This is a genomic window from Xylophilus ampelinus, from assembly GCF_003217575.1.
Taxonomy (GTDB): domain Bacteria; phylum Pseudomonadota; class Gammaproteobacteria; order Burkholderiales; family Burkholderiaceae_C; genus Xylophilus; species Xylophilus ampelinus.
Genome location: NZ_QJTC01000006.1, coordinates 1 through 57,385, shown reverse-complemented (window position 1 = coordinate 57,385; position 57,385 = coordinate 1). Strand labels below are relative to the sequence as shown.

General features: G+C 68.4%; 46 protein-coding genes, 3 tRNA genes, 1 other RNA gene, 1 pseudogene and 1 riboswitch (1 of these 52 cut by a window edge). Of the genes and pseudogenes, 18 read left to right on the top strand and 33 right to left on the bottom strand.

What is annotated here, in order from left to right; translation table 11 throughout:
* The 9 genes from DFQ15_RS05910 to DFQ15_RS05870 form a co-directional block, all read right to left on the bottom strand.
* Positions 1-281: the beginning of an aminotransferase class I/II-fold pyridoxal phosphate-dependent enzyme gene (locus tag DFQ15_RS05910; protein WP_110465086.1), read on the bottom strand. Its footprint begins 745 nt before the window's first position; the window shows 281 of its 1,026 coding nt (coding positions 1-281); the start codon lies at positions 279-281; the stop codon falls past the left edge of the window.
* Between the two features lie 91 nt (positions 282-372).
* Positions 373-1,359: an adenosylcobinamide-phosphate synthase CbiB gene (gene cbiB / locus DFQ15_RS05905; RefSeq protein ID WP_374941008.1), complete on the bottom strand. Its 987-nt coding sequence runs from the start codon at positions 1,357-1,359 to the stop codon at positions 373-375.
* A gap of 124 nt (positions 1,360-1,483) precedes the next feature.
* Entirely contained in the window at positions 1,484-3,607 is a 2,124-nt protein-coding gene (locus DFQ15_RS05900) for a TonB-dependent receptor (protein WP_110465085.1), read from the bottom strand.
* 91 nt (positions 3,608-3,698) lie between these two features.
* Positions 3,699-4,352: a cob(I)yrinic acid a,c-diamide adenosyltransferase gene (gene cobO, locus DFQ15_RS05895; RefSeq protein WP_110465084.1), complete on the bottom strand. Its 654-nt coding sequence runs from the start codon at positions 4,350-4,352 to the stop codon at positions 3,699-3,701.
* A gap of 139 nt (positions 4,353-4,491) precedes the next feature.
* Complete coding sequence (locus DFQ15_RS05890) at positions 4,492-5,262, bottom strand: ABC transporter ATP-binding protein (RefSeq protein WP_110465083.1); 771 nt, start codon at positions 5,260-5,262, stop codon at positions 4,492-4,494.
* A gap of 64 nt (positions 5,263-5,326) precedes the next feature.
* A complete protein-coding gene (locus DFQ15_RS05885) occupies positions 5,327-6,325 on the bottom strand; it encodes a FecCD family ABC transporter permease (RefSeq protein WP_110465082.1) in 999 nt (332 codons plus the stop codon).
* Between the two features lie 76 nt (positions 6,326-6,401).
* Positions 6,402-7,253 carry an ABC transporter substrate-binding protein gene (locus tag DFQ15_RS05880; protein ID WP_233504307.1) on the bottom strand — a complete coding sequence of 284 codons (852 nt, stop codon included), beginning with the start codon at positions 7,251-7,253 and terminating at the stop codon, positions 6,402-6,404.
* A gap of 59 nt (positions 7,254-7,312) precedes the next feature.
* Positions 7,313-7,909 (bottom strand): bifunctional adenosylcobinamide kinase/adenosylcobinamide-phosphate guanylyltransferase, encoded by a 597-nt coding sequence (locus DFQ15_RS05875; protein WP_110465080.1) that lies wholly within the window; start codon positions 7,907-7,909, stop codon positions 7,313-7,315.
* Between the two features lie 117 nt (positions 7,910-8,026).
* On the bottom strand, positions 8,027-9,910 hold the full coding sequence (locus tag DFQ15_RS05870; protein WP_110465079.1) for a TonB-dependent receptor domain-containing protein: 1,884 nt from the start codon (positions 9,908-9,910) through the stop codon (positions 8,027-8,029).
* An 89-nt stretch (positions 9,911-9,999) separates the two neighbouring features.
* Positions 10,000-10,232, bottom strand: a riboswitch (cobalamin riboswitch).
* Positions 10,233-10,336: 104 nt separating this feature from the next.
* Between DFQ15_RS05870 and DFQ15_RS05865 the strand changes: the two genes are divergently transcribed.
* From DFQ15_RS05865 to ssrS, 3 genes are all read left to right on the top strand, one after another.
* Positions 10,337-10,579 (top strand): DUF904 domain-containing protein, encoded by a 243-nt coding sequence (locus tag DFQ15_RS05865; RefSeq protein WP_110465156.1) that lies wholly within the window; start codon positions 10,337-10,339, stop codon positions 10,577-10,579.
* Complete coding sequence (locus tag DFQ15_RS05860) at positions 10,576-10,896, top strand: cell division protein ZapA (protein ID WP_110465078.1); 321 nt, start codon at positions 10,576-10,578, stop codon at positions 10,894-10,896. Before DFQ15_RS05865 ends, DFQ15_RS05860 begins: the two co-directional genes overlap by 4 nt.
* 87 nt (positions 10,897-10,983) lie before the next feature.
* Positions 10,984-11,164: non-coding RNA, 6S RNA (gene ssrS, locus DFQ15_RS18270), on the top strand.
* A 158-nt stretch (positions 11,165-11,322) separates the two neighbouring features.
* Here ssrS and DFQ15_RS05855 read toward each other — a convergent pair.
* The 4 genes from DFQ15_RS05855 to DFQ15_RS05840 form a co-directional block, all read right to left on the bottom strand.
* The gene (locus DFQ15_RS05855; protein ID WP_110465077.1) at positions 11,323-13,743 is read right to left on the bottom strand and encodes a sensor domain-containing protein; all 2,421 of its coding nucleotides are present in this window, start codon (positions 13,741-13,743) and stop codon (positions 11,323-11,325) included.
* On the bottom strand, positions 13,740-15,083 hold the full coding sequence (locus DFQ15_RS05850; protein WP_233504302.1) for an HD-GYP domain-containing protein: 1,344 nt from the start codon (positions 15,081-15,083) through the stop codon (positions 13,740-13,742). Before DFQ15_RS05850 ends, DFQ15_RS05855 begins: the two co-directional genes overlap by 4 nt.
* Positions 15,084-15,199: 116 nt before the next feature.
* Positions 15,200-16,042: a prolipoprotein diacylglyceryl transferase gene (gene lgt, locus DFQ15_RS05845; protein WP_110465076.1), complete on the bottom strand. Its 843-nt coding sequence runs from the start codon at positions 16,040-16,042 to the stop codon at positions 15,200-15,202.
* 31 nt (positions 16,043-16,073) lie between these two features.
* The gene (locus tag DFQ15_RS05840; RefSeq protein ID WP_110465075.1) at positions 16,074-17,012 is read right to left on the bottom strand and encodes a LysR family transcriptional regulator; all 939 of its coding nucleotides are present in this window, start codon (positions 17,010-17,012) and stop codon (positions 16,074-16,076) included.
* Positions 17,013-17,115: 103 nt separating this feature from the next.
* Here DFQ15_RS05840 and ilvD point away from each other — a divergent pair, with 103 nt between their 5' ends.
* Positions 17,116-18,810 (top strand): dihydroxy-acid dehydratase, encoded by a 1,695-nt coding sequence (gene ilvD / locus DFQ15_RS05835; protein ID WP_110465074.1) that lies wholly within the window; start codon positions 17,116-17,118, stop codon positions 18,808-18,810.
* A 134-nt stretch (positions 18,811-18,944) separates the two neighbouring features.
* Here ilvD and DFQ15_RS05830 read toward each other — a convergent pair whose 3' ends face one another.
* Positions 18,945-19,187, bottom strand: coding sequence for a TIGR04438 family Trp-rich protein (locus tag DFQ15_RS05830; protein ID WP_110465073.1), 243 nt, complete (start codon positions 19,185-19,187; stop codon positions 18,945-18,947).
* A gap of 54 nt (positions 19,188-19,241) precedes the next feature.
* Here DFQ15_RS05830 and DFQ15_RS05825 point away from each other — a divergent pair, with 54 nt between their 5' ends.
* Entirely contained in the window at positions 19,242-19,550 is a 309-nt protein-coding gene (locus tag DFQ15_RS05825; RefSeq protein WP_110465072.1) for a c-type cytochrome, read from the top strand.
* Between the two features lie 33 nt (positions 19,551-19,583).
* Here DFQ15_RS05825 and DFQ15_RS05820 read toward each other — a convergent pair whose 3' ends face one another.
* Together DFQ15_RS05820 and acs are read right to left on the bottom strand one after the other, a co-directional pair.
* Complete coding sequence (locus tag DFQ15_RS05820; protein WP_110465071.1) at positions 19,584-20,105, bottom strand: LapA family protein; 522 nt, start codon at positions 20,103-20,105, stop codon at positions 19,584-19,586.
* A 192-nt stretch (positions 20,106-20,297) separates the two neighbouring features.
* Positions 20,298-22,334 (bottom strand): acetate--CoA ligase, encoded by a 2,037-nt coding sequence (gene acs, locus DFQ15_RS05815; protein ID WP_110465070.1) that lies wholly within the window; start codon positions 22,332-22,334, stop codon positions 20,298-20,300.
* Positions 22,335-22,547: 213 nt separating this feature from the next.
* Between acs and DFQ15_RS05810 the strand changes: the two are divergent.
* Positions 22,548-22,762: pseudogene (locus tag DFQ15_RS05810) on the top strand (YqhA family protein); the annotation flags it as partial.
* A 270-nt stretch (positions 22,763-23,032) separates the two neighbouring features.
* Here the strand turns inward: DFQ15_RS05810 and DFQ15_RS05805 are convergent.
* A complete protein-coding gene (locus DFQ15_RS05805; protein WP_110465069.1) occupies positions 23,033-24,358 on the bottom strand; it encodes a polycystic kidney disease 1-like 3 in 1,326 nt (441 codons plus the stop codon).
* Positions 24,359-24,901: 543 nt separating this feature from the next.
* Positions 24,902-26,287: a class II fumarate hydratase gene (gene fumC / locus DFQ15_RS05800; RefSeq protein WP_110465068.1), complete on the bottom strand. Its 1,386-nt coding sequence runs from the start codon at positions 26,285-26,287 to the stop codon at positions 24,902-24,904.
* A gap of 268 nt (positions 26,288-26,555) precedes the next feature.
* Between fumC and DFQ15_RS05795 the strand changes: the two genes are divergently transcribed.
* From DFQ15_RS05795 to murI, 3 genes are all read left to right on the top strand, one after another.
* Complete coding sequence (locus DFQ15_RS05795; protein ID WP_233504301.1) at positions 26,556-28,715, top strand: bifunctional diguanylate cyclase/phosphodiesterase; 2,160 nt, start codon at positions 26,556-26,558, stop codon at positions 28,713-28,715.
* A gap of 81 nt (positions 28,716-28,796) precedes the next feature.
* The gene (locus DFQ15_RS05790; RefSeq protein ID WP_110465067.1) at positions 28,797-30,350 is read left to right on the top strand and encodes a fumarate hydratase; all 1,554 of its coding nucleotides are present in this window, start codon (positions 28,797-28,799) and stop codon (positions 30,348-30,350) included.
* Between the two features lie 91 nt (positions 30,351-30,441).
* Entirely contained in the window at positions 30,442-31,296 is an 855-nt protein-coding gene (gene murI / locus DFQ15_RS05785; RefSeq protein WP_110465066.1) for a glutamate racemase, read from the top strand.
* Here the strand turns inward: murI and DFQ15_RS05780 are convergent.
* From DFQ15_RS05780 to tig, 8 genes are all read right to left on the bottom strand, one after another.
* Positions 31,228-31,791: a M48 family metallopeptidase gene (locus DFQ15_RS05780; protein WP_110465065.1), complete on the bottom strand. Its 564-nt coding sequence runs from the start codon at positions 31,789-31,791 to the stop codon at positions 31,228-31,230. The genes murI and DFQ15_RS05780 overlap by 69 nt on opposite strands.
* Positions 31,792-31,805: 14 nt before the next feature.
* Entirely contained in the window at positions 31,806-32,450 is a 645-nt protein-coding gene (locus DFQ15_RS05775; RefSeq protein WP_110465064.1) for a DUF6806 family protein, read from the bottom strand.
* Between the two features lie 774 nt (positions 32,451-33,224).
* A tRNA-Cys gene (locus DFQ15_RS05770) sits at positions 33,225-33,298 on the bottom strand.
* Positions 33,299-33,345: 47 nt separating this feature from the next.
* Positions 33,346-33,421: transfer RNA gene (locus tag DFQ15_RS05765), tRNA-Gly, on the bottom strand.
* A gap of 103 nt (positions 33,422-33,524) precedes the next feature.
* Positions 33,525-35,945, bottom strand: a complete 2,421-nt coding sequence (gene lon / locus DFQ15_RS05760) for an endopeptidase La (protein WP_110465063.1) — start codon at positions 35,943-35,945, stop codon at positions 33,525-33,527.
* Between the two features lie 136 nt (positions 35,946-36,081).
* Complete coding sequence (gene clpX, locus DFQ15_RS05755) at positions 36,082-37,350, bottom strand: ATP-dependent Clp protease ATP-binding subunit ClpX (RefSeq protein WP_110465062.1); 1,269 nt, start codon at positions 37,348-37,350, stop codon at positions 36,082-36,084.
* A 97-nt stretch (positions 37,351-37,447) separates the two neighbouring features.
* Positions 37,448-38,056: an ATP-dependent Clp endopeptidase proteolytic subunit ClpP gene (gene clpP, locus DFQ15_RS05750; protein ID WP_110465061.1), complete on the bottom strand. Its 609-nt coding sequence runs from the start codon at positions 38,054-38,056 to the stop codon at positions 37,448-37,450.
* 105 nt (positions 38,057-38,161) lie between these two features.
* Positions 38,162-39,475, bottom strand: coding sequence for a trigger factor (gene tig, locus DFQ15_RS05745; RefSeq protein WP_110465060.1), 1,314 nt, complete (start codon positions 39,473-39,475; stop codon positions 38,162-38,164).
* Positions 39,476-40,039: 564 nt separating this feature from the next.
* Here tig and DFQ15_RS18045 point away from each other — a divergent pair.
* The 3 genes from DFQ15_RS18045 (at position 40,040) to DFQ15_RS05735 (ending at position 41,791) form a co-directional block, all read left to right on the top strand.
* On the top strand, positions 40,040-40,165 hold the full coding sequence (locus DFQ15_RS18045) for a hypothetical protein (protein ID WP_259292622.1): 126 nt from the start codon (positions 40,040-40,042) through the stop codon (positions 40,163-40,165).
* Between the two features lie 207 nt (positions 40,166-40,372).
* A complete protein-coding gene (locus DFQ15_RS05740; protein WP_146228659.1) occupies positions 40,373-41,314 on the top strand; it encodes a HesA/MoeB/ThiF family protein in 942 nt (313 codons plus the stop codon).
* A gap of 12 nt (positions 41,315-41,326) precedes the next feature.
* Complete coding sequence (locus DFQ15_RS05735; RefSeq protein ID WP_110465059.1) at positions 41,327-41,791, top strand: HIT family protein; 465 nt, start codon at positions 41,327-41,329, stop codon at positions 41,789-41,791.
* A gap of 170 nt (positions 41,792-41,961) precedes the next feature.
* Here DFQ15_RS05735 and DFQ15_RS05730 read toward each other — a convergent pair.
* From DFQ15_RS05730 to DFQ15_RS05720, 3 genes are all read right to left on the bottom strand, one after another.
* A tRNA-Leu gene (locus DFQ15_RS05730) sits at positions 41,962-42,048 on the bottom strand.
* Between the two features lie 107 nt (positions 42,049-42,155).
* The gene (locus DFQ15_RS05725) at positions 42,156-45,383 is read right to left on the bottom strand and encodes an efflux RND transporter permease subunit (protein WP_110465058.1); all 3,228 of its coding nucleotides are present in this window, start codon (positions 45,381-45,383) and stop codon (positions 42,156-42,158) included.
* A gap of 7 nt (positions 45,384-45,390) precedes the next feature.
* A complete protein-coding gene (locus DFQ15_RS05720; RefSeq protein ID WP_110465057.1) occupies positions 45,391-46,626 on the bottom strand; it encodes an efflux RND transporter periplasmic adaptor subunit in 1,236 nt (411 codons plus the stop codon).
* 144 nt (positions 46,627-46,770) lie between these two features.
* On the opposite strand from DFQ15_RS05720, the gene hpnC reads away from it, so the two are divergent.
* The 3 genes from hpnC to hpnE all read left to right on the top strand — a co-directional run bounded on the left by hpnC (position 46,771) and on the right by hpnE (position 49,957).
* Positions 46,771-47,637 (top strand): squalene synthase HpnC, encoded by an 867-nt coding sequence (hpnC, locus tag DFQ15_RS05715; RefSeq protein WP_110465056.1) that lies wholly within the window; start codon positions 46,771-46,773, stop codon positions 47,635-47,637.
* 66 nt (positions 47,638-47,703) lie between these two features.
* Entirely contained in the window at positions 47,704-48,543 is an 840-nt protein-coding gene (gene hpnD, locus DFQ15_RS05710; protein ID WP_110465055.1) for a presqualene diphosphate synthase HpnD, read from the top strand.
* Between the two features lie 139 nt (positions 48,544-48,682).
* On the top strand, positions 48,683-49,957 hold the full coding sequence (hpnE, locus tag DFQ15_RS05705) for a hydroxysqualene dehydroxylase HpnE (RefSeq protein ID WP_110465054.1): 1,275 nt from the start codon (positions 48,683-48,685) through the stop codon (positions 49,955-49,957).
* A gap of 41 nt (positions 49,958-49,998) precedes the next feature.
* Here the strand turns inward: hpnE and DFQ15_RS05700 are convergent, their stop codons facing one another.
* Positions 49,999-50,721: an HAD family hydrolase gene (locus DFQ15_RS05700; protein WP_110465053.1), complete on the bottom strand. Its 723-nt coding sequence runs from the start codon at positions 50,719-50,721 to the stop codon at positions 49,999-50,001.
* A gap of 60 nt (positions 50,722-50,781) precedes the next feature.
* Between DFQ15_RS05700 and hemH the strand changes: the two genes are divergently transcribed.
* Entirely contained in the window at positions 50,782-51,876 is a 1,095-nt protein-coding gene (gene hemH / locus DFQ15_RS05695) for a ferrochelatase (protein ID WP_110465052.1), read from the top strand.
* 57 nt (positions 51,877-51,933) lie between these two features.
* On the opposite strand, the gene DFQ15_RS05690 is transcribed toward hemH, so the two are convergent.
* From DFQ15_RS05690 to DFQ15_RS05680, 3 genes are all read right to left on the bottom strand, one after another.
* The gene (locus DFQ15_RS05690) at positions 51,934-52,314 is read right to left on the bottom strand and encodes an HPF/RaiA family ribosome-associated protein (protein WP_110465152.1); all 381 of its coding nucleotides are present in this window, start codon (positions 52,312-52,314) and stop codon (positions 51,934-51,936) included.
* 109 nt (positions 52,315-52,423) lie between these two features.
* Positions 52,424-52,972: an MOSC domain-containing protein gene (locus tag DFQ15_RS05685; RefSeq protein WP_110465051.1), complete on the bottom strand. Its 549-nt coding sequence runs from the start codon at positions 52,970-52,972 to the stop codon at positions 52,424-52,426.
* Positions 52,969-55,485, bottom strand: a complete 2,517-nt coding sequence (locus tag DFQ15_RS05680; RefSeq protein ID WP_110465050.1) for a DUF3772 domain-containing protein — start codon at positions 55,483-55,485, stop codon at positions 52,969-52,971. Before DFQ15_RS05680 ends, DFQ15_RS05685 begins: the two co-directional genes overlap by 4 nt.
* A 153-nt stretch (positions 55,486-55,638) precedes the next feature.
* Between DFQ15_RS05680 and DFQ15_RS05675 the strand changes: the two genes are divergently transcribed.
* Together DFQ15_RS05675 and DFQ15_RS05670 are read left to right on the top strand one after the other, a co-directional pair.
* Complete coding sequence (locus tag DFQ15_RS05675; RefSeq protein ID WP_110465049.1) at positions 55,639-56,769, top strand: AI-2E family transporter; 1,131 nt, start codon at positions 55,639-55,641, stop codon at positions 56,767-56,769.
* 10 nt (positions 56,770-56,779) lie between these two features.
* Positions 56,780-57,190: a DUF2784 domain-containing protein gene (locus DFQ15_RS05670; protein WP_110465048.1), complete on the top strand. Its 411-nt coding sequence runs from the start codon at positions 56,780-56,782 to the stop codon at positions 57,188-57,190.
* Positions 57,191-57,385 lie beyond the last annotated feature (195 nt).

Sequence of the window (57,385 nt, the reverse complement as noted above, 5' to 3'; positions counted from 1 at the left end):
GCCGCCCAGGCGGTGATGCGGAAGATGGCCTCGCTGGCACTGGCGGCCAGCAGGAGGCGGCCGGGCGCCACGCCGTGGAACGCGGCCAGCCGTTCGCGCAGCGCGGTGTACCGGGGGTCCGGGTAGCGGGTGGCATCGGCCGCCTGGACGGCGACCAGCGCCGCGAGGGACGGCCCGCAGGCGTTGGCGTTGGTCGAGAAATCGAAGCGCACCGGGCCGCCGCCGTCGGGGCCGCCGTGGACGCGGGCAGCGGCGATGGCATCGAGAGGCAAAGCGGTCATGGCAGGCGGGGATCGGCGGCGGAAGACAGGAAACAGGCAGACGGCGGCGATTGTGCGGCCGCAGGCGGTGCCGGGCCGCTACGCGCGCGGATCAGGCCATCCTAACCAATGCTATCGAATATATAGCAAGAAGTCCGCACAGTACGCCGGCCAGGACCGCTTTTATAGCAAAATCCAGTGCCTGCGCAGTGTCGGCAGGCAGCGGGGTGCGTCCGCCAGGATGCAGGTAGTAGGCGCCCGGCTTCGACAGCCGCACGCCCAGCCGCAGCGCCATCGCCCCCATCGGCCAGCCGCCGTTGGGCGAAGGGGTGCGACGGGCTTCGGCGGGCAGGCGCGGCCACAGCGCGGGTCGCAGGCCGAGCAACAAGGCCGCGGTGATGCGCGCCGGCAGCCACGACAGCACGTCGTCCGCCCGCGCGGCCCACTTGCCCGCCCATTCCCAGCGGCCCCGGTAGCCCCACATCGCATCGGCCGTGTTGGCGAAGCGGTAGACGGCCGCGCCCGGCAGACCGAGCAGCAAAAACCAGAACAGCGGCGCGACCACCGAATCGTTGAGGTTCTCGGCCAGGGTCTCGATCGCGCTTTCGCGGACCTCGGCAGCGCTCAATCGCGTCACGTCGCGGCTGACCAGCCGCGAGAGCCGAGACCGCCCGGCGTCGAGCGACACGGCCAGCGCGGCCTCGACCGCCGCCACTTCGTCGTGCAGCATGCGCCACGCCAGCAGCGGCTTGAGCGCGAGGCCGATCGCCGCCGCCGCCGCCCACGGCGGCAGCTGCAGCGCGACCCACTGCAGCAGCGCGGCGGCCCCTCCCACGGCGACCGCGCCGACGGCCCATGCGAGGGCGCCGGCGGCGAACAGGCGCCAGCGGCCGGTGGACGGGGAGCCATCGACGCCAGCGTCGGCATCCGCATCGCCCCGCCGCATCAAGCATCGCCCGGCAACACCCAGGTAGCGCCCCATCCCCACCACCGGATGCAAGACCCGCGGCTCGCCCCAGCGCCAGTCGACCGCGAGCGCGACCACCAGGGCCAGCGCCGCCAGCGTGGCATCGGCGAGCGCTGCGGACAGGCCGTTCACCGCCGCCCCTCCCGGCGCTGCCAGCGGCGCGATGCCTCGGCACGCGACGCGGCCGGCGTCACGCCCCGCCACGTGTGCGGAAAGACCAGGGCCGGCTTCATGGCGTGGGCGACCTTCTGCCGGCTCAGAAGCGGGCGCGCGCGGTCAGCTGCACGGTGCGCGGCGCGCCCAGCAGCCAGAACACGTCGCCCGCGCCGGAGAGCGCATAGACCTTGTCGGCGAGATTCTTCACCGCCAGGGCCACGGTCAGGCGGCGGGAGTAGGCATAGCTCAGCGACGCGTCCAGCACCGCATACGACGGCAGGCGCGCGGTGTTGGCCGCATTGGCCTGGCGCGGACCGACATGGCGGGCACCGAAGCCGGCCTGCCACTGCGGCCGGAAGCGGTAGGCGGTCCAGAGGCCGGCGCTGCGCTCGGGTACGTCGGGGGGCGTATTGCCGCTGCGGGACAGCACGCCGCCGCCGGCCTGGGCCTCGTCGAAACGGTCGTAGCGGGCGCGCAGGAACGAGGCGTTGGCATCGACCGTCCAGCCGCGCAAGGGCTCGGCGGCCAAGGCCAGCTCGATGCCGGTGGAGGACTGCCGGCCGATCTGCTGCGCCACCGCCGGGTCGAGCGGCTCGCGCGAGAGGATGTCGCGCTTCTGCAGTTGGTAGAGCGCCACCGTCCATTCGCCGCGCACCGCCGGCACGCTGCCCTTGGCGCCGACTTCCAGCTGTCGGCCCCGGGTCAGGTCGTAGGCGTCGGAGCCGTTGGGCAGGGAAAGCGATCCGCTCAGCGGATCGGTGCCGGTGCCGTACTGGCCGTAGAGCGATAGCGCGTCGTTCGCCGCCCAGACCAGGCCGATGCGGCCGGTCACCGGCGTGTAGATCTTGGCCTGGCGGGCGCCGGGCAGGCTGCTGCGCAGGTTGGTGAAGTCGAGTTCCATGTGGTCGCTGCGCAGGCCGGCCACCAGCTTCCACCGCGGTGCGAGGTCGAGCGCGTTCTCGGCGAAGAGCGCGCGGGTCTCCAGTGTCGAACGGCGGCCGGGCGTGGTGGGCACCGGGCTGTCGAACACACCCGGCGCCACCGCGAACGGATCGACCGTGCTGCCGCCGTCGTAGGGCGCATTGTTGGTGTGGAGCAGCCGGGTGCGGTACCCGTCCACGCCCACCACGAAGCGGTTGCGCCGGCCGGCGATCTGGCCGTCGAGCGTGGCGTCGAACCGGTTGCCGGTCTGCTGCTGGTCGTGGAGGATCTCGACGTAGTCGCTGCGGTTCACCCGGGTGCCGGTGGTGTCGAAGGCGTAGGTCTCGGCGTTGCGCCAGTGGCGCTGGCTGGTCAGGCGGTAGGTCTCGTTGCGCAGCCGCAGGCCGGGCGCGGCCCGGTACTCGACCTTGGCGCGCCAGACGCGGTCGTCGTAGCGGACCATGCCGTCGGCCAGGTTGAAGCCGGTGCGGCGCAGCCGGTCGTCCAGCACGCCGCCGCGCAGCGGGGTGCCGAAGTAGTGGCCGTCGTGGTTGTGCCCGGCGTCCACCGACAGGTCGATGCGCAGCGCGCCGGTCGGCCGCAGGGCCAGCGCGGCCGAGAGATTCTGCCGCCGGTAGGCCATGTCGAGGTTGTAGCCGCCGCTGCGGTCGGCATCCAGGTACAGGGAGTACGCCAGCACCTCGTTGACCGGCCCGCGCAGCCCCACGCCGGCCTGCAGCAGGCCGTAGGAGCCGGCGCCCACGAAGGCCTCGCGCTCGCCGCGGTCGAAGAGCGGCCGCTTGGTCAGGTAGTTGACCGCCGCGCCGAGGGCACCGTCGCCGTACAGCACCGAGGCGGGGCCGCGCAACACCTCGACGCCCTCCAGCGGCCAGGTCGAGAACGGATAGGTCACCGTGCCGTTGGCCACCACCAGCCGGGTGCCGTCCACCATCTGCGCCACCGAGTCGTGGCCGACGAAGCCGCGCGCCGCCAGCGCGGTGCCCCCGTTGCCGGGTGCGGGCGATTCGGTCACGCCCGGCAGGCGCACGGCCGCGTCCTGCGCCCGGGTCAGGCTGCGCTCGGCCATCTCGGCGCCGTCGATGCGGCTCACGCTGGCCGGCGTCTCCCGCGGCGCGAGGCCCAGGCGCGAGCCGGTCTCGCCCGGCAGGTCGAGGTCGAGCGAGCCGCCGGCCTCGGGCCGGGTGTCGGTGACCTGCTGGGTCGGCAGGTCGGCGGCGTGGCAGAACGGCACGGCGGCGCAGGCCGCGGCGGCGAGCCGCAGGGAGAAGGGCAGATGGCGCATGGTGGGACGTCGGTCGCAGGCCCTGGGGAGCCGGCAAGAATGCAAAGGGCGCTAACGATAATGCATTTTCATTAAAGAGCCGCGCCGTGCATCAGTCCTCGATGCCGCGCTGCGCCGGAATGCCGGCCTTGAACGCATGCTTGACCATCTGCATCTCGGTCACCGTATCGGCCAGCTCGACGATCTCGGGCGGGCAGCGGCGGCCGGTGAGCATCACGTGCACGTCCCTCGGTCGGCTGCGCAGCGTCTCCAGCACGCCGTCGAGCGGCAGCCATCCGTAGATCAGCGGATAGGTGATCTCGTCGAGCACCACCAGGAAATAGTCGCCCGAGAGGATGGCCGCGCGGGCCCTTTCCCAGCCGTCGCGGGCCAGTCGCGCGCTGCGCTCCAGGTCCTGGCTCTTCCAGCTGAAGCCGTCGCCCAGGCCCTCAAGAATGGGCCCCCACGCTCGGCACTGCGTGTCCTCGCTGCCCCCCGAGGGGGCCGCGTCCGGCTTGGGGCGGCCCGGCGCCGTACGGAATGCCTCGAGCTGCTCGAACGCGCGGTGCTCGCCGAAGCGCGCGCTGGGCACCTTCATGAACTGGTAGATCTTCACCGCCTTGCCGCGGCCGTGGGCGCGCAGGGCCAAGCCGAAGGCCGAGGTGCTCTTGCCCTTGCCGTCGCCGGTGTTGACGAGGACGAGACCGCGGCGTTCGCCCTCGGGCTTCTCGTACGGTTTTTCGCTGGGAGGGGTTTCGATCTGCATGGATGGTCTTTCTGGAAAGTTCAGCTGCCGGCGGCGGCGCCCCGGCCAGCCATTGGATGAACCGGGATGCTGCGGCCGAAGCCGACGGTGGATTTCCGGCGCATGCGCCGCCCTGCGCTTCAGCAGGCAGTGGCCGGCGCTACCGCGGCACCGCCACCCACTGGTCGTCCAGCCGCCGCACCGCGATGCGGTCGTCGAACACCGCCTCCACCGCGCGGTGCGTCGCCGGATCGCCGCAGGCCCCGCGGTGCCGGATCCGGCCGGCGTCCACCACCACCAGCGCGTCGGCATGCAACGCCATCGAGATCTCGTGCAGCACGCCGACCACCGTGCGGCCTTCGGCGACCAACGCGCGCACCGTCTGCAGCCAGTCGGCTTGGTGCGGCGGGTCGAGGTTGGCCAGCGGCTCGTCCATCAGCAGCACTTCGGCCTCGACCGCCAGCGCGCGGGCCAGCAGCACCCGCTGGCGCTCGCCGCCCGAGAGCGCGCCGAGCGGCCGGTCGCGCCAGGCCCAGGCCTGGGTGGCGCGCAGGGCGCGTTCCACCGCGGCGCGGTCGTCGGCGCCGGGCGCGGCCAGCCAGCGCCGGTGCGGCAGCCGGCCGAGCATCGCGACGTCGTAGACGGTCAGGTCGTCGACCCCGCCGCGGTCGCCCTCGCCCTGGCCCAGCCACGAGAGGCTGCGCGCGCGCTCCCGGCCGCGGTAGCCGCGCAGGTCGCGGTCGTGCAGCAGCACCTCGCCGCGGTACGGCAGCAGGCCGGCCAGCACCTTCAGCAGCGTCGATTTGCCGGCGCCGTTGGGACCGATGACCGAGGTCCAGCGGCCGCGCGCGAAGGCCACGTCGATGCCGTGCAGGATCGCGCTGCCGCCCAGCCGGGCGTGGACCTGCCGGGCTTCCAGCGCGGCGCTCATCGGACCCCTGACGCGCCGGGCGAGGCGGCGGTGCGCGCCGGCTGCGGTACGGCCGGGCGCGGGCTCACGACCCACCCCGCAGCGAACGCCGGTGCATCAGCCACAGCAGATAGCCGCCGCCGAGCAGCGCGGTCAGCACGCCCACCGGCAGCTCCTGCGGCGCGATCAGCCAGCGGGCCAGCAGGTCGGCCGCCATCAACAGCGCGCCGCCCATGCAGGCCGACAACAGCAGCAGCGCCGCATGGGTCGAGTGCAGCAGCGGGCGTACCAGGTGCGGCGCCGCCAGGCCAACGAAGGCGATCAGCCCGGTCTGGGCCACAGCGGTGCCGGTGGCCAGCGCCAGCACCGCGACCAGTGCGGCCCGCAGCCACGGCAGCGACAGGCCCATGCTGGCGGCGGTCGCCTCGCCCAGCGCCAGACCGTCGAGCACCGGTGCCAGCAGCCGCGCGGCCAACAGGCATAGCGCCAGCGCACCGGCCATCAGCGCCACCGCCTGCCAGCCCAGGAAGCTGGTGCTGCCCAGGGTGAAGCCCTGCATCGATTCGAGGATGCGCGGCGCCGCCACCGTGACCAGGTCCTTGCCCGCGCCCAGCACCACGCCGACGATCACCCCGCCCAGCAGCAGCCGCATCGTGTGCTGGGCGCCGCGCGCCAGCAGCAGCGTCAGCACCACGCCCAACACCGCGCCGGCGAAGGCGGCGCCGGTCACGCCCAGCTGCAGCCACAGGCTGCCGGCCGCGGAGGCGGCCCGGCCGCCCCACAGCAGCGCCAGCGCGGTGCCGAGCGAGGCGCCCGAGCCGCTGCCGAGCAAATACGGGTCGGCCAGCGGATTGCGGAACAGCCCCTGCGCCACCGCGCCCGCCAGCCCCAGCAGCGCGCCCGCCACCCAGGCGCCGGCGGTGCGCGGCAGCCGGATCTCCCAAACGATCTGCCAGGCGACCGGGTCCTGCCGCGCCGCCGCCAGTCTCTCGAAACCGGTGCTGCCGATGCCCGCGCCCAGCGCCAGCAGCAGCGCCGCCAGCACCAGCAGCACCGCGCCGAGCGCGACGGCACGGCCGTTCATGCGCGCCCCTTCCGAGCGGCTGCCGTCCGCACGCTGCCTGGACGGCAGGGCGCCGGCACCACGGCGCGGCAAGCCCTCACGGTGCCTTCTCCGCCAGGCAGCGCGCCATGATGCGGGCCGCATCGGCCATGCGCGGGCCGGGGCGCACCACCACGTCGGCCTCGTCGGGGCCGAAGACGCAGATGCGCTGCTCGCGGATCGCGCGCATGCTCTGCCAGCCGGGGTACGGCACCATCGACTGCATGCTGCGGTTGCCGACCATGATCACGTCGGGATCGGCGCGCACCACGTACTCGGGGTTGAGCCGCGGGAACGGCCCCATGTCGGTCGGCACCACGTTCTGCGCGCCGAGGCGCGCCAGCGTCTCCCCGATGAAAGACGCGGTGCCCGCCGCGTACGGCCCGCGGCTGACCTCGAAGTACACCCGCGTCGGCCTGCCGCGCCGCGGCGCCGCCCGCGCCGCCGCCTGCACGCCCGCGTCGATCGCCCGCCAGACACGCGCCGCCGCGTCGCCTTGCACCTGCAGCAGCCGCGCCAGGGTGTCGAGTACCCGCCGCACGTCGGCATGGGTCTTGGGCTCCAGCGCGACGACCTGGATGCCGAGCGCCTCCAGCCGGTCGCTGGCGCGCGAGGACACGGCCAGCAGCACCACGTCGGGCCGCAGCGCCACGATCGCCTCGATGTTCGGGTCGATGCCGCCGCCCACCTGCGGCAGCCGCCGCACGCTCTCGGGAAAATTGGAATACCGGTCGATGCCCACCAGCCGGTCGCACCGGTCGAGCGCGCAGACGCTTTCGGTGATCGAGGGCAGCAGGCTGACGATGCGCTGCGGCGGACGCTCGAACCGCAGGGTGCGCCCGCGGCCGTCTGTGACGTCGAAGGGCTGGGCCGTCGCATGGAGCGGGGCCGCCAGCGCCGACAGCAGCAGCGCGACTGCGGCGAACGCCCGGTGCCGGCGGGACGAGAGGAATGCGATGGTCGGCAGTCTCACGGCGTGTCCTTCAGCACAAGCGGCAGGCCGGCCGCCACCAGCGTCACCCGGGCGCAGGTGGCCGCCACGCCCTGGTTGAGCAGGCCGAGGGTGTCGACGAAGCGGCGCACCTCACGGCCGAGCGGCACGACGCCCAGGCCGATCTCGTTGGAGACCAGCACCACCGGACCGGGTGCCTGCTCGATTGCTATTAAAAGAATAGCTACCAGTCGGGACAAATCGCCGGCTGAAGGCATATTCGACTCGCTATTTTCTGCCGGGGCGGGCATCAGACAGTTGGTGAGCCACAGGGTGAGGCAATCGACCACGACCAAGGTCTCGGGCCGGCTGTGTACGGCCAGGGCGTCGGCCAGGTGCAGGGGCTCTTCCACCGTCTGCATGCCCGGCAGCCGCCCGGCCCGGTCCTGGCGGTGGCGGGCGATGCGGGCGCGCATCTCGTCGTCCCAGGGCGTGGCGGTGGCCAGCATCACGCCGCGGTGGCGCGGCGACGCGGCGAGCCAGGCGGCGGCCAGCAGCTCGGCGCGGCGGGACTTGCCGCTCTTCTGGCCGCCGAGAACCAGCTCGCTGCGGGCGACGAGGAGCGGCGCGGTCACGGCGGGGCTCTCCAGCCCGGCACGGCCGCGACGGTGGTCCTGCCCTGGCCCGAGGCCGACGCCGCCACCGGGAGGGCCGGGCAGGATGCGGCGGCGGTCACCACGGGGTGTGTCGCGTCACTGCGGCGCCCACTTCACGCCCAGATAGCCCGAGCGGCCGGGCGTGGCGTAGGTGCGGGCCAGCTGGTAGTCCTTGTCGGCCAAGTTGTCGATACGGGCGATCAAGGTGAAATCGCGCGCGATGCGGGTGCTGGCGTACAGGTTGAGCAGGGCGTAGCCGCCCAGGCGCCGGGTGTTGGCGGCGTTGTCGAAACGGCTGGCCGAGAACTGCGTCTCGGCGCCCACCGTCCAGCCGGCGACGGTGGTGTCGGCGCCCAGGGTGCCGTGGCGGCGCGACCGGCGGGCGAGTTGGCGACCCGAGTCGAGGTCCTTCGGGTCCTGGAAATCGAGCGATCCGCGCAGCGCCACGCCGGCCAGGGTGCGACCGCCCGACAGCGTCACGCCGCTGTACTCCGCATGGGCGACGTTCTGGTAGCAGCCGTCGCCCTGCTCCTGTAGGCACTGGGATGCGTCGACGAATGTGATCAGGTTCTCGACCTTGTTGCGGTAGGCGACGATGCCGGCGCTGGCGGCGCCCTCGGCCCAGCGCAGGCCGGCCTCGACGTTGTGGGCGCTCTCCGGTTTCAGGGTCGCCGTGCCGTAATCGCTGAAGCGCTGGTAGAGCGTCGGCGCGCGGAAGGCACTGCCGATCGACGCGGTGGCGCGCAACTGCGGCGCGATCGCATAACCGTAGGCGGCGCTGCCGGTGGTCTTGCCGCCGAACTCGCCGTCCTTGTCGTGCCGCGCGTTCAGCTGCAGCGTATGCGGGCCGGTGTGGAAGCCGTAGCCGAGCGCCAGCGCGTTCTGCGAACGGGTGCGGTCGAGCGGTCCGTTGAACTCCAGCGGATTCTCCAGCCGGTCTTCGCGCCGCTCCAGCGCGGCAGTGGCCAGGTGCGGGCCGCTGCGCCACTGGTTCTGGAACAGGTAGCCGCGCAGCGTGGTGGCGGTGATGTAGGCCGAGGGCGTGGTCTCGTAGCGGCTGCGCGACTCGGTCACCTGCAGCTTGGTGCTGTAGCTGTCGGTCCACTTGGCCTGCCAGGCGAGGCCGCCGGTGCGCAGGCGGTGCAGGTTGCGGTCGTCCGCCGGACTGGCGGGCAGGTAGGGAACGTTGTCGTACCGCGATTCGAGGTTGTTGGCGAGGAAGGTGCCTTCGATCCGGTGGCGCGGGTCGATCTGCAGGCCCAGGCGGGCGCTCAGGTTGGTGGACTCGTAGCCGTCGCGGTCGGGGTCGCGCAGGCCGTCGGTGCGACTGCGCAGGCGGTTGGGCTGCACGTCGAAGCCGTCGCTCTTCTCGCGGGCGATGCCCAGCGCATAGTCGATCGCGCCGCGCTCGTCGGCCACGCCGCTGATGCCGGCCTCGGCCTTGCGCAGGCCGTAGCGGCCGACGCCGACGCCCACGTAGGGCGCGGGCCTGCCCGGCTCGCCCTTCCTGGTGAAGAGCTGGATCACGCCGCCGATGGCGTCCGATCCGTACACCGCGGCGGCGGGGCCGCGCAGCACTTCGATGCGGTCGATCTGCGCCAGCGGAATCTGCTCCCACACCGCGCCGCCGGTGGCTTGCGAATCGACGCGCACGCCGTCGACGTAGACCGCGGTGAAGCGCGACTCGGCGCCACGGATCGACACGCTGGTGCTGTTGCCCGGGCCGCCGTTGCGGATGATCTCGATGCCCGGCTGGCGGGCCAGCACGTCGGCCACGCCGACCGCGCCGCTCAACTCGATCCGCTCGCGGTCGATGATCGAAACGTCGGCCAGCAGGTCGGACAGGGGCTGGGCCACCCGGGTGGCGGTGACCACGGTGTCCTGCAGCTGGGCACCGGATGCGGTCTGGGCGAGAAGGGGAAAAGCGGCGGACAGGGCCAGGGCGAGCGCGGACAGGCGCGCAGCGGTAATGGTTTTCATCGGGAACACCACAAGAGAGCAGGAGCCCTGGCCGACTTCCCCGCCGGCGTGTGGGCGTCACGGACGCGCCGCACGGAACGATCCGGGCGCACGCATCCACCTCGTTGGCCGGTATCCGGGCTGGCGGAACGGCACGCCTCGCCTTCCCAGGCACGCGTTCGGTGCGCCCAGTGGCGTGTGTGGAGGCATGCAGAGTCTCGCGACTCGTCCGCTGACCGTTGCGGGGGCAGCGCAGGTCAGGCACCGTGCGGCACCCTCCTGCTTCCCGTTGAACTGCGCCCTGCTGAACCAGGCCGCGAGCACCAACACAGGCGATTCTAAATGTGTCCGATTGCAGCCGGTGCCGCATGTGCCCGCGAAAGCGTGCCGATGTCGCTTTTCAACCTGCCTGCCATGCCGGTCGAAACCCTACAATCGCTGCCTCATATGGCTCCAACCGCCCCCCTCGACCAAATCGCCGAACGCGTCGAACGGCTGTTGCTGCGCCATGCCGAGATGCAGCGCGCGCAGCGGGCGATGGGCCGGCAGATCGCCGCGCTGACCGAGGAGCGTGATGCGCTCAGGCACCGCCTGCGCACCGCGCGCCACCGGCTCGACGCCCTGATCGACCGCCTTCCGCCCGACCTGTCCGCCCTGCAGGATGCGTCCAAACCGCGGGACTTCGAATGAAGCAGCTCGAAGTGCAGATCATGGACCAGAGCTACCTGCTCGGCTGCCCCGAAGGCGGCGAGGCCCGGCTGCGGGCCGCGGTCGAGCGGGTCGATGCGACGATGCAGCGCATCCGCGAAGCCGGCAAGGTGCGGGCCCGCGACCGGATCGCCGTGCTGGCCGCCCTCAACCTGGCGTTCGACGTGATCGACAGGGCCCCCGAGCCCCCGTCCATCACGCCTGCCGCAGCGGCGCCCGGTGCCGACGAGGACGGTGCGCGCTGGCGCCACCTGCTGGCGCGGCTGGACGAGGCGCTGGACGACCGGCCGCCAGCCTAGAGCGCCGCAGCCGCAGGACCGCACCGCCCCATGGATATTCGGGTACAGGTTTTCCCTTGCCGCACCGGTCCGCAGGCCTACAATCGACAGCGTCTGCGGTGCACGCCGGGCTTTATATTTCCTTGAACCAATGCTCATTGAGCCCGGGCTTGGTACATCGCCGGGCAGGCGTGATCATCTCGCGTCAGATGAACCCAATGCCTGGCTGCCCTCGCCCACCTGAACCCCCGGTTCAGGATGAGAGTTCGGTGGCATTCGCAGACACCCGCTTCCTTCTCGGTGCACCGGCCCCGCGGCACTCCCCGCGTCCTTGGTCGCTGCATCGACGACATGCCGATCCATGCGCCGACGGCGTGCACGCTCCACAAGGGCTGCCGGCGCCCAGCTTCGTCGTGGCCGGCGCACCTTGGCGCGGGGTCGTTCCGTTCAGCCCCGGGGCGGCATGAAAGGCTGTGCCTGCATCCGCACCGTCAGGTCTTCTGCCGGCATACCCGGCGCGCAGAGATACCCCTGGAACAGGTTGCAGTGCAGCGCGTGCAGGCAGTCGCGCTGGGCGTGGGTCTCGACCCCCTCGGCCACCATCTCGAAGCGCAGCGCGTGGCCCATGCTGATCATCGCGGTGACGATGGCCCGGTCGCTCTCGTCGTCGGGCAGGCCACGCACGAAGGACTGGTCGATCTTCAGCCGGTGGATCGGGAATTTCTTCAGGTAGGCCAGGCTGGAGTAGCCGGTACCGAAATCGTCGATCGCCAAGCGCACGCCCAGTTTGGCCAGGGCGTCGAGCCGCAGCACCGCCTCGTCGGCGCCCTGCACCAGGATCGACTCGGTCAATTCCAGCTCCAGCAGCTTCGCATCCAGGCCGGAGACGCGGATCGCGGTGGCCACCCGTTCGACGAAGTCGGGCTGCCGAAACTGCAGCGCCGACACGTTGACCGAAACCGGCACCGGCGTGCCCGCCTGCTGCCACAGCGCGCCCTGGCGCACCGCTTCCTCCAGCACCCAGGCTCCGATCGCGATGATGAAGCCCGACTCTTCGGCGAGCGGGATGAACACGCCCGGCGACACCGAGCCAAGTTCGGGGTCGGTCCAGCGGATCAGCGCTTCGACGCCGACCAGCTCGCCGGTGCGCATGTCGATCTGCGGCTGGTAGTGCAGCCGGAACCGCTGGTGCTCCAGCGCCTGCCGCATCGCATGGTCCATCTGCATCCGCGCCAGCAGGTTGGCGTTCATCTGCGGCTGGTAGAAGCGGTAGCTGCCGCGGCCGTGCTCCTTGACGCGAAACATCGCGGTGTCGGCATGGCGCACCAGGTCGTCGAGCGTCTGGCCGTCCTGCGGATACAGCGCCACGCCGATGCTGCAACTGACCGAGAAGCGCATGTCGTCGAGCATGAACGGCTGGGCCAGCGCCTCGATGATCCGCCGCGCCACGACTTCTGCCGAAGGCGCGTCGGCGTTGTGCAGATGGATCACGAACTCGTCGCCGCCCAGGCGCGCCAGCGTGTCGGCCAGCCGCAGGCAGCTTTTGATCCGGTCGGCCACCTTGACCAGCACACGATCGCCGAACTGGTGGCCGAGGGAATCGTTGATGTTCTTGAACCGGTCGAGATCGACGAACAGGACCGCGAACGGCGCGGGCGCGTCGCAGTGCAGCTGCAGTACCCGGTCGACACGGCGTGACAGCAGCAGCCGGTTGGGCAGGCCGGTCAGCACGTCGCTGTAGGCCAGGTCCTCGATCCGCTGCTGCGCGGCACGCTGGCCCGACAGATCGCGAAAGAAGCCGATGGTCTGCACCACCTCGCCCGCAGGTCCTCGCAGCACGACCCACGACAGCCGCACCGGGCAATTGGAGCCGTCGCCGCGGCGGTGCCAGACCTCGCCTTCCCAGAAGCCCGAGGCCTGCCAGGACTTCTGCACTTCGGTGAACAAACGTCCTGCGTCGCGTTCCTCGAACAGGTCGATCGCGCTCAGGCCCACCAATACCTCGTGCTCGTGGCGGGTCAGCTTGCAGCAGGCCGGGTTGACCGAGACCACGCGGTGGTGCGCATCGGTGATGAAGACCGCGTCCGGGCACGACTCGAACACCTTGGCCGCGAGCCGCAGGCCTTTCTCGGCGGCGGCGCGCTCGGTGATGTCGTGAAACGAGAAAACGCGGCCGATGATGCGGCCGCGACTGAACTGGGGCAGCACCGTGCGCTGCAGCAGTCGGCCCGAGCGCAGCAGCAGCATGTCGGTGGCCTCGGACGCGATGGACGCGTTGATGTCGGCCAGCCGCTGCAGGTAACGCGCGCTGTCGTCGACCTGCGCGGCCAGCAGCGCGTGCATCGCCGCGTCGTCCCGCTGCATCAGCATCGACTTGGGAATCTCCCACATCTGCGCGAAACGGCGATTGAAGGCGCGCATCGCGCCGTCGAGGCCGCAGACCAGGATGCCGTCGGCCGTCGATTCGAGCGTGGCGCGCAGCTCGGCGATCAGCGTTTCCAGCTCGTCCTCGGCCTTGCGCTGCTGGGTGCGGTCGACCATACCGACCACCCACACCGGGCCGTGCGGCGACCATTCGGCCGACTCGATGCAGCGCTCGACGTGCAGCACCGTGCCGTCGGCCCGCACCAGGCGGCTCATCGAACGGATCGGCTGCGCAGTGCCTTCGAGGGTGTCCTTCCAGAAAGCGGTGTCCTCGAGCGTGTCGAACACCTCGGTCGCCGGGCGGCCGACGAGCGACGAGCGTTCCAGGGCCAGCAGCACCGTGGCGGCCTGGTTGGCGTAGAGCACCTTCAGGGTGGCCGCATCGACGACGCAGACCGCCTCGAGCAGCCCTTCGATCAGCGGCGCGGAGCCGTACGCGATCACGCGGCGACCCCGATAGCGTCGGGATCGGCAGCGCGCTCGAAGAAGTAGCAGATGCGGCGGCGCGGCGAGAGATAGTCTATCGCCGCCTTAGGCAACTGGTGCGGCTTGAGGCTGCGCCGGATGCCCAGCTCGGGCTGGGTCTCCAAGTCGAGGATCAGCGCCTCATTGCGGGGCACCGCCGGGTCGTGCAGGATCACCTTGGGCCGCAGTGGCCGCTGCGCGTTCACCGACACCACCAAACCGTAGCGGTCGTTGCCCAGCTGCACGATCGAGCCGGGCGGGTATACGCCCATCATCCGGATGAAGGCGCCGAGCACGACCGGGTCGAAGTTCGTCTGCATCTGCGCGAATATCAACGACAGCGCCTCGTGCGGTGTGGTCACCACGCTACCGCGGGCCGGATTGCAGAGGTTGTCGTAGCGGTTGACCAGCGACACGATCTTGCCGGGCATCTGCATCCGGTCGGCCGTGATCCGGGCCGGGAAGCCGCTGCCGTCGACCATCTCGTGGTGCTGGGCGATGCCCGCGACCACGCCGGGCGGCAGGCCCATGCTCTGCGCCATCGAGATGCTGTGGGACACGTGGCTCTGGTAGAGCCGGTGCTCCACCGCGCTGAAACCGTCCTCGGCGTTGCGGAACCGGTCGGGCAGCTCCAGCTTGCCGATGTCGTGCAGCAGGGCGGCCAGACCCAGCTCCACCAGGGCCTCGCGCTGCAGGCCGAGCGAACGGCCCAGCATCAGCGAGACGACCATCACATTGACCGAATGCTGGCCGCTGCGCTCGCCGACGCTCTCGGACAGCAGCCGGATCACCGACTCGCCCTGTCCGATCAGCTCGTCCACACAGCGGCTCGCCACCGATTCGCTGTCCTGACGCGCCAGGAGCGGGCTCGCATGCAACGTCTCGACCACACGGCGGAACTGCCGGGAAGCGTCGGAGAACTGCCGCTCGCAGACAGCCAGCCGGTGCTGCTCACGCTCGAGCCTGCGGGCCCGGGCGCGGCGGGCGGCGCCGTCCGTGGACACTCCGTCGGTTCGGTCGCCCGCGACACCGGTGGCGTCGCAAGAGGATTCAGGTGCCGCCTCGGCAGCGTCCGGGACCGGAGGCGCGGGGGTATCGCTGCGCTCGGGAAAATGCCGCACGTTCGCCACCCCCAGCGAGACGATCGTGCGGATCTGCTCGTCGGTGGAAATCCTGAAGCTGTTGAGAGGAAAGGGATGGTCCATCCATCCCAGGTCGAGCTGAATGAACATGCCCTTGCGCAGCTCGCTGACATCGATGAGCTTCGACTGTCCTTCTTCCATGGGTGCCTTCAGGCGGTCTTCCTCGAGGAGCGGCATGTCGGAATCGCAGGCGATGGCTTGCGTACTGTCAGCATGTTACACAACAAAGCCAAGCGGATGAGCGACCGCCGGGCGCGGACCGCCGACAGTCCGGACCGTTGCCGCGCGACAAACTATCGGGCTTCGACTGCGGTGCCGTTCGCCACCGGAAGCGCCGCCGACGGCGCCCGCAGGTACATCCACGCACCGGCGGCCACCATCGGCACGCAGAGCCACTGGCCCATGCTCATGCCGAGCGACAGGATGCCGAGGAAGTTGTCGGGCTCGCGGAAGAACTCCGCGACGAAGCGCAACACGCCGTATCCGACGAGGAAAGCCGCCGCCACCCGGCCCTGCCGGCGGGGACGCCGCGCGTACAACCACAGCACTACGAACAGCAGCACGCCTTCCAGCAGGAACTGGTAGACCTGCGACGGATGCCGCGGCTGCATCGAGCCGCTCTGCGGAAACACCATCGCCCAGGGCAACCCGGCGTCGGCGAAGCGGCCCCACAGCTCGCCGTTGATGAAATTGCCGACCCGGCCGGCCGCCAGCCCGGTCGGCACGCAGGGCGCGACGAAGTCGGCCACCTGCAGCAAGGGCCGGTGCCGCGACCGGGCGAACCACACCATCGAGGCGATCACGCCCAGCAGCCCGCCATGAAAACTCATGCCGCCCTGCCAGACATAGACGATCTCCAGCGGATGGGTGGCGTAGTAGCCGGGCTTGTAGAACAGGCAGTAGCCCAATCGCCCGCCGATCACGACACCCAACACCCCCAGGAACAGGATGTCTTCGACGTCCTTGCGGGTCCAGGCGGCGGCGCCCTGCATCGACGCGTAGGGTTCGTGGCGCAGTCGCAGCCTGCCCAGCAGCAGGAACAGGCCGAAGGCGGCGAGGTAGGTCAGGCCGTACCAGTGCACGGCCAACGGGCCGATCTGCAGGGCGACCGGGTCGATGTGGGGATACAGGAGCATGGCCGGTATTGTGCCGTGGCCCCATGACGGTTCAGCCGCCCTGCGCCCGCCGCACGAAGCCGACGAAACGCGCCAGCGCCGGATCGACCGGCCCGGCCGGCCAGACCAGGCTGGTTTCGCAGACCGGCACCACCGGCCCGCCGCGCCGCGACGCCAGGCCGCCCTCGCCCTGCGCGCGGTAGACGACGCCTTCGCGCCGGAACTGCACCACGCTCTCGGGCACCCAGGCCACGCCCAGCCCGGCCGCCACCAGGTTGACGATGGTCTGCATCTGGATCGCCTCCTGCGACACCACCGGCGATCGGCCGGCCGCATGGTAGAGGCCGAATACCGCGTCGTGCAGCGAGGGCGCGATGCGCCGGGGGAAGACGACCAGCGGCTCGGCCAGCACCGCGTCCCACCGCAGCGGCGCGGCCTGCGCCAGTGGGTGGTGGGCCGGCAGCGCCAGGACCAGCGGCTCGGTCGCGACCGGTAGGTGCTGCAGGCCGGCGGGCGCGAAGCCGGGCGAATGCAGCATCAGCCCCGCGTCGATCTCGCCGCGGGCGAGCAGCTGCAGTTGCACGTCGCCGGTGACCTCCACCAGTTCCAGTGCCACCTGCGGGCTTTCCACCCGGAAGGCCCGGACCCATGCCGGCAGCTGCTCGAAACCGATGGTGGAGACGAAGGCGAGGCGCACCCGGCCCACCTCGCCCGCAGCCGCGGCGCGTGCCCGGGCCGGCAGCGACTGGGCACGGGCCAGCAGATCGCGCACCTCCGGCACCAGGGCATGGCCGGCCGGTGCCAGGGACACCCGCCGCCGGCTGCGGTCGAAGAGCTGGACGCCCAACGTGCGCTCCAGCCGGGCGATGGCCTGCGTCAGCGGCGGCTGGGTCATGTGCAGCCGCTGGGCGGCCCGGGCGAAGTGCAATTCCTCGGCCACGGCCAGGAACTGGCGCCAGAGCCGCAGGTCGATCGGGCCGTCGGGTTTCATATGTACAGCATATCAATCGGCCCTTTGAACGGGATTGGATGCGCGGAAGCGATCGGCGCATACTCCGCCTGCTCCGACAGAACCACCCCACCAGAGAGACCCGATGGACACCAAAGTCATCCAGATCAACCGCCGCAGCGCCAACATCACCGAAGGCAAGTCGCGCGCCCCGAACCGCTCCATGTACTACGCCATGGGCTACCAGGAAAGCGATTTCAAGAAGCCGATGGTGGGTGTCGCCAACGGCCACAGCACCATCACCCCCTGCAACTCGGGCCTGCAGAAGCTGGCCGATGCGGCCATCGAAGGCATCGAAGAAGCCGGTGGCAATGCGCAGGTCTTCGGCACGCCCACCGTCTCCGACGGCATGGCGATGGGCACCGAGGGCATGAAGTACAGCCTGGTGAGCCGCGAGGTGATCAGCGACTGCGTCGAGACCAGCGTGCAGGGCCAGTGGATGGACGGCGTGTTGGTGGTCGGGGGCTGCGACAAGAACATGCCCGGCGGCCTGATGGGCATGCTGCGCGCCAACGTGCCGGCCATCTACGTGTACGGCGGCACCATCCTGCCGGGCCGCTACCAGGGCAAGGACCTGAACATCGTGAGCGTCTTCGAGGCGGTGGGCGAGAACGCCGCCGGCAAGCTGAGCGACCACGACCTGCACGAGATCGAGAAACGCGCGATCCCCGGCACCGGCTCCTGCGGCGGCATGTATACCGCAAACACGATGAGCTCGTCTTTCGAGGCGCTCGGGATCAGCTTGCCCTACTCCTCGACCATGGCCAATCCGCACGACGAGAAGGCCAACTCGGCCAAGGAATCGGCGCGGGTGCTGATCGAGGCGATCAAAAAGGACATCAAGCCGCGCGACATCGTCACCAAGAAGGCGCTGGAGAACGCGGTGGCGGTGATCATGGCCACCGGCGGATCGACCAACGCGGTGCTGCACTTCCTGGCGATCGCGCATGCGGCCGGCGTCGAATGGTCCATCGACGACTTCGAGCGCATCCGCAAGCGCACGCCGGTGCTCTGCGACCTGAAGCCCAGCGGCCAGCACCTGGCGGTCGACCTGCACAAGGCCGGCGGCATCCCGCAGGTGATGAAGGTCCTGCTGAAGGCCGGCCTGCTGCACGGCGACTGCATCACCATCACCGGCGAGACGATCGCCGAGGTGCTGAAGGACGTGCCCGACGTGCCGCGCGCCGACCAGGACGTCATCCGCCCCATCGACAACCCGATGTACGCGCAGGGCCACCTGGCGATCCTGAAGGGCAACCTGAGCCCCGAGGGCGCGGTCGCCAAGATCACCGGCCTGAAGAACCCGGTCATCACCGGCCCGGCCCGGGTGTTCGACGACGAGCAGTCGGCCTTGGCCGCCATCCTCGACGGCAGGATCGTCGCCGGCGACGTGATGGTGCTGCGTTACCTGGGCCCCAAGGGCGGCCCGGGGATGCCCGAGATGCTCGCCCCTACCGGCGCGCTGATCGGCGCCGGCCTGGGCGAGAGCGTCGGCCTGATCACCGACGGGCGCTTCTCCGGCGGCACCTGGGGCATGGTGGTCGGCCACGTGGCGCCCGAGGCGGCGGCCGGCGGCACCATCGCCTTCGTGCAGGAAGGCGACTCGATCACCATCGACGCGCTGCAGCTGGTGCTGGAGTTGAACGTGCCGGAGGCCGAACTGGCCCGCCGCCGCGAAGGCTGGACCCCGCCCGCTCCGCGCTATACCCGCGGCGTGCAGGCCAAGTTCGCGTTCAACGCGGCCAGCGCCAGCAAGGGCGCGGTGCTCGACGACTACTGAGCCGCGCTGTAGGCGGGGCAGCATGCAAGCCGCGGCCATCGCTCCGATATCGAAACACCCGCGGCGCACGCCGGCGGGCGTTTTGCATCGAAGCGTCGGTGCCGGTGGGGTGGCAGCCGGCACCGGACGGCACCTCAGCGCCGTTTTTTGGTGTCCAGGCCCAAAGCATCGCACTGCTTATTGATGCGGTCGGTCTTGCGCTTGTCCATCTTGTCCATCTCGCGGCGCTTTGTCAGGCCGCTGCTGTCGGCCCAGGCCCACCAGGCCACCGCCAGGGCGAACGGCGCCAGCACGATCCACCAGCTCCAGCCGACGACCGGGCCCAGTTCGAGCCATTTCATCGCCAGCAGCACCAGTCCGAGTCCGAGGAAGTACATAGGGGCCTCACTACAATCCGGCCAGACTGTACCCCAGCCGAAAGCCGCCCGACCATGCACCGCCTCCTGCCTCCTGCCGCCGTCCTGCTCCTGGGGCTGGCGTGCCTGCCTGCGCGGGCCGACTTGGCGCTGGCCAAGGCGCGCAACTGCATGGCCTGCCACAACGTCGAGCGCAAGATCGTCGGACCTTCGTTCAAGGCCATCGCGCAGAAATACGCCGGCCAGAACGTCGACGACCGGCTGGCGCAGAAGATCGTGAAGGGCGGCTCCGGTGTCTGGGGGCCGGTGCCGATGCCGGCCAATTCGCAGGTCAGCGATGCCGATGCGAAAGCCCTCGCCGCCTGGATCACCGAGCTGAAATAGCCCGGCGCTCGTGGAGCGTCTGACGTTGCGCGATCAGATCACCAGCGGATCGTTCGGGCCGCGCAGGCTCTGGCCGCCCGGGAAGCGTTCGCCGCGGTCGAGCCGGTCCTGCAGCTGGCCGAGATACGCGGCATTGCTGTTGTCCGACTGCTCGGCACGGGCGACCAGCGACGCTTCCAGTGCCGCGATCCGGGCGAGCAGCGCGTCGCGGTCGTTGCGGCCGTCAAGTTCGGTCTGCTGCAGCTTCACTTCCAGGTACTGGCGCAGTTCGGTGAAGCGCGAGGCTTCTGCCTTGTCGGCCAGGTCGCGCTGGGTCTGCATTTCCTTGCTATGCCGGCGGGTCTCGACCAGCACCGAGCCCTGCAGGTAGACGACGTACGCGACGAAGAGGATCGCCAGCAGCACCGTCAGACCCAGCATGATCAATCCGAGCGGCGCCTGGATGACGGTAACGCCGAACGACACCGCGGTGGGTGCCGCCAGCGTGGTCCAGTTGAGCATCGCCAGCAGGGCGATGACGAGGGCGATGACAAGGAGCAGGACGGTACGGATCATGGCGGGGCCTGGAGTCGGGGGAGTTGCGAGGTTGTACCGCAGGGCTCCGACGCCATGCGTTACCGCTCGCAAGTCCCGGTTACGTCCTGCGGTCCGCCCAGCCCGCCGGATTCCGGTTTCGAGCACACAACGATGCTGCAGCCGGCTTCTGGAGCCGACTTCATGCTACTTCTTTAATAGCAAACCCGAAGATCAGTTGACTTCGGAGAGCTGGTCCAGGATCGCCGGGTTCTCCAGCGTCGAGGTGTCCTGGGTGATCGCCTCGCCCTTGGCGATGCTGCGCAGCAGGCGGCGCATGATCTTTCCGCTGCGGGTCTTCGGCAGGTTGTCGCCGAAGCGGATGTCTTTGGGCTTGGCGATCGGCCCGATCTCCTTGGCCACCCAGTCGCGCAGCTCCTTGGCGATCGCCCTGGCTTCCTCACCGGAGGGACGGGCGCGCTTGAGCACCACGAAGGCGCAGATCGCCTCGCCGGTCATGTCGTCGGGCCGGCCGACCACCGCCGCTTCGGCCACCAGGTCGGATTTGGAAACCAGCGCCGATTCGATCTCCATCGTGCCCATCCGGTGGCCCGAAATGTTGAGCACGTCGTCGATCCGCCCGGTGATGCGGAAGTAGCCCTTGTCGGCCCCGCCGGTGCCGGTGCCGGTGCCGCTGCCGTCGCTGCGCACCGCGCCGTCGCCGGCCAGGTACACGGTGCCGCCCATCTCTTCGGGAAAATACGATTTCTTGAAGCGTTCCGGGTCGTTCCAGATAGTGCGGATCATCGACGGCCAGGGCCGGCGGATCACCAGGATGCCGCCGACGCCGTCGGGCAGCGGCTTGCCGGTCTCGTCGACGATCTCGGCGGTGATGCCCGGCAGCGGCAGGGTGCAGGAGCCCGGCACCAGGGTGGTGGCGCCCGGCAGCGGCGTGATCACGTGGCCGCCGGTCTCGGTCTGCCAGAAGGTGTCGACGATAGGGCAGCGCGCGCCGCCGACGTTGCGGTGGTACCACATCCAGGCTTCGGGGTTGATCGGCTCGCCGACCGAGCCCAGGATGCGCAGCGAGGAGAGATCGGAGCGCTCGGGATGCACCTTCTCGTCGGCCTCGGCCGCCTTGATCAGCGAGCGGATCGCGGTGGGCGCGGTGTAGAAGATGGTGATCTTGTGGCGCTCGATCATCTGCCAGAAGCGGCCCGCGTCCGGGAAGGTGGGCACGCCCTCGAACACCACCTGGGTGGCGCCGGCGGCGAGCGGCCCGTAGGCGACGTAGGTGTGGCCGGTGATCCAGCCGATGTCGGCGGTGCACCAGAAGACGTCCGACGGCTGCAGGTCGAAGGTCCAGTCCATCGTCATCCTGGCCCACAGCAGGTACCCGCCGGTGGCGTGCTGCACGCCCTTGGGCTTGCCGGTGGAGCCGGAGGTGTAGAGGATGAAGAGCGGATGCTCGGCGCCCACCGGCACCGGCGGGCAGTCGGCCGACTGGCCTTCCAGCGCTTCGGCGAAGGTCTTGTCGCGGCCCGCGGTGCGCGGCCAGGCGGTGGCGGTGCGCTCGAAGACCAGCACCGTCTTCACCGCCTCGCAGCCGCCGATCGCAAGGCCGTCGTCGACGATGGCTTTCAGCGGCAGCTCCTTGCCGCCGCGCATCTGGTAGTTGGCGGTGACGACCGCCACCGCGCCGACGTCGATGATCCGCTCCTGCAGCGCCTTGGCCGAGAAGCCGCCGAAGACGACGCTGTGCGTGGCGCCCAGCCGGGCGCAGGCCTGCATCGCGACCACGCCCTCGATGGTCATCGGCATGTAGATGACGACGCGGTCGCCCTTCTTGATGCCCTGCGCCTTGAGCGCGTTCGCGAAGCGGCAGACGCGCTCCAGCAGTTCCTTGTAGGTGACGGTGGTGACCGCGCCGTCGTCGGCCTCGAAAATGATCGCGGTCTTCTGCTCCACCGGCGTGCCGATGTGGCGGTCGAGGCAGTTGGCCGAGGCGTTCAGCTCGCCGTCGTCGAACCAGCGGTAGAACGGCGCGTCGCTCTCGTCGAGGGTGCGGGTGAAGGGCCTGGTCCAGTTCAACTGGGACCGGGCACGCCGGGCCCAGAAGCCCTCGAAATCGTCCGCCGCCTCCTGGCAGAGCGTGTCGTAGGCGGCGCGGCCGGCGACGTTGGAGGCTCGGGACATCGCTTCCGAGGGCGGGAAGACCCGGTTCTCGACCAGCACGGATTCGATCGACGACGGCGACGCTGCTGCGCTCATATTGTGTCTCCTGGTATGACGCGGAAAAGGTTCCGCGCGGCTGTGGAACCGGGCCCTCACGGGCCCCTGACCGGACCGCGCGCGGGCGCCGGAGCGGCCGCGCAGTGCAAGACGCAACTCTACAATGCCCGCCCCTCACGCACCTGCCAAGCCCCCATGTCCGACCCGACCCCGCCGAAACGCGCCCCGATGACGGCGTTGGCGAAGCTGATCTTCGCGAGCCGGCCGCACCTGCAGCGCCACCGCGACCAGCCCTAATGGCCGGGCCATGTGAACGCGTCGTTGCTGAAGGTCGAGCTGACGACGTCGATCATCGGCATCAGCTCGCTCCACCAGCTGAAGACCTTCGTCAACGCCGACAACTACACCTACCGGGTGCTGATCGCGCAGAGGTGATCCACATCGCGTTCCTGCTGTCGGCGATGGCGTCCCGGTGTCGGCATCGGGTCACGCCGCTGCATTTCAGACCCGCCAGACGCTCTTCCGACAGGCCCAGCACGCCCTGCAGCATCACGCGGGTGTCGTACGACAGCGGCGGCGGCGCGTCGCGATTCGGCATGCGCTCGCCGTCGATCCGGAACGGCGGCAGGAACACCGGCATGGTGCCGTTTCGGGATGCGGCCGCTGCGTAACCAGGCCGGCGCTCTGCGCGCGCGGCGTATCGCATCACCGCGACTCCGTATCGCGCATGCCATGCCCTAGGAAAAAGAGGGCGAGGGCGCGCCGTCGGGTGGCCGCGCGCTACCGGCGAAGCGGAGCAGCGCATTTTCGTACTGGTGGCGATTGGAGTGGTAGCCCAGGAAACGGCCGAACGTCTTCGACTCCGAAGGCTTCGGCGGCTGGGATTCGAACCCGTCATCGCTCTTGAGTCCCAGCGCGAGGCGAACCAGGCCCTCGGATTGATAGCCGAGATAGCGTAGGCTGTCCACCAAGTTCCGGCGAGGCTTTTTATCGTAATCCAGGGTGATGATCAGGCCTTGGGCCTCTCGCTCGGGCGCAACCAGCACGGCCTCCTTGGCCGCATGCCGAGCCTGCGCCCTGCTGAGCAGCGTGGGGTCCAGAAGGATGAGCGAGGGGGGCTTGTCCAGCGCGATGTGCCCCTGCAGGGCCTTGCTGAACATCTGCGCGGAACCGCCCCCTAGGGACAGGCCGCACACGCGGACGATCTCCACGTCCGGCGCGGAGGCCGACGCGGCCCTGGTTCGCAGGATATCCGCCACCACTTGCCCGGCCTTGCAGGCGTTCCGGTAGACATCTCCGATTCCACCCTGAAAGATCCGCTTGACCTGGTTGTCGGCCCGGTCGGGAATACCGTCGAAATAGACGCTCACCTCGACTTTCTTTCGCTGCGTGACCGGATCGACGGCTTCATGCTCGCGCAACCAAAGGTGCGTTTTCACCGCCAGGTCTTGGAGCAAGCGGCGTTGCTCACTGGAGGCCCCCTTCACCAGCGCGGAGTCCTTGATGCGCTGCATTTCCCGAATTCTTTCGTATTTCGTGAAGACGTCGTCGAACCTCAGACCTTGCAGTCGGTGGGCCACCGCCCGGGCGGTCGATGCCGCGGCTTGCGCATCGGACAGCGCATCGGCGGGCGGGCTGGGCAATCCCAGTGCCTGGGCCAGCGACGATATCTGGGCCGGAGGCAGGGTGGACACATCGGCATCCGGTTGCCGGACCAGGTCGATTTTCTTCGCGATCGTGTCTTTGCGTCGGCGCGAAGATGGCGGCTTTTTCGCCTGGGCATCCGGGACCGGCGGACAATCGGTGGTTACGGTAACGGCACTCGGCGCAGGCACCTCTCCGTCCGCGGGCAAGCATTCGATCTCGTCCGTGCCTCCGGCCGGTGCGGCATGCCCGCCATCGCCGGCACCGCGCGCCGGAAGCGACTGTGCCGCCTGGATCGCTTCGCTTCTGGCGTCGTGGTGCATCAGCGCCGCCAACGTGCCACGGCTGCCCCTGGGGAGTTCCTGACCCGCTGGCGGCGACATCAACTGCGCGAGCGGCCCCTGCGTGCCCGTCGGCAAGTCGATCCAGGCAGACCGCGTGGCGGCCGAGCCGCGCTCGGGAAGTACCGCGTTCTGGCGCCGCAGCGACGGCTGCGGGGATGGACGTTCCCCGGATGGGGCGGGGGGTTCGCCCCGGCGCGCGGCCCATTCGGGAGGAAGGGCACCTGCCGGTCGGGACCGGGCGGCGGCTGACGCCGACCTCGCGGGATCCGCGGCAGCCGCAGGGTCGGCGGGCGGACGGCCGTATCCGGTGAACAGCGAGCGAAGGCTTGACAATTTCATGGGAAGTCAGCGCAGTCACGTGACCGATGAACGATCGAAAGGAGGCCATGCAAGCCCAGCCAAGTCGATGGTCTTACCGGACCTGACCTTATCGCACCGGCCAGCCCGGCCTGTGCATGAAAACGAAGCCGTGGGCGCGGGGCCGAAGCGTTGCCTGCACGCCGGGTGATCAGTCGACCTTTTCAGCCGCCAGGACGCACGAACACGTCCCACGTCCCACGTCCCACGTCCCAAGCCGGCAGGCGCCCAGGCGCCCTCGCCCTTTCGGCCGCCAACCGGTCAGCGGCCGACCATGGCGCCGGGGACCACCCACCGGTCGAACTGCTCGCCGGTGACGTGGCCCGAGGCGACCGCCGCATCGCGCAGGCTGCTGCCTTCCCTGTGCGCCTTCTTGGCGATGTAGGCGGCCTTGTCGTAGCCGATGTGGGTATTGAGCGCCGTCACCAGCATCAGCGAGCGGTCGACCAGCTCGGCGATGCGCTCGCGGTTGGGTTCGATGCCCACCGCGCAGTGGTCGTCGAAGCTCACCATGCCGTCGGCCAGCAACCGCACGCTCTGCAGGAAGTTGTGGGCCACCATCGGGCGGAACACGTTCAACTCGAAGTTGCCCGAGGCGCCGCCGAAGTTGATCGCCACGTCGTTGCCGAAGACCTGGGCGGCGAGCATCGTCACCGCCTCGCTCTGCGTCGGGTTGACCTTGCCGGGCATGATCGACGAGCCGGGCTCGTTTTCGGGAATGCTCAGCTCGCCGATGCCGCTGCGCGGGCCGCTGGCCAGCCAGCGCACGTCGTTGGCGATCTTCATCATGCTGGCGGCCAGCGTTTTGAGCGCGCCGTGGGCATGCACCAGGCCGTCGACCGAGGCCAGCGCCTCGAACTTGCTGGGCGCGGTGACGAAGGGCAGCCCGGTGATCTCGGCGATCTCGGCGGCCACCTGCTCGGCGTAGCCCTCGGGCGCGTTGAGGCCGGTGCCGACGGCGGTGCCGCCCAGCGCCAGTTCGTACAGATGGGGCAGCGCGTCGCGCACATGCTTCTCGCCATGCGCCAGCTGCGCCACCCAGCCGGAGAACTCCTGGCCGAGCGTCAGCGGGGTGGCGTCCTGCAGGTGGGTGCGGCCGATCTTCACGATGCCGTCGAAGTCGCGCGCCTTCTGCTCCAGCGTGCCGCGCAACTTGGCGATGGCGGGCAGCAGGCGGTGCGTCAACGCGGCGACCGCAGCGACGTGCATCGCGGTGGGGAACACGTCGTTGCTCGACTGGCTGCGGTTCACGTCGTCGTTCGGGTGGACCAGCCGGCCCTCTCCGCGCTCGCCGCCCAGCAGTTCGCTGGCGCGGTTGGCCAGCACCTCGTTGACGTTCATGTTGGTCTGGGTGCCCGAGCCGGTCTGCCAGACCACCAGCGGGAATTCGTCGGGGTGCCGGCCGTCGATCACCTCCTGCGCGGCGGCGACGATCGCCTGGGTCTTTTTCTCGTCCTGCAGGCCCAGCGCATGATTGACCACTGCAGACGCCCGCTTGACCTGGGCCAGCGCGGTGATCATCTCGCGCGGCTGGCGCTCGCCGGAGATGTCGAAGTTTTGCAGCGAGCGCTGGGTCTGCGCGCCCCACAGCTGGGCGGAAGGGACCTCGATCGGGCCGAAAGTGTCGCGTTCTGTGCGTGTGGTCATGGTGTCGAAGATCGAGCGGGTTGGGGCGGAGGAAGGCGTGCGACAGCGTCCGTCCGCAGTCGCGGCGGCCCACCGGCGGCAGGAATCGAACGCCAGCATAGCCGCAACAAAAACCATTCTCATCCAGGGGTACCGCAGGGTCAGGGTATGTCCCCGCGTTTACATTCCATTCGCCGCCTGCTGCACGTCTTCGGGTATATATCGATACCTTGCTTCGGGCTTGTAACCGGACGTGAATCTACCCGGTCAGAATGTTCGTACCCACCCCGTGATTGCCAGCTCCGCGTTCCTGCCGTCCCAGCACAACCTGTGGGGTGTCGCGGCGTCGATCGGGATAGCGGTACTGGCATCCTATGTGGCGCTGGATCTGGCGCTGCGGGTGCGGGGCACCTACGGCCGGCTGCGCATGGCGTGGTGGGCCGCCGGCTCGGTGGTGATGGGCACCGGCATCTGGGCGATGCATTTCATCGGCATGCTGGCGTTCCAGTTGCCGATCGCGCTGGGCTTCACCGGTGGGCTCACCCTGCTCTCGTGGGCCGCGGCGGTGGCGGCTTCGGGCGTTGCGCTTGGCATCGCGAGCCGGCTGGCGGTGGGGCCGCGGCTGCTGCTGGCGGGCGCGCTGGCGATGGGGCTCGGTATCTGCGGCATGCACTACCTCGGCATGGCCGCGCTCGACATGGTGCCGGGCATCGTCTGGGACCCGGTGAAGGTGGTGCTGTCGGCCCTGATTGCGGTCGTGGCCTCGGCGGTCGCGCTGCTGATGTTCATACTGCTGGCCCACCGCGAATCGCGCCGCCGCGCGCGCGCGCAACTGCTCGCCTCGCTGTTGCTGGGCGCCGCGATCTGCGGCATGCACTACACCGGCATGGCCGCCGCGCAGTTCCCGACCGGCACCGTGTGCCTCAGCGCCGACCAGCTGTCGGGCCCCAACATGCTGGCGATCGTGTTGGTGACGACCGGCATCATGCTGCTGGGCACCCTGTTCGCCTCGATCCTCGACGCACGGCTGCAGAGCACCGCGCGGCGTCTCGCCCATTCGCTGCAGCAGGCCAACACCCGGCTGGAGACGGCCAATGCGGAGCTGCAGAAGCAGGCCTTCGCCGACGCCCTCACCGGCCTGCCCAACCGGCTGCTCTTCGAAGACCGGCTCGACCAGGCGCTGACGCGGCTGGACCGTGCCAACCACGGCCAGACGAACGAGCGGCTGGCTGTCTTCTTCGTCGACCTGGACGGCTTCAAGCCGATCAACGACTCCTTCGGCCACGCCGCCGGCGACTTCATCCTTCGAAAGGCCGCCCGCCGGCTGGAGCGCGCGGCACGGCCCAGCGACACCGTCGCCCGCGTCGGCGGCGACGAGTTCCTGGTGCTGCTGGAGCATATGCTCGACGTCGCCGATTGCATCCTGGTGGCCGACCGCATCCTGAAGGCGCTGACCCGGCCCTTCGTGGTGTTCGACAAGCAGCTGCAGATCGCCTGCTCGATCGGCATCGTGCTCTATCCCGACCAGGGCGAGCGCGACAAGCTGGTCGCCCATGCCGACGCCGCGATGTACGTCGCCAAGCGTGCCGGCGGCGGCGGCTACGCACTCTTCGAATCGCACATGGGCGCCGACGTATCGAACCAGTTGGCGCTGCAAAGCGACCTGCGCCAGGCGATCGACGCCGGCCAGTTCGAGCTGTACTACCAGCCGAAGATCGACGGCCGCCGCGACCAGATCAGCGGCGTCGAGGCGCTCATCCGCTGGAACCACCCCGAGCGCGGGGTGTTGAGCCCGGCGCTCTTCATCGGGCTGGCAGAGCGCTTCGGCCTGATCGGCCGGCTGGGCAGCTGGGTGATCGACGAGGCCTGCCGCCAGATCGCCGCGTGGAGCCGCGAGGGCTTGCGGATGCGGGTGGCCGTCAATCTGTCGGTCCACCAGCTGCGCGAAAACGGCCTGGCCGAGCGGGTCGAGGCGGCGCTGCGCCGGCACAAGGTCGACGCGTCGCAGCTGCTCTGCGAGATCACCGAATCGGTCGCGATGGAAGATCTGAAGGCGACGCAGGTCGCGTTCTCGGGACTGGCCCGGATCGGCGTGTACCTGGCGATCGACGACTTCGGCACCGGCTATTCCAGCCTGAGCTACCTGCGCCAGCTGCCGGCCCAGCAGCTCAAGATCGACCGCAGCTTCGTCAACGACCTGGAGGTGAAGGTCGATGCCCGGGCGGTGGTCGAGGCGGTGATCCGGCTGGCACACGCGCTGGGCCTGCGGGTGGTGGCCGAGGGCGTCGAGACGGCCGGCCAGCGCGACATCCTGCTGGAACTCGATTGCGACGAGCTGCAGGGCTACTTCTATGCGCGGCCGATGCAGGCGCACGTGCTGCTGGAATGGTCGCGGGGCGTCAAGCCCGAACACGCGGTCGACTTCGCGCCCTCCACCATCGGGGGCTGAACGCCGGGACCGGTGCGGGCGACCGCGCCGCACAATGGGGATAATTGCGGGCTGGTGTCCCACAACAACACGATCCCCACCATGACGACCCGTATCCAGTACCACGACCTCGTGGAATCCGTCGCTGCGGCGCTGCAGTACATCTCCTACTACCATCCGACCGACTACATCGCCCACCTGGTCCGCGCCTATGCCCGCGAACAGAGTCCGGCGGCCAAGGACGCGATCGCGCAGATCCTCACCAACAGCAAGATGAGCGCAACCGGCCAGCGCCCCATCTGCCAGGACACCGGCATCGTCAACGTGTTCCTCAAGGTGGGCATGGACGTGCGTTTCGAAGGCTTCCCCGGCGGCCTGGAGGACGCGATTAACGAAGGCGTGCGCCGCGGCTACAACCATCCAGACAACACGCTGCGCGCCTCGGTGGTCGCCGACCCGCAGTTCGACCGGCGCAACACCAAGGACAACACGCCGGCGGTGATCTTCACCCGGATCGTGCCCGGCGGCAGCCTCGACATCACCGTCGCGGCCAAGGGCGGCGGCAGCGAGAACAAGAGCAAGATGATCATGCTCAACCCGAGCGACAGCGTGGTCGACTGGGTGCTCAAGACCGTGCCCTCCATGGGCGCCGGCTGGTGCCCGCCCGGCATGCTGGGCATCGGCATCGGCGGCACCGCCGAGAAGGCGGTCCTGCTGGCCAAGGAAAGCCTGATGGACGACCTGGACATGTACGAGCTGCAGGCCAAGTCCTCCCGCGGCGAGCCGCTCGACAAGCTCGAAGAGATGCGCCTGGAGCTGTTCGAGAAGGTCAACGCCCTCGGCATCGGCGCCCAGGGCCTGGGCGGCCTGACCACCGTGCTCGACGTGAAGATCAAGACGTACCCGACGCATGCCGCCAGCAAGCCGGTCGCGATGATCCCCAACTGCGCCGCCACCCGCCATGCGCACTTCGTGATGAACGGCGCCGGCCCGGTCTACCTGGAAGCCCCGTCGCTCGACCTGTGGCCCAAGATCGACTGGGCGCCCGACTACAACAAGAGCCGCCGCGTCGACCTGAACACGCTCACTAGGGAAGAAGTCGCCAGCTGGAAGCCGGGAGACACCCTGTTGCTCAACGGCAAGATGCTCACCGGCCGCGACGCGGCGCATGCGCGCATTCAGACCATGCTGGCCAAGGGAGAGCCACTACCGGTCGATTTCACCAACCGGGTCATCTACTACGTCGGTCCGGTCGACCCGGTCAAGGGCGAGGCGGTCGGCCCGGCAGGCCCCACCACCGCGACGCGGATGGACAAGTTCACCGACATGATGCTGGAGAAGACCGGCCTGATCGCGATGATCGGCAAGGCCGAGCGCGGCCCGGCCACCGTAGTCTCGATCCAGAAGCACAAGAGTGCCTACCTGATGGCAGTCGGCGGCGCCGCCTACCTGGTCAGCAAGGCGATCAAGGACGCGAAGGTGGTCGGCTTCGCCGACCTGGGCATGGAGGCGATCTACGAATTCGACGTGGTCGACATGCCGGTCACCGTGGCGGTGGACGCCGGCGGCACCAGCGTGCACGTCACCGGCCCGGCCGAATGGCAGGCACGGATCGCGACCGGCGAATTCAAGGGTATCGAACTGGCCCCTGCCTGAGGCGCCGAGGGGCGGTCCGAACGGCTTTGGCCGCAGCAGGGCACGCCCTCCGGCCGACCATCGCACCCTGCCGGTTGCTCCACCGTCCACGATGTCTCTTCTTACTCCCGACGCGCCGATCGGCGTCTTCGACAGCGGCATCGGCGGCCTGAGCGTGCTGCGGGCGCTGCAGCGCCTTCTGCCGGTGGAAGACTTCGTCTACCTGGCCGACAGCGGCTTCGCACCGTACGGCGAGCGCGGCGACGACCATGTGGTGGCCCGTACCGTCCACGTCGCCGAGACGCTGCGAAACCGGCACCGCATCAAGGCGCTGGTGGTCGCCTGCAACACCGCCACCGCTGCGGCGATCCACCTGCTGCGGGCTACCCACTCCGACCTGCATCTGGTCGGGGTCGAGCCGGCCGTGAAGCCCGCCCTGGCCGTCACCCGCACTGGCCGCATCGCGGTGCTGGGCACCCGCGGCACGGTCACCAGCGCGAAATTCAAGGCGCTAATGGCGCCGCTGCAACATCAGGCCCATTTCAGCGTGCAGCCCTGCGACGGGCTGGCCACCGCTATCGAGGACGAACTGCTGCAACCGGGCAGCGCCGATTCGAACGCTATCAATACGATAGCACTATGCCGGCTTTACACGTCGGCTGCCGGCACTTTCGGCTTACGAATGAGCGATATCGACACGCTGGTGCTGGGCTGCACCCACTACGTCTTCGCAGCGCCTGCGCTGCGCGAGCTGGTCGGGCCGCAGATCCGATTGATCGACACCGGCGAGCCGGTCGCCCGCCAGACGCAGCGCTTGCTGGCACGGCACGGGTTGCTGAGGGCCGAGTCGGGCGGACCCGGCCGCCTGGAACTGGTCAGTACCGGCGATCTCGGACTGCTACAGGCTGCCGCGGGCCGTTGGCTGGGCGTCGGTGCCAGCCAGGGCGCCGACGCCACCGCTCCCTGACCACAGGCGTTCGCCGGTGGCCTCCAGATGCGTCAGGTAGAGGCGCAGATCCAGCTCTAGCTGGTGGTAACGCGGCTCCATGCTCTCGCACAGCTGGTAGAAGGCGCAGTCGTGGTCGCGCTCCTTCAGATGGGCCAGCTCGTGCACCACGATCATCTTCAAGAAATCGAGCGGCACATCCTTGAACACCGACGCGATGCGGATCTCGCGGCTGGCCTTGAGCTTTGCGCCCTGCTTGCGCGAGATGGCGGTGTGCAGGCCCAGGGCATGCTGCACCACCTGCAGCTTGCTGTCGTAGAGCACCTTGTCGATCGGCGGCGCCCGGCGCAGGTGCTCTGCCTTCAGGTCGTAGACGAAGGCGTGCAGCGCACGGTCGGTGCGCATGCCGTGCGGCGCCGGGTAGCGCGAGAGCAGCAGGCGCCCCAGGCCCTGCCGCGCATGGATCGCCTGCACCTGGGCCTGCACCGCTTCCGAATAGCCGGTCAGGTAGCGCATGGCGGGCTTATGACTCAGTGCAGGTGGCGCGGCCGGCGACCGCCGCCGTGGCCGCCAGGCCCACTTGATCCGCCTGAACCGCCGGTGCCGCGCGGCGGCTTGCCCAGTTCGAGCGAATTGACCAGCGCGTCGAAGCGCTCGCCGAAAAGCTTGTCGATCTCGGCCACCACGCCGCCCAACTCGGCACCGTCGAAATGCCGCTCCATCATGTTGATCACGTCCTGCACCAGCAGATCGCGCTGCACCTGCATGATGGCCGCGGGCGTCGGGCCGACGAAAAGCATCACGAAATCGTCGCGCGCCTCGGCATCGGCGGATTCTTCTTCCTCGTCGAAATCGGTGTCGTAGAAGGTGACCTCGATCGAGGCGCCCTGCTCCGCCAACTCGTTGATGCTCATGCACATCTCGTCGAGGTTGTGACGAAAGTCCTCGTCGCCGTTGACCGTCCAGCAGATCTGCAGCAGGTGCTCTTTCGGCTTGAACTCGATGCCCGGCTCGTCCTCGTAGGAGCTGGCCGCGCCATCGGCCAGCGACTTGGCGCCGGCGTATTTCCACAGCGGCCGGAGCGCCTCCTGAAGTTGCTCGAACGTCACGTCGGCACGCAGCACCACGTCGCCATGGACGTGGATTTCAAACGGGGTGTTGTTGTAGTTGGACATTCATACATCTCTTGGGCAACGGGGCCGATCGGGGCCGGGCGACAAGAGCCTTCACAGCAAGGAGTAGATAGAAAGAAGGCGAACGAAATGGACGTTATAACCCACGGCCCGCACAGCATTTTCTCACGTTGCGGGACCGGTCTGTCCCCGGGGGGAAATGCTGCACTCGACCGCGAGACCGAGCCGCCGCAACGGTGGGCGAGCGGTAGGGATCGATGGCGCATCTCGCCGCGAGAGGAAGCCAGTGCCGCAGAAACCGCGCCGTTCCGCATCCAGCGTGCAACACGCTGCGACGCCGTCCACCCGCCGAAGGCGGGTGCCGCGCCGGCAGTGCATGTCGACCGAATCCATGGTGCCCGAGGCCGGAATCGAACCGGCACGACCGCGAAGTCGAGGGATTTTCGTACCACTTCGGCTTTCGCCGCCCGCATTGCTGCGGTTCGTGGTCTGGAGCACGCCTTCACCCTAGCCTCGCGGCCTTAGGTGCCCGCCGTCTGCTCTCTACACCTTCCGCAGCCCCGGAGGCCTGCGGCTTGGCTCGGCGTTGGCTCGGGTGCGCAGTGCATGCGCATCCAGGGCGTTCACCGAATTTGACGGGCGTCACCTCCCGAGTTTCCCCGGGAGGGCTCAAATTGCTTCAAGTCCCTTGTGTCTACCGATTTCACCACTCGGGCATCGAGCGGGGGCCTGCAGCACCGAAGTGCGTTGAGCGGCCGACCCACAAAAAACGGACCTCGCGGTCCGTCCAGGTATGCACCAATATCCGCACAGTCTTGGAGGCGCGACCCGGAGTCGAACCGGGCTACACGGATTTGCAATCCGTTGCATAACCGCTTTGCTATCGCGCCCTAGATCACCGACAAAAAAGGGAAGCCTAAGCTTCCCTTTTGGAATGTGGAGCGGGAAAAGAGTCTCGAACTCTCGACCTCAACCTTGGCAAGGTTGCGCTCTACCAACTGAGCTATTCCCGCGTTTGCAACAGACTCATTTGCGTCGTTTGCTGGTATGAACAAAATTCTAGCGCACTTTTAGGCGCTTTTGACGACAGCCTCAAAAAATCTGAAAAAACTGTCGTCAGTGTTTCACCGAGCGCGGGGCAGGCGCATCGGCGGTCGTGGCGGTCGGTGCGGCCACCACCGGCTCCTCGTCCGGCAGCGATTCGGGAGCGCGTACCAGGGCCAGCTCCAGCACTTTGTCGATCCACTTCACCGGCACGATCTCCAAGCCGTCGCGAACGTTCGCCGGAATTTCCTGCAGATCCTTGGCGTTCTCCTCCGGGATGAGCACCGTCTTGATGCCGCCGCGCAGCGCCGCCAGCAGCTTCTCCTTCAGGCCGCCGATGGCGGTGACTTCACCGCGCAGGGTGATCTCACCGGTCATGGCCACATCCGCGCGTACCGGGATGCCGGTCAATGCGGACACCAGGGCCGTCGTCATCGCGGCGCCCGCGCTCGGGCCGTCCTTCGGCGTCGCACCGTCGGGCACGTGGATATGGATGTCCTTCTTCTCGAACACCTCGTCCTTAATGCCCAGCATCCGCGAACGGCTGCGGACCACGGTGCGGGCGGCCTCGACCGATTCCTTCATCACGTCGCCGAGCGAGCCGGTCCGGGTGATCACGCCCTTGCCCGGCGTGATGGCCGCTTCGATCGTCAGCAGATCGCCGCCCACCTCGGTCCAAGCCAAGCCCACCACCTGGCCCACCTGGGCTTCTTGCTCGGCACGACCGTAGCTGTACTTTCGCACACCCAGGAACTGGTCGAGGTTGGCCGCATTCACAAACACCTGCGCCTCCATTTTCTTGAGCAGCAGGGCCTTGACCACCTTGCGGCAGATCTTGGAGAGTTCACGCTCCAGCGACCGCACGCCGGCTTCGCGGGTGTAGTAGCGGACAATGTCGCGCACCGCATCTTCTTCGATCTGCAGCTCGGACTCCTTGACACCGTTGTTCTTCAGTTGCTTCGGCAGCAGGTACTTGATGGCGATGCTGGTCTTCTCGTCCTCGGTGTAGCCCGAGAGGCGGATGACCTCCATCCGGTCCAGCAGGGCAGGCGGGATGTTCATCGAGTTCGACGTCGCCACGAACATCACGTCCGACAAGTCGAAATCGACTTCGACATAGTGGTCGCCGAAAGTATGGTTCTGCTCCGGGTCGAGCACTTCCAGCAGCGCGCTGGAAGGGTCGCCCCGGAAGTCGGTACCCAGCTTGTCGATCTCGTCGAGCAGGAACAGCGGATTACGGGTACCGGCCTTGTTCAGACTCTGCAACACCTTGCCCGGCAGCGCGCCGATATAGGTGCGACGGTGGCCGCGGATCTCCGCCTCGTCCCGCATGCCGCCGAGCGCCATGCGAACGTACTTGCGGCCGGTCGCCTTCGCGATCGACTGACCCAGCGAGGTCTTGCCGACGCCCGGGGGGCCGACCAAGCACAGGATCGGCGCCTTGACCTTGTCCACCCGCTGCTGGACCGCGAGATATTCCAAGATGCGGTCCTTGACCTTGTCGAGGCCGTAGTGGTCTTCGTTGAGCACGACGTCTGCGAGCGTCAGGTCGTGCTTGATCTTGGTTTTCTTGCTCCAGGGCAGGCCGGTCAGCACGTCGATATAGTTGCGCACCACCGTCGCCTCGGCCGACATCGGTGACATCAGCTTGAGCTTTTTCAGTTCGCCTTCGGCCTTCTTCAGGGCTTCCTTCGGCATCTTGGCGAGCTTGATCTTCTTCTCGACCTCCTCGATGTCCGCGCCCTCTTCGCCTTCGCCCAGTTCCTTCTGGATCGCCTTGACCTGCTCGTTCAGGTAGAATTCGCGCTGATTCTTCTCCATCTGGCGCTTCACGCGGCCGCGGATTTTCTTGTCGACGTTGAGAATGTCGACTTCGCGCTCCAGCTGCTCGAAGAGGTTTTCCAGGCGCAGCTTGATGTCGGCCATATCGAGCACCGTCTGCTTGTTGTCCACCTTGAGCGGCAGGTGCGCAGCGATGGTGTCGGCCAGGCGGCCGGGATCGTCGATGCTCGAGATCGAGGTCAGGATTTCCGGCGGGATCTTCTTGTTCAGTTTGACGTACTGGTCGAACTGCTGCATCACCGCCCGGCGCAAGGCCTCGATCTCGCTGCTGGCCTTGGGCACCTCGTCCTGCAGCGGAGTCACCTTCGCGACGAAGTGGGTTTCCGCGTCCGAGATATTCGTGACGTCTGCGCGCTGCTGGCCCTCGACCAGCACCTTGACCGTGCCGTCCGGCAGCTTGAGCATCTGGAGGATGGTGGAAACGCAGCCCACCGAGAACATGTCGTCGACCGAAGGCTCGTCTTTGGCCGCGGTCTTCTGCGCCACCAGCATGATGCGGCGCTCGGCCTCCATCGCCAGCTCCAGCGCCTTGATGCTCTTCGGCCGCCCGACGAACAGCGGAATGACCATATGGGGGAACACGACCACATCGCGCAGCGGCAGAAGCGGCAACTCGATCGAGTCGGAAGGAAGGGGCGTATGACCGGACATGAGAATCCTTAGGTAGATGCCGTGCCCACATGGGATGCGAACGGCGCTTTGCAAGCATCGTCGATCCGCCGGGACCGGCCGAAACAGGATGATCAATCCGTCGCCACGCCCGGATGGGCGCGGCTCGGCACGAGGCCTAGGCTTTCTTCGCCGCCTCGCGGTAAACCAGCAGCGGAGGCTTGTTCTCTTCAATCGTCGACTCGTCGACCACGACCTTGTCGACGTTCGTCGTATGTGGCAACTCGTACATCGTGTCGATCAGGCTCTGTTCCAGGATCGAGCGCAGGCCGCGAGCACCCGTCTTGCGGGCCAGCGCCTTGCGGGCGATGGCCTTCAACGCGGCCGGCCGGATCTCCAGGTCGACGCCTTCCATCGACAGCAACTTGCCGTACTGCTTGACCAGCGCGTTCTTCGGCTCGGTCAGGATCTGCACCAGTGCGTCCTCGCTCAGTTCGGCAAGCGTAGCGATGACCGGCATCCGGCCGACCAGTTCCGGAATCAAACCGAACTTGATCAGGTCTTCCGGCTCGATTTCCTTGAAAACTTCGGTCAGGGTACGCTGCTGCTTGCTCTTGACCGATGCGCCGAAACCGATGCCCGATGCCTCGGTGCGGTTGTCGATGACTTTTTCGAGGCCCGAAAACGCACCACCGCAGATGAACAGGATGTTGGTCGTGTCGATCTGCAGGAAATCCTGGTTCGGGTGCTTGCGACCGCCCTGCGGCGGAATGCTGGCCATCGTGCCTTCGATCAGCTTCAGCAGTGCCTGCTGGACGCCCTCGCCCGACACGTCGCGGGTGATCGAAGGGTTGTCCGACTTGCGGGAGATTTTGTCGATCTCATCGATGTAGACGATGCCGCGCTGGGCTCGCTCGACTTCGTAGTTGCAGCTCTGCAACAGCTTCTGGACGATGTTCTCGACGTCCTCGCCGACATAGCCGGCTTCGGTCAGCGTGGTCGCATCGGCCATGACGAACGGCACATCTAGCATCCGGGCGAGCGTCTGGGCCAGCAGCGTCTTGCCGGAACCGGTCGGTCCGATCAGCAGGATGTTGCTCTTGGCCAGTTCGACATCGTCCTTCCTGGCCTTTTCCTTGTGCCGCAACCGCTTGTAGTGGTTGTAGACCGCCACCGCCAGGGTGCGCTTGGCGACTTCCTGGCCGATCACGTAGCTGTCGAGGTTCTGCTTGATCTCGGCAGGCGTGGGCAACTCGGAGCGCGGGTCCTTGGCGTCGCCGCCGTCCGGGACCTCGTCGCGGATGATCTCATTGCACAAGTCGATGCATTCGTCGCAGATGAAGACCGACGGCCCGGCGATCAATTTCTTGACCTCGTGCTGACTCTTGCCGCAGAACGAGCAGTACAGCGTCTTTTCGCTGGAGGAGGAGCCCTTTTTATCGGCCATTGAACGCTATGCCTAGAGACTGGATGAATGCATGATAACGAAATAGCAAATGGCACTTTTCGCAAGTGAAAGCGCCTTTTCCGCGACGGACGGGGTCTCAGCCGCGCTTGGAGATCACCTGGTCGACGATTCCATAGTCCTTGGATTCGTCGGCGGTAAGGAAGTAGTCGCGTTCGGTGTCGCGTGCGATCTTCTCGAGCGGCTGGCCGGTACGGTCGGCCAGGATCTTGTTCATCTGCTCGCGGGTCTTCAGGATATCGCGGGCGTGGATTTCGATGTCCGTGGCCTGACCGCGTGCGCCGCCGAGCACCTGATGGATCATGACCTTGGAGTTGGGCAGGCAGAAACGCTTGCCCTTCTCGCCGGCCGCCAGCAGGAACGCGCCCATGCTGGCCGCGAAGCCGATGCACAGCGTCGAAACAGCAGGCTTGATGAACTGCATCGTGTCGTAGATCGCCATGCCGGCGCTGACGCTGCCGCCGGGCGAGTTGATGTAGAACGAGATGTCCTTGTCGGGGTTCTCACTTTCGAGGAACAGCAGCTGCGCCACCACCAGGTTGGCGGTCTGGTCGTTGACCTCGCCCACCAGGAAAATCACGCGCTCCTTCAGCAGCCGCGAATAGATGTCGTACGACCGCTCGCCGCGGCCCGACTGCTCGACCACCATCGGCACCATGCCGAGACCTTGGGTTTCTACTGCACTCATGATTTCTCCTGGGAAAGAACTACTGTAGCGAAAACGACATGGGGCCTGTGCCGAAAAGCACAAGCCCCATGGCCATGGCAGGCCGGGCGACGGGCGCGGAGGCGCTCAGCCCTGCTGGCCCATCAGCTCGTCGAAGGACACGGCCTTCTCGGTAACCTTGGACTTGGACAGCACGAATTCGGTAACGTTGTTCTCGATCACGACCGCTTCGACTTCGGCCAGGCGCTGGCGGTCGCTCTGGTACCAGCGGACCACGTCGGCCGGCTTCTCGTAGCTGGCGGCCAGCTCGTCGATGTGGGCCTTGATCTGTTCGGGCTTGGCATGCAGGGCGTTGGCACGCACCAGCTCGGCCACCACCAGACCCAAGCGCACGCGGCGTTCGGCCTGCGGACGGAACACGTCGTCGGGGATCGGCGCCTTGTCGGCGTCCTTGATGCCGCGCTGCTTCAGGTCGGCACGGGCGCTTTCGATCATGCGCTCGACTTCGGCCTGTACGCTCGCCTTGGGCAGGTCGAGTTCGGCCTTCGAGATCAGAGCGTCCATGACGGACTGCTTGTTGCGCGACAGGACGCGGAACTTGACTTCGCGCTCCAGGTTCTTCTTGATGTCGGCACGCAGGCCTTCGACCGTGCCGTCGGCGATGCCGAGCGACTTGGCCAGCAGTTCGTTGACTTCCGGCAGGTTAGCCTGTTCGATCTTCTTGACCGTAACCATGAAATCGGCCTGCTTTCCGGCGACGTCCTTGCCGTGGTAGTCCTCGGGGAAGGCCAGCGGGAAGGTCTTGCTTTCGCCGGCCTTCATGCCGCGCACGGCTTCCTCAAATTCCTTCAACATCTGGCCTTCGCCGACCAGGAACTGGAACGCCTCGGCCTTGCCGCCCTGAAACACTTCGCCGTCGATCTTGCCTTCGAAGTCGACCGTGACCCGGTCGCCGTCTTCGGCGCCCGAGTCCTGGGCACGCTGGGCGAAGGTACGGCGCTGCTTGCGCAGTATGTCGAGGGTGCGGTTGATCGCGGTCTCGTCTACTTCGGCGTTGAGCTTCTCGACGTCGGCATCCGACAGGTCGGCGATCTTGACTTCGGGGAACACCTCGAAGACGGCGTCGAAGACCAGTTCGCCTTCGGGCGCGCCGTCCTTCTCGGTGATGGTCGGCTGACCGGCCACGCGCAGCTGCGCTTCGTTGGCGGCCGCCGAGAAGGCCTCGCCGACCTTGTCGTTCATGACTTCGTACTGCACCGAGTAGCCGTAGCGCTGGGCCACCACGTTCATCGGCACCTTGCCGGGACGAAAGCCGTCCATCTTGACGGTGCGGGCGAGGCGCTTGAGGCGCGCGTCGACTTCCGACTGGATCGTGGTGACTGGCAGCGTCAGCGTGATTTTGCGCTCCAGCTTGTCGAGGGTTTCCACATTGACGGCCATATTTTCTCCTATGAGATCGGTCGGCGGCGGTCAGAGATCTGCCTGCCGGGATGCTTGCGTGGTGCGCGGGGGGAGAGTCTTAAACGCTTAAGAATCAACACCTTGCGCAAGGTATGCGGGAGTTGCGCGGGATGGGTCAGCGCCGTCCTGCAAAAATGCAACCTCGAATTCTAACGGTTGCCCGCTGTGTTCCTGCCCGGGCTGGCGCGAGGGCAGAACGAGGACGTGCTTCGCGTCCGCGCGCCGATGGCGCGTTCGCGATGCTGGCGGTGTCTTCACCCTCGTCGATCCAGAACTGTTCCACTCAAAAGGCCCCCCGCTTTGGAAGCATGCGCCATCGCCGGACACCACCCAACGCACGAAACGTCTGCCCGTTTCTATTTCGGCAGTGCGCAAGACCCCTCGGCGGGGTAACCGCGTCGGGTCGCATAAATCAGGCCGGCGTTTTAAATGCAACATTTTGCGACATACGAAAACACATGAAACGGCTTAGTTGACAAGGAATATCGGGTACCCGAGCATTAAAAGCCCCTGCATGTGGCAGGTTTTTTTGAAGGAGAAAGCATGATTAGCAAGAAAACGTCGCTCGCCATCACGACGCTGGTTCTGGCGGCATCAGGCGCTCAAGCCTCATTTCTGAATAAGGAACCTGCCTCTGGGAGCATCGCAACCGAAGCCCCTATGCTTTAGGCGCTGCCAGCTTCGAATCTCACAGCGTCCGACAGGAATTTAATCACGTCGGCGAATGCGGAAACGATCACATGGCATCCCATCGGTGAAGTCATCTCCGCAAGTATTGCGCAAGACGATATCGGCGCAGGCGGATGGATATTCTACGGGGTCAATTAATTGACGTCAGGGTAGGGGCCAAATCCCTACCCTTTTATATTTAGCCCTATGATCAATCAATTCATGGACGATCGAAATCACGTTCGTGATGGAATCGTTTCGGTTGGAGGCAACATTGTCGGCCTGTGTATCCCCTCCACCGTAATTGGCAATGACGGCGAGAAAATTTACATCAATAGCCGAGATGGAATTGCGTCCTTCAAGCCCGACGGGGCAGAGAGTTTTTGGGAAGCACTGATTAAAAGTGGGTCGATATTATTCGGATCTGCAGAAGAAGTTGCTCAGTCCGCGGCCTACCTAAAAAATCCGCGCCTGAGTAGAACTACATCCTATTTATGCACCGAATCGTCGAACTGTGCCGATTTAATCAAGAAGGTGTGTAACATTGCTTCGGCCAACGTGGTGATCATCGGGTGTGGGGGCATTGGATCCCTCGCGGCAATGAATCTAGCTGGCGCTGGCGTCGCGAAATTAACGTTGATTGATCACGATACCATCGAAGAAAGCAACTTGAACAGGCAGTTCTTCTGGACAAAGCAGCATATTGGCTTACCTAAAGTAAATGTCCTGAGAAGTGAAATTTTTGCTCGCTATTCTGACATCGATGTTTCAACGGAGTCATCGTTGTTAGACATTAATAGTATTGTGTCGTTGGCAGATGCTCACGATGCATGTATCGTCATCGCGGACGAGCCACTCGGAATTAGCGCCAATATCGCAGCCCTCTCCCGGGCTTTCGTCGTATCAGACGCATATTTTCACAGATACTCGTGCTACTTCGCAAGGTTTTCATCATGCGAGATAGGCACTAGCAGTATAAATTGGTCAAGAGGCCCCAACATCATTGCGCCTAGCTTTGGACCGGCCAACACGGAAATTGCAGGAGCAATTTCATCCCTATGTTTAAACTATCTTTCGGATCGTCATTCGTTAGACAGTGTCAATGTCAACTATGCATGGCGCAGCAACAGATTAGCGAACCAACAATAGACCTTCACTGATATGGAAGATTGTATTTTCTGTTCAATCGTCAGCGGTAAACTTCCCGCCCATAAAATCTGGGAAGATGAAAAGCATCTAGCCTTTCTTTCGATTTTTCCGAATACCCCCGGTTTCAGTGTGGTGATCACCAAGGAGCATCGGCCGAGCTATCTATTCGAACTTCAAGACTCCGTACTCTCGGATCTGATGATCGCGGCAAAGACTGTCGCTTTGCGTCTGGACAAGGCTTTTGATGACGTGGGGCGCACGGGGTGCATGATGGAGGGGTTCGGCATCAACCACGCGCACGTCAAGCTCTTTCCGATGCACGGGACCGCGGGTGATTGGCGGCCCATCAAATCGAATGTCGACAAATACTTTCCGAGGTACGAAGGCTATATTTCTTCTCACGACCATCGACGTGCGGACGATGACGAATTGGCCCGGTTGGCATCGCGCATTCGCGGCTTGAGCTCGGTGGTGTAGCGCGACCGATCAACGCAGCAACTTCGGCTCCAGATCGCGGATGCATCGTATCGGCTTTCATGGAGGCCGATTTCTTGGCTACGGACGGGCAAAGAAGCCCGTTCCTCCGGGGAGAAACGGGCCCAGAACCGGGAATGTGACGATCGGCGCAAAACGCTGATGCATGCCCGTGGTGCGCGGGGGGGGACTCGAACCCCCACACCATTGCTGGCGTCAGGACCTAAACCTGGTGCGTCTACCAATTTCGCCACCCGCGCAAACTGAGAAAAAGCCCCACGTGTCCCGGTCAAGCGACACATGTGCGAATCGGTCAACCCGGGATTTTAGCGTGCCGGAAGACCGATTCCTCCGGCGCCGCGATTCTTCATGCGCGGGCGGGCGGTTCGCGCTTCACCCGGAACCATGCGGCGTACATCGCCGGCAGGGACAGCAGGGTCAGCACGGTGGCCACCACCAGGCCGCCCATGATGGCCACCGCCATCGGCCCCCAGAACACGCTGCGCGACAGCGGGATCATCGCCAGCACCGCGGCCGCGGCGGTCAGCACGATCGGCCGCAGCCGCCGAACCGCCGATTCGACGATCGCGTCCCAGGCCGGCACGCCGCGGGCCCGCTCCTGCTCGATCTGGTCGATCAGGATCACCGAGTTGCGCTGGATCATGCCCATCAGCGCGATCACGCCGAGCAGCGCCACGAAGCCGAACGGCCGCCCCAGAAGGATCAGCGCCGCCGCCACGCCCGCGATGCCCAGCGGCCCGGTGATGAACACCAGCAGCGCGCGGCTGAAGCTGTGCAACTGCAGCATCAGCAGGGTGAAGACGGCGAACAGCATGATCGGCACGCCCGCGGCGATCGAGGCCGAACCCTTGCTGCTCTCCTCCACCTCGCCCGCCACCTCGATCCGGTAGCCGGCGCGGCCGTTCTGCTGCCAGTCCGCCTCCAGCTTGCGCAGCGCGGGCAGCAGTTCCTGCGTCACCGTGGCGCCCTGCAGCCCCTCGGCGATGTCGGCCTGCACCGTGACCGCGTATTCGCGGTTCTGCCGCCACAGCACGCCGTACTCCCAGGCCAGCGTGGGCCGGGCGATCTGCAGCAGCGGGATCGACTGGCCGGTGGCGGTGGTGACATAGGCGTTGTCCATGTCGGAGACCGCGTCGCGCTCGGCCAGCGGCTGGCGCATCACGATCTCGATCAGCCGATCGCCTTCGCGGAACTGGCCGACGGTGTTGCCGCTGTAGAGCGTGCGGGTGGCCAGCGCGATCGACTGGCTTGTGACGCCCAGCACCCGCGCCTTGTCCTGATCGATCTCCAGCCGCACCGACTTGACCGACTCGTTCCAGTTGTCGTTGGTGCCGCGGGTGTTGGCGCTCTTGCGCATCTCGGCCTTGACCGCGTCGGCCAGTGTGCGCAGCACCGCCGGGTCGGTCCCCACCACCCGGAACTGCACCGGGTAGGCCACCGGCGGGCCGCTCGGCAGCAGCTTGACCCGGCCCCGCACCTCGGGGAACTCGCTCGCCAGGATCGCCGGCAACCGGCGGCGCAGCACCTCGCGCGTGGCCAGGTCGTCGGGCAGCACGATCAGCTGCGACACGTTGGCCTGCGGGAACACCTGGTCCAGCGGCAGGTAGAAGCGCGGCACGCCCGAGCCCACCCAGGTGCTGATGCTGCGGATGCCCGCCTCCTGCTGCAGCCGCGCCTCGACCCGCCGGGCGATGTCCTCGCTGGCGCTGAAGGGCGTGCCCTCGGGCGACCACAGGTCGACCATGATCTCGGGCCGGGTCGAATCCGGGAAAAACTGCTGCTGCACCTGCCCCATGCCGACCAGCCCCAGGGCGAAGATGCCCACGGTGGCGCCGATGGTGATCCAGCGGTGGGCCACGCACCAGCCCACCGTGCGGCGGAAGCGGTTGTAGAAGGCGCTGTCGAACATCTCGTGCGGCTGGCCCTGGGCGCCTTCGGCACCGCCGGTCTGACCCGCATGGTGCGGATGCGGCTTGAGCAGCAGCGTGCCGAGGTAGGGCACGAAGTACACCGACACCAGCCAGCTCAGCACCAGCGCCACCACCGTCACCGCGAAGATCGCGAAGGTGTATTCGCCGGTGACCGATTTGGCGATGCCGATCGGCAGGAAACCCGCCGCGGTGATCAGCGTGCCGGTGAGCATCGGCATCGCGGTGATCTCGTAGGCGAAGGTGGCGGCACGGGCCTTGTCGTAGCCCTCCTCCATCTTGCGGACCATCATCTCGACCGCGATGATCGCGTCGTCCACCAGCAGGCCCAGCGCGATGATCAGCGAGCCGAGCGAGATCTTGTGCAGCCCGATGCCCCAGTAGTGCATCGCCAGGAACGTGACCGACAGCACCAGCGGGATGGTGATGCCCACCACCAGCCCCGGCCGCACGTCGAGCGTGTAGCCCTGCCACCAGCGCCGCGCGCCGGCCTTGCGGTGCAGGCCCAGGCTGATGAAGCTCACCGCCAGCACGATCACCACCGCCTCGATCAGCACGTGCACGAACTCGCTCACCGACGCGGTCACCGCCGCCGGCTGGTCCTGCACCTGCACCAGCCGGGCACCGGCGGGCAGCGTCTTCTCCAGGTCGGCGACGGTGGCGCGCAGCGCCTTGCCGAGGGCGACGATGTCGCCGCCCTTGGCCATCGACACGCCGAGCGCGATCACCTCGCGGCCCTGGTGGCGCACCTTCACCGAGGGCGGATCGACCGTGCCGCGGCGGATCTCGGCGATGTCGCCCAGCCGCAGCTGGTGGCCCGAGCTGCCGCGGACCGGCATCGCCCGCAGCTGCGCCACCGCCTCGAAGGCGCCCTCGACCCGCAACTGCACGATGTCGCCCGGCGTCTGCACCAGGCCGGCGCTCTCCACCGCGTTCTGCTGGCCCAGCTGGTCGATCACCGCGTTCAGGTTCAGGCCCAGCTGGGCCAGGCGCTGGCGCGGGATCTCGATGAAGATCTTCTCGTCCTGCACGCCGAAGAGTTCGACCTTGGCGGTGTCCTGGACCCGCAGCAGCCGCTGGCGCACGTCCTCGGCCAGCTGGCGGCGCTCGGCCTCCGAGAAGCCGTCGGTCTCCAGCGCGTAGATCACGCCGTAGACATCGCCGAACTCGTCGTTGAAGAACGGGCCCTGGATGTTGCCGGGCAGCATGTAGCGCATATCGCCGATCTTCTTGCGCACGGTGTACCAGGCGTTGGGCACGTCGGACGGGCGTGAGCTGTCCTTCAGCTCGAAGATGATCTGCGACTCGCCGGGCTTGGAGTAGCTGCGGATACGGTCGGCGTTGGGCACCTCCTGCAGGGTGCGCTCCAGCCGGCTGGTGATCTGTTCGGCCACCTGCTCGGCGGTGGCGCCGGGCCAGTAGGTGCGGACCACCATCGCGCGGAAGGTGAAGGGCGGGTCTTCGTCCTGACCCAGCTGGAAGTACGAGGCGAAGCCCAGCACCATGAAGGCGACCAGCAGGTAGCGGGTGAGCGCCGCATGCTCCAGCGCCCAGCGGGAGAGGTTGAAGCCTTCCCGGGGCGGCGCCAGGCCGGGGGCCGGTGCGGACGCGTCCTGGACGGCGGGAGGCGCGTCGGGCGGTGTCATCGCGGCCTCACTTCGCCGGCGCTGCGGGCGCTGCAGCCGGCGCGGATGCGGGCGCCATTGCCGGCACTGCAGGTACTGCCGTGCCGCTTGCTACGTTATCCATAGCAGGCTGCCGGCGTCCGGTGCCGGCCTCGGAGCTTTTTCCTTCATAAATGGTGACTTTCTGCCCCGGCGCCAGCACATGCACCCCGGCGGCCACGACCCGCATGCCGGGCTCCAGACCATGGGTCACCACCGCGTCGTTGCCGTCCACGCTGCCGACGGCGATCGGCTGGGAGCGCACCGTCATCGAGGATGCGTCCAGCACCCACACCGCGGTCTTGCCGCCGTCCTGCCGCAGCGCGGAGCTGGGGATGCGGATCACCGGCGGCGCGTCGCCCGCCGCATGCTGCGGCAGCACCGACACGGTGGTGCCCAGCGGCGGCACATCGCCGGGCGCGCCCTGCAGCGCCACCTTGACGGTGAAGGTGCGGGTCACCGGATCGGCGCTGGCGCCCACCTCGCGCACCTTGCCGGCCAGGGGGGCGGCACCCGCCCAGGTGCGCACCTGCATCTGCTGGCCGACGGCGAAGCGGCCGACCTGGTTCTCGGGCACCGCGAAGACCGCGTCGCGCACGCCGTCCACCGCCACCCGCACCACCGGCGTGCCGGCGCTCACCACCTGGCCGGCCTCGGCCTCGATAGCGGTGACCACGCCCGGCGCGTCGGCCTTCAGGTCGGCATAGCCGGCCTGGTTGCCCTGGGACGATAGCTGCGCCTGCGACTGGTCGAGCGCCGCCTTGGCCGCCCGCAGGGTCGATTCGCGCCGCTCCAGCTCGGCGCCGCTGATGAAGTTCTGGCTCTCGAGCTGCGAGTAGCGCTTGACATCGGCCGCCGCCAGCTCGTAGCTGGTGCGGGCCGACGCCACCTGGGCCCGGCCCGCGTCGGCCGCCAGCCGCAGGTCCTGCGGATCGAGCTGCGCCAGCACCTGGCCCGGCCGCACCCGCTGGCCCACCTCGGCCTGGCGCCTGAGGATCTTGCCGCCGACCCGAAAGCCGATACGCGACTCGACCCGGGCGCGCACCTCGCCGGCGAAGACCTGGCCGGCCTGCGCGTCGGTGCGCTCCACCGTCACCAGCTTCACCGATCGGATCGGCTCCTCGGGCGGCGCGGGCCGGGAGCAGGCGGCGAGCGCGGCAGCCAACGCCACGGCAAGAGGCCTTGCGAAGAAGCGAAGGCGGACCTGCGAAACGCGAGGAGGCATGGCGCATGCGGACCGGGGTCCGTACAATTTAATGACTTACGGGTTAGTAATCTATTTCATCGGCTTACACACGTCAACCACCCTTCGCCACCCGGTCCATGCGGCCCTGCCGGGCCGGGCAAGGCGATTGCGCACAATCGCGGCGTGCCCACACCTCTGCCCTCTCCGCCCACCACCGCCGAGCCGCCGGCGCACTACGAGAACTTCCCCGTCGCCTCGTGGCTGTGCCCGCCCGCCCTGCGCCCGCCGATCGCGGCGCTCTACGGCTTCGCCCGCACCGCCGACGACATCGCCGACGAGGGCGAGGCCGCGCCCGATGCGCGCATCGCCGACCTGCAGGCCTACCGGCAGGACCTGTACGCCGCCGCCGCTGGCCGGCCTGTGTCGGGCCGATGGCCCGCCGTCTTCGGCCCGCTGGCCGGCGCCATCGCACGGTGGCGGCTGCCGGTGCCGTTGCTGGGCGACCTGCTCGACGCCTTCCTGCAGGACGTCCGCAAGACCCGCGACCGCGAGGGCTATGCCGACCGGGCCGAACTGCTCGACTACTGCCGCCGCTCGGCCAACCCGGTCGGCCGGCTGCTGCTGCACCTCTACGGCGTGCGGGGCGAGGCCGCGCTGGCCGAGAGCGATGCGATCTGCAGCGCGCTGCAGCTGGTCAACTTCTGGCAGGACCTGTCGGTCGACATTCCCCGCGGCCGCTACTACCTCTGCGCTGCCGACCGCCGCGCCCACGGCGTGCCCGCGGCCGACCTGCGCGCCCTGCGCCAGACGCCCGCCGCCACCGCGCTGATCGCCGACTGCTGCGCCTGGGCCCGGGCCGAGATGCTGCGCGGCGCGCCGCTGGTGCACCGCATCCCCGGCCGGGCCGGCTGGGAGCTGCGGCTGGTGGTGCAGGGCGGGCTGCGCATCCTCGACCGCATCGCGGCGCTGGACCATGCGACGCTGAACACCCGGCCGACGGTGGGCGCCCGCGACGCCCCGGCGATGCTCTGGCGCGCCCTGAGGATGTAGGGCGCGCGGCGCCACGCCGGCCGGGTGCGGCCCGGGTGGGACAATCGGGCACCACGACACCGCCCCATGAACCCCGAAGACTACGTTCAGCAAAAAGCCGCCGCCTCGGGCAGCAGCTTCTATTACGCGTTCCTGTTCCTGCCGCGGCCCCGCCGCGCCGCGATCACCGCCTTCTATGCCTTCTGCCGCGAGGTGGACGACGTGGTCGACGACATGCAGGACCCGGGCGTCGCCGCCACCAAGCTCGCCTGGTGGCACACCGAGATCGGCCGCGCGTTCGCCGGCCAGCCCAGCCATCCGGTGATGAAGGCCCTGATGCCGCACGTGCCCGACTACGGCATCGAAGAGCGCCACCTGCAGGCCGTCGTGCAGGGCTGCCAGATGGACCTGGAGCAGACCCGCTACCTCGACTTCGCGGGCCTGGAGCGCTACTGCCACCTGGTGGCCGGCGTGGTGGGCGAGGTGGCGGCGCGCATCTTCGGCCAGACCGACCCGGCCACCACGGCCTACGCCCACCGGCTGGGCCTGGCTTTCCAGCTGACCAACATCATCCGCGACGTGGGCGAGGACGCGCTGCGCGGCCGCATCTACCTGCCGGTCAACGAGCTGCAGCAGTTCGACGTGAAGGCCCACGAGATCCTCAAGCGCGTCCACTCCGACCGCTTCGTGGCGCTGATGCGCTTCCAGACCGAGCGGGCGCAGCGCCTCTACGCCGAAGCGCTGGCGCTGCTGCCGCCGGCCGACCGCCGCACCCAGAAGCCGGGCCTGATGATGGCCAGCATCTACCGCACCCTGCTGGGCGAGATCGCCCGCGACGACTTCCAGGTGCTGCACCAGCGGTTCGGCCTCACCCCGCTGCGCAAGTTCTGGCTCGCGTGGAAAGTCCAGGCGCTCGGACGGGTATGAAGCACATCCCCAGGCTGTGCACCGCGTGTCTGCGCCATCCTCCTTGCAGGGGGCGTTACCGGCGGTCCGGCGGAGCCGGTTCCACGGCAACCCTGGCGGGAGCGGAGTGCCCGCGTGCCCTGCCGTTACGGTGCCCGCCATGAGGCTCGCGATCGTCGGAGCCGGCTGGGCGGGGCTGGCGGCGGCGGTGGAGGCGGTGCGCGCGGGGCACACGGTCACGGTGTTCGAGGCAGCGGGCATGGCCGGCGGCCGGGCACGCACGGTGGCGGGCCACGGCCACGGACATGGCGAGGTGGTGCCGCTGCTCGACAACGGCCAGCACATCCTGATCGGCGCCTATACCGAGACGCTGCGGCTGATGGCCCTGGTGGACGTGGCGGAGCACGAGGTGCTGCTGCGGATGCCGCTGTCGCTGCGCTATCCCGATGGCCGCGGCCTGGCGCTGCCGAAAGCGCCCGCGCCGCTCGACCTGCTGCTGGGCGTGGTGACCGCCCGCGGCTGGAGCGTGGCCGACAAATGGTCCTTGCTGCGCACCGCGGGCCGCTGGCAGCAGCGCGGTTTCCACTGCGCGCCGCAGCAGACGGTGGCCGGCCTCTGCGCCAGCCTGGCGCCGCGGGTGATGGAAGAACTGATCGAGCCGCTCTGCGTCTCGGCCCTCAACACGCCGGCCCGCGCGGCCAGCGGCCAGGTGTTCCTGCGGGTGCTGCAGGACGCGCTCTTCGGCGTGCCCGGCGGCTCGCACCTGCTGCTGCCGCGGACCGACCTGGGCGCGCTGTTCCCGGTGCCGGCCCAGCGCTGGCTGGCCGCGCACGGCATGCCGGTGCAATTGCACTGGCGGGTGCAGTCGATCGCCCGTGGCGGCGACGGCTGGACGGTGGACGGCGAGCCGTTCGACCGGGTGCTGCTCGCCTGCCCGCCGGGCGAGGCGGCCCGCCTCGCCGAAGCCGCCGAGCCGGCGGCATCGGCCGTGTGGTGCGCCCAGGCACGGGCCCTGCGCTTCGAGGCGATCACCACCGTCTACGCCCGCGCCGCCACCGGCCTGGCAGAGCCGCTACTGACCCTGCGCAGCAGCGACGCCGCGCCGGCGCAGTTCGTCTTCGACCGCGGCCAGCTGGGCGGACCGGCCGGGCTGCTGGCCTTCGTGGTCAGCGCCAGCCACGGCGAGCGCGCGGCGCTGGAGCAGGCGGTGGTGCGGCAGGCCCGGGACCAGCTGGGCCTGGCGGTGGAGCCGGTGCAGACCATCGTCGAGAAGCGCGCCACCTTCGCCTGCACGCCCGGCCTGACGCGCCCGCCGCAGCAGGTCGCGCCGGGGCTGCCGGCCTGCGGCGACTATCTGAACGGGCCCTATCCGGCGACGCTGGAAGGCGCGGTGCGCAGCGGCATCGCGGCGGCGCAGATGCTATCGAATTCGTAGCTGGAGGCCGGCGAACGGCGCCGACCAGCGGCACTTTTGACCTATGAAACGGCCGGGCAGCCCAGCCGGTCGCACAGCGCGCCCAGCTCGGTCACTTCCAGCTGCGGGCGGCGCGGATGTTCCCAGGCCAGCCCGGCGCGGTTGACCCACACCGCCTGCATGCCCGCATCGAGCGCGCCCACTACGTCCATCGCCACGTCGTCGCCCACGTGCAGCACCGCATTTACCGGCACACCGACCGATCCGGCCGCCGCCGCGAAGATGCGCGCATCGGGCTTGGCGATGCCCAGGCCCTGCGCCGAGATCGACGCGGAGAAGTGCGCGCCGATGCCGACCGTGTGCACGTTGGCGTTGCCGTTGCTCAGCGCCACCAGCGGCCAGCGCGCGGCCAGGCGGGCCAGCGCATCCAGCGCGTCGGCGTAGAAGTCGACCTGCTGGCGCGCGGCGAAGAAGGCGTCGAACGCAGGCTCGGCCAGCGCCGCGTCGTCGCCCGCCTGCTGCAGCGCGCGGCGGATCGACTCGCGCCGCAGGCCGCTCAGGTCGTGGCGCATGTGGGGCAGTTCGTCTGCCATCGCGACCCGTATCCTGCGCAGCGCGGCGGTGTCCGCGAACAGTGCGGCGGTGGCCGGCGCGTGCTGCGCCAGCCAGGCGTGCAGCACGCCCTCGGCGCGCTCGATGGCGGGCCAGACGGGCCAGAGCGTGTCGTCCAGGTCCAGGCTGATCGCGCGGATTCTGGATACATCTAAATCGGGTGTGGGGGGCATGGGTCGCCGAGAATATCGCATCGCCCCCGTGCCCCTTTTTCCAGGTTTTCCAGGATTTCCTTGCCTACTTTCGCCCCCGAGCCCACCTTCCGCCACGGCCAAGCGCCCAAGATAGCCGTCCTGTATTGCAACCTCGGCACCCCCGACGCGGCCACGCCCGGCGCGGTGCGCCGCTACCTGGCCGAGTTCCTGGCCGACCCCCGCGTGGTCGAGATCCCGCGGCTGCTCTGGCTGCCGATCCTGCACGGCATCATCCTGCGCACCCGGCCCTCCAAGTCGGCCGCCAAGTACCGCAGCATCTGGACCGACGAGGGCTCGCCGCTCAAGACCTGGACGGCCAAGCAGGCGACGATGCTGCGCGGCTGGCTGGGCGAGGCCGGCCACCAGGTCGAGGTGCGCTACGCGATGCGCTACGGCAACCCCTCGATCGCGTCGCAGCTCGACGCGTTGAAGGCCGACGGCGCCACCCGCATCCTGGTGCTGCCGGCCTATCCGCAGTACTCGGGCACCACCACCGCCAGCGTGGTCGACGCGGTCAACGCCTGGAGCGCACGGCAGCGCAACCTGCCCGAGCTGCGCTTCGTCAACCGCTACCACGACGACCCCGGCTACATCGCCGCGCTGGCCGCCCAGGTGGAGCGCTACTGGCGCACCGAGGGCCGTGGCGAGATGCTGGTGATGAGCTTCCACGGCGTGCCGGCGCGCACCCTGCAGCTGGGCGACCCGTACCACTGCGAGGCCTACAAAACGGCCCGCCTGCTGGCCGCCGAACTGGGTCTGCATGCGCACGAGGTCAAGGTCACCTTCCAGTCGCGCTTCGGCCGCGCCAAGTGGCTCGAGCCCTACACCGAGCCGACGCTGGTGGCGCTGGCCAAGGCCGGCACCAAGCGGGTCGACGTGCTCTGTCCCGGCTTCACCGGCGACTGCCTGGAGACGCTGGAAGAAATCAACATGGAAGTGCGCCACGCCTTCCTGCAGGCCGGCGGCGAGTCTTTCCACTACATCCCCTGCCTGAACGACAGCCACCCCTGGATCGCGGCGCTCTCGGGCATCGCGCAGCACCACCTGGCCGGCTGGCCGACGCGGGCGGTTCCCGACGGCCGGGCGCTCGAGGCCTCGGCCCGGCGGGCGCGCGATCTGGGCGCGCCGCGCTGACGAGACGCCGCGAGGACAGTGCCGCCTCTGTCGGCCCCGCCCGTGCAGTGGGACGGGTCAGGTGACGGAGGTCTGGTCAATCACCGGCGCGGCGTCGCTGTCGCGGCGGACCGAATCGCGGTCGCGGTGGTCGTTGCGGCGGTCGAGCGTGCTTTCCAGCAGATGCTTCAACTTGCGCAATGCGCCGCGGAAGGCCTCGTCGACGGTCGGCGCATGGTGGGTCACGGCGGCGGGAGGCTGATGCGCCACGCGGGCCTCCATCGTGCAGCGCTTGTCGTCCGCGCCGGCCTTGCCGCTGTTCTCGTCGCTGATGTGCACTTCCACGCGGGTGACATGGTCCTTGAACCGGGCCAGGCCCGCGTTCACCTCTTCGTTCGTCCACAGCTCCATCGCTTCGCGGCCTTGGACACCATTGTGGGTATTGACTTGTACTTGCATGAAGTTGCGCTCCTTTTCGCTACCAGTCGGCCACACCCGAGACGGTGTGCCTGTCCGCAGTGTGGCGGCATCGCACGGCCCGAGGTGTAGGACCGGGCCGTCTGCGGCTTCAGCGCGGAGGCGAGGTCGCAGGCGCGCAGCGCACCGCATCGCCGACATGCACCCGCCCGCCGACCAGCACCCGCGCCGTCACCCCGCCGTGCCCGCGCATCGCGTTGTACGCGCCGGGGCCCAGCAGGTCTTCCATGCGGGAGCAAGGGTCGCACGGGCCGGAGACTTCGAGCTGCACTTCGTCGCCGATACGCAGCACCATCGGCGCGTCGCGGAACAGGCCGCGGGCGGCCAGCAGGTTCAGGCCGCTCACCACCAGGTTGCGGCGCAGCAGGGCCGCATCGAGCCCGTCGCGGGCCAGATACGACGCGATGACCGGCAGGTGCTCGGCTTGGATCAGCGTCACCTGCCGCTTGCCGCCGGTGGAGGCCGAGAGCACGCTGCGATCACCCTGCAGGCCCTTGCCCGCGGTGGCGGTGGCCCGGTCGGGCGCCAGCACCGCCGCGCGGCGGGCCGGCCGCAGGTACACGGCTTCGAGCCGGCCGGCATGCGGATACTGCGCGGTGAGCGAGCGCAGGTCGTATGCGGAAGGGGCCGCCACCGTCACGCGGTGCCCGCGGGTGGCGCACCGACCGGCGGCACCTGCACCGGCGCGTCGGGCGCCAGCGGATCGTCGGCCGACGACGCGGCGCGCGCAGGGAACTGGCCGATCGCGCGCAGCCGCGCCAGCACGTCGAACAGCAACGCGCTCTTGACGGCATACGCCTGACGCGGCGAAGACACCGCTCCATTGGCGGCGAAGATCAGCCGCTCGGTCTCGACGCTCTCCAGGAACACCTTGGGCTCGGGCGTGTCCAGCACTCCCTCGTCGGCGGCGAAAGCGGCCAGGATGATGTCGCGCACCTGCACCACGTCGGCGTCGAGCGCCATCGGCAGCTTGAAAGACACCTGCCCCAGCGGGTTGGCCAGCGTCACGTTGCGCACGATCTTGGTGATGAACTCCGAGTTGGGCACGATGACGGTCGAGCGGTCGCTCATCTGGATCTCGGTGGCGCGCACGTTGATCCGGCGGATGTCGCCCTCCACCCCGCTGAGCGACACCCAGTCGCCCACCTTCACCGGCCGCTCGGCCAGCAGGATCAGGCCCGAGACGAAGTTGGACACCACCGCCTGCAGGCCGAAACCGATACCCACCGACAGCGCGCTCGCGACCCACGCGATCCGCTCCAGCCCCAGGCCGATCGCCGACAGCGCGAAGGCCAGTGCGGCGATGGTGCCCATGGTGCCGAGCAGGGTGACGGCCGAGTCGCGCATCGCCGCGTCGAGCCCGGTAGTGGGCAGCAGCCGGTCGCGCAGCCAGCGCTGCGCCAGTCGTACCGCGACGGTGCCGAAGACGAAAACCGCGATCGCCTGCAGCACCGTGCTGGGCTGCAACCGCACCGCGCCGATGGCCACGCCGTCGCGCAGGGAGCCGGCCCGCTCCGCCAGTTCCACCGGGCCCTGGCCGAAGGGCGCGGCGATCAGCACCACCGCGAACAGCAGCACCGCGAGCCGGCCCACCGCCGACAGCAGCACCGCCGACTGGGCGCGCATCCGCATGCCGGGCGTCTGAGCGGTCGGGTCGGCATCGCCGCGCGGGCTGCCGAGCCAGGCGACGAAGGCGTCGTCGATCAGCGCGTTGAGCAGGTACACCGTGGCCGACACGATCGCGATCCACACCAGCTGCTTGACGATGAAGCTGCCGACCGCTACATAGCCCACCAGCAGGCAGAGGAAGCTGGCCGCCATCCCCACCCATACCAGCTTGGCGAGCACCGTGGTCCACGGGGTGGCGGCGGGCGCGGCGGAGGGGCCCTCCTGCCGGGCCGCCGCGGCGCGTGCGGCGGCCAGCTCGCGGCGGTGCTGCTTCTCGAAGCGGTGCAGGCCGTAGGCCAGCACCAGGCCCATCACCAGCGCCGATATGCATTCCTGCGCCACCGCCGTCGCCAGGCCGGTATTGAGCAGCACCGTCAGCCGGTCGAGCCCCCAGCTGCCGACCAGCACGATGGCCAGCAGTATCGGGTAGCGGTGCATCACCGCCGCCTCGCTGTCGGCGATCGGCGGCAGCCGCCACGACGGCCGGCGCAGCGACAGGAGCGCGTCGCCCAGCCCCGCCACGAAGGCGCCGAAGCAGACCATGCCGGCACCCGCCAGCAGGAAATTCTCCAGCGGATCGGGCAGCGCGGCGTAGCTGGTGAAGCCGAGGCGTACCAGGTGCACCACCACCGCCGGTGCGGCCACGTTGAGCACGGTGAGCGCCAGCGCCAACAGCGAGCGGCGCAGCCGCCCCGCCGGCACGTGCTGGGAGGTGCAACGCAGCAGCAGCAGCACCGCCCAATAACGCAGCGCGATCGCGCCGGCCGCGCCCAGCAGCAGCGCCAGCCACACGCCGGGCGGGGTGGCGCCGGCGGCGGTCATCAATTCGGATACCGTCTGCCGCAGACGGGCCATGTCGCGCGGCAGGCTGGCCCGCAGCTCGCGCCAGAAGGGCGCGCCCAGGATCGAGGCGGTGCGCTCGCCGATCTGTGCGGTGAACTGCGCCCGCCGCCGCTCGGCGATCTGGTCGGCCGTCTGCGTGCCTTCCACCGACAGCAGCCGGGCGAGCTTGACCTGCGCGTCGATCTGCTTGCGGTCCTTCTCGAGCGAGGCGCGCTGCTCGGCCACGTCGGGCGCCTCGGCGGCCTTGGCATCGGGCGCGGCGCCCAGTTCGGCCAGGCGGGCCTGCACCTTGGCAAGCGCCGGCTCCAGGTCGGCGGCCGTCTGCTCGGTCTGGGCCTGGGCATCCAGCACCGCGCCGCGCATGGTGAGCAGGGTGGTGTCGGGCACCTCGCCCTCGAGCTGCTTCTGCACGCCCTGCAGTGTCTGGCGCGCGGCGTCCAACACCTCGTCGGTGGTGGGGGGCGGTGCATCGGGCACAGCGGCATGGACGCATGCACTGCTCAGCACCAGCAGCACGGTGCAGGCCAGGGCCGGCAGCCACGCCGGCCAGCAGCGCGGCAGGCGGCCGCCCATCGTCGATACGGCATGCGATGGCAAGGCGGCGCACTGGCCCGGCAGGGCGCCGCGAGAGGGTTCGATCATCCAGAGTCGGCGCAGCGAGCGCGAAGAAGGCGGGGCCGCGATTGTCACGTGCAGGCCGGGCCGCACGTCACAGTTCGTTACGGACAGAGTTCTCGCGAAAGCCACCGGGTAGCATCCGGGCTTTTCCGACCGGTCACCCCGACCCTGCACGCCATGAAGTCCTCCTCACTCGAACAAAAAACCTTCCTGTGGCTGCTGGCGGCCGTTACGGTCGCTTTCTTCTGCATCCTTTTTCCGTTCTACGGCGCGGTCTTCTGGGCGGCGATCCTGGCGCTGCTGTTCGCTCCGATGCGCCGCTGGCTGCTGCGGCGCATGCCCCGACGCCGCAACCTGGCCACCTTCGCCACGCTCGGCATCTGCCTGTTGATCGTGATCCTGCCGGTGACGCTGATCATGGTGTCGCTGGTGCAGGAGGTGACCCTGGTGGTGCAGCGGGTGCAGTCGGGCGAACTGAACTTCGGCACCTACTTCCGCGACATCATGGGCTCGATGCCGCACTGGATGACCGACCTGCTCGACCGCTTCGGCATCGGCGACATGGACGCGGTGCAGGCCAAGATCACCACCGCGCTGACGCAGGGCGCGCAGGTCATTACCTCGCGGGCCTTCAACATCGGGCAGAACACCTTCGAGTTCCTGGTGAGCTTCTTCATCATGCTCTACCTGCTGTACTTCCTGCTGCGCGACGGTGCCCAGCTCTCTGCGCGCATCAAGGATGCGATTCCGCTCAACATGGATCACAAGCAGCAGCTGCTCGGCAAGTTCACCACCGTGATCAAGGCCACGGTGAAGGGCAACATCATCGTGGCGATGACGCAGGGCCTGCTGGGCGGCATCGCGCTGTGGTTCCTGGGCATCCACGGCGCGGTGCTGTGGGGCGTGCTGATGGCCTTCCTGTCGCTGTTGCCGGCCATCGGCGCCGGGCTGGTCTGGGGCCCGATCGCCCTCTACTTCCTGGCCATCGGCGCGATGGCCAAGGGCGTGGGCCTGATCGTGTGGGGCGTGGTGGTGATCGGCCTGGTCGACAACATCCTGCGGCCGCTGCTGGTCGGCAAGGACACCAAGATGCCCGATTACGTGGTGCTGATCTCGACCCTGGGCGGCATGGCCCTGTTCGGCCTGAACGGCTTCGTGATCGGCCCGGTGATCGCGGCGATGTTCATGGCGGTCTGGGGCCTGTTCGCCTGGTCCCGCAAGACGGCCCCGGACGAGCCGGCGCGCCCGGTGCCGCCGCCCGCACCCGTCGTGGCCGACGTCCGCCAGGGCCCGCCACCGGCGCTCTGACCGAGGCGAGATGAACGCCCGCCTGGCCGCCGACGCGGTACTGGTGCTGCACGGCGTCTTCATCGCCTTCGGGGTGCTGGGCGGCCTGCTGGCGCTGTGGAAGCGCGGCTGGATGCTGCTGCACCTGCCGGCCCTGGCCTGGGCCGCCTTCGTGATGATGAGCGGCCGCATCTGCCCGCTCACCCCGCTGGAGGTGCGCCTGCGGCGACAGGCCGGCGACGCGGGCTACGGCGGCGGTTTCGTCGATCACTACCTGGCGGCCGCCATCTACCCCGAGGGCCTGACGCGCAAGGTGCAGATCGGCCTGGGCGTGGCGGTGATAGTGCTCAACCTGGGCATCTATTTGCTGGTGTTCAAGCGCCGTAGCCGGCGCACGGTCCGACTCGCCGGCACCGCGCACGTTCCGCGGTCGAACGGCTGATTCCGCGGTGCCAGGGACGTCGGCACGGCCGCACCGCCGACAGCCGCTGCGGTCCTACAGCGGCACTTACAACTGGTTCGGATCGGCGGGGGCACCGGACCTAGTGTGGTGTCTCAAAAATAAGCCGAACTAAGTTGACGAATGGTTATCCATGAGTTTCCAAGTCCAGGAAACTACAAAGATGACCAGATCAGG

Excerpts from the sequence above, each read along its gene's own strand:
- DFQ15_RS05900 (WP_110465085.1), bottom strand. The coding sequence starts at position 3,607 with ATGCGCCATCTGCCCTTCTCCCTGCGGCTCGCCGCCGCGGCCTGCGCC.
- cobO (WP_110465084.1), bottom strand. The coding sequence starts at position 4,352 with ATGCAGATCGAAACCCCTCCCAGCGAAAAACCGTACGAGAAGCCCGAG.
- DFQ15_RS05890 (WP_110465083.1), bottom strand. The coding sequence starts at position 5,262 with ATGAGCGCCGCGCTGGAAGCCCGGCAGGTCCACGCCCGGCTGGGCGGC.
- DFQ15_RS05885 (WP_110465082.1), bottom strand. The coding sequence starts at position 6,325 with ATGAACGGCCGTGCCGTCGCGCTCGGCGCGGTGCTGCTGGTGCTGGCG.
- DFQ15_RS05870 (WP_110465079.1), bottom strand. The coding sequence starts at position 9,910 with ATGAAAACCATTACCGCTGCGCGCCTGTCCGCGCTCGCCCTGGCCCTG.
- DFQ15_RS05865 (WP_110465156.1), top strand. The coding sequence starts at position 10,337 with ATGGCTCCAACCGCCCCCCTCGACCAAATCGCCGAACGCGTCGAACGG.
- DFQ15_RS05860 (WP_110465078.1), top strand. The coding sequence starts at position 10,576 with ATGAAGCAGCTCGAAGTGCAGATCATGGACCAGAGCTACCTGCTCGGC.
- DFQ15_RS05850 (WP_233504302.1), bottom strand. The coding sequence starts at position 15,083 with ATGCCGCTCCTCGAGGAAGACCGCCTGAAGGCACCCATGGAAGAAGGA.
- lgt (WP_110465076.1), bottom strand. The coding sequence starts at position 16,042 with ATGCTCCTGTATCCCCACATCGACCCGGTCGCCCTGCAGATCGGCCCG.
- DFQ15_RS05840 (WP_110465075.1), bottom strand. The coding sequence starts at position 17,012 with ATGAAACCCGACGGCCCGATCGACCTGCGGCTCTGGCGCCAGTTCCTG.
- ilvD (WP_110465074.1), top strand. The coding sequence starts at position 17,116 with ATGGACACCAAAGTCATCCAGATCAACCGCCGCAGCGCCAACATCACC.
- DFQ15_RS05830 (WP_110465073.1), bottom strand. The coding sequence starts at position 19,187 with ATGTACTTCCTCGGACTCGGACTGGTGCTGCTGGCGATGAAATGGCTC.
- DFQ15_RS05825 (WP_110465072.1), top strand. The coding sequence starts at position 19,242 with ATGCACCGCCTCCTGCCTCCTGCCGCCGTCCTGCTCCTGGGGCTGGCG.
- DFQ15_RS05820 (WP_110465071.1), bottom strand. The coding sequence starts at position 20,105 with ATGATCCGTACCGTCCTGCTCCTTGTCATCGCCCTCGTCATCGCCCTG.
- acs (WP_110465070.1), bottom strand. The coding sequence starts at position 22,334 with ATGAGCGCAGCAGCGTCGCCGTCGTCGATCGAATCCGTGCTGGTCGAG.
- fumC (WP_110465068.1), bottom strand. The coding sequence starts at position 26,287 with ATGACCACACGCACAGAACGCGACACTTTCGGCCCGATCGAGGTCCCT.
- DFQ15_RS05790 (WP_110465067.1), top strand. The coding sequence starts at position 28,797 with ATGACGACCCGTATCCAGTACCACGACCTCGTGGAATCCGTCGCTGCG.
- murI (WP_110465066.1), top strand. The coding sequence starts at position 30,442 with ATGTCTCTTCTTACTCCCGACGCGCCGATCGGCGTCTTCGACAGCGGC.
- DFQ15_RS05780 (WP_110465065.1), bottom strand. The coding sequence starts at position 31,791 with ATGCGCTACCTGACCGGCTATTCGGAAGCGGTGCAGGCCCAGGTGCAG.
- DFQ15_RS05775 (WP_110465064.1), bottom strand. The coding sequence starts at position 32,450 with ATGTCCAACTACAACAACACCCCGTTTGAAATCCACGTCCATGGCGAC.
- lon (WP_110465063.1), bottom strand. The coding sequence starts at position 35,945 with ATGTCCGGTCATACGCCCCTTCCTTCCGACTCGATCGAGTTGCCGCTT.
- clpX (WP_110465062.1), bottom strand. The coding sequence starts at position 37,350 with ATGGCCGATAAAAAGGGCTCCTCCTCCAGCGAAAAGACGCTGTACTGC.
- clpP (WP_110465061.1), bottom strand. The coding sequence starts at position 38,056 with ATGAGTGCAGTAGAAACCCAAGGTCTCGGCATGGTGCCGATGGTGGTC.
- tig (WP_110465060.1), bottom strand. The coding sequence starts at position 39,475 with ATGGCCGTCAATGTGGAAACCCTCGACAAGCTGGAGCGCAAAATCACG.
- DFQ15_RS18045 (WP_259292622.1), top strand. The coding sequence starts at position 40,040 with ATGATTAGCAAGAAAACGTCGCTCGCCATCACGACGCTGGTTCTGGCG.
- DFQ15_RS05740 (WP_146228659.1), top strand. The coding sequence starts at position 40,373 with ATGATCAATCAATTCATGGACGATCGAAATCACGTTCGTGATGGAATC.
- DFQ15_RS05735 (WP_110465059.1), top strand. The coding sequence starts at position 41,327 with ATGGAAGATTGTATTTTCTGTTCAATCGTCAGCGGTAAACTTCCCGCC.
- DFQ15_RS05725 (WP_110465058.1), bottom strand. The coding sequence starts at position 45,383 with ATGACACCGCCCGACGCGCCTCCCGCCGTCCAGGACGCGTCCGCACCG.
- DFQ15_RS05720 (WP_110465057.1), bottom strand. The coding sequence starts at position 46,626 with ATGCCTCCTCGCGTTTCGCAGGTCCGCCTTCGCTTCTTCGCAAGGCCT.
- hpnD (WP_110465055.1), top strand. The coding sequence starts at position 47,704 with ATGAACCCCGAAGACTACGTTCAGCAAAAAGCCGCCGCCTCGGGCAGC.
- hpnE (WP_110465054.1), top strand. The coding sequence starts at position 48,683 with ATGAGGCTCGCGATCGTCGGAGCCGGCTGGGCGGGGCTGGCGGCGGCG.
- DFQ15_RS05700 (WP_110465053.1), bottom strand. The coding sequence starts at position 50,721 with ATGCCCCCCACACCCGATTTAGATGTATCCAGAATCCGCGCGATCAGC.
- DFQ15_RS05690 (WP_110465152.1), bottom strand. The coding sequence starts at position 52,314 with ATGCAAGTACAAGTCAATACCCACAATGGTGTCCAAGGCCGCGAAGCG.
- DFQ15_RS05680 (WP_110465050.1), bottom strand. The coding sequence starts at position 55,485 with ATGATCGAACCCTCTCGCGGCGCCCTGCCGGGCCAGTGCGCCGCCTTG.
- DFQ15_RS05675 (WP_110465049.1), top strand. The coding sequence starts at position 55,639 with ATGAAGTCCTCCTCACTCGAACAAAAAACCTTCCTGTGGCTGCTGGCG.
- DFQ15_RS05670 (WP_110465048.1), top strand. The coding sequence starts at position 56,780 with ATGAACGCCCGCCTGGCCGCCGACGCGGTACTGGTGCTGCACGGCGTC.